Source organism: Glaciihabitans sp. UYNi722 (assembly GCF_040549465.1).
GTDB lineage: Bacteria > Actinomycetota > Actinomycetes > Actinomycetales > Microbacteriaceae > Lacisediminihabitans.
Window position 1 is genome coordinate 171,375 of record NZ_JBEPTL010000003.1, and the last position, 51,180, is coordinate 222,554.

Annotated in this window: 51 protein-coding genes (1 of these 51 cut by a window edge); 35 read left to right on the forward strand and 16 right to left on the reverse strand. The window is 63.4% G+C overall.

Annotated features, from left to right (window positions below; all coding sequences use genetic code 11):
* The 16 genes from ABIB56_RS03390 to dnaE form a co-directional block, all read left to right on the forward strand.
* Positions 1 to 513, forward strand: the 3' end of a protein-coding gene (locus ABIB56_RS03390) for a Mur ligase family protein (RefSeq protein WP_354567494.1). It extends 1,026 nt beyond the left edge of the window; 513 of the gene's 1,539 nt are visible here — the last part of the coding sequence; its start codon lies beyond the left edge, outside the window; the stop codon is at positions 511 to 513.
* Positions 514 to 1,920: a UDP-N-acetylmuramoyl-tripeptide--D-alanyl-D-alanine ligase gene (locus ABIB56_RS03395; protein WP_354567496.1), complete on the forward strand. Its 1,407-nt coding sequence runs from the start codon at positions 514 to 516 to the stop codon at positions 1,918 to 1,920.
* Entirely contained in the window at positions 1,917 to 3,023 is a 1,107-nt protein-coding gene (gene mraY / locus ABIB56_RS03400) for a phospho-N-acetylmuramoyl-pentapeptide-transferase (RefSeq protein ID WP_354567498.1), read from the forward strand. The genes ABIB56_RS03395 and mraY overlap by 4 nt, the downstream gene beginning before the upstream one ends.
* Positions 3,020 to 4,519 carry a UDP-N-acetylmuramoyl-L-alanine--D-glutamate ligase gene (murD, locus tag ABIB56_RS03405; protein ID WP_354567500.1) on the forward strand — a complete coding sequence of 500 codons (1,500 nt, stop codon included), beginning with the start codon at positions 3,020 to 3,022 and terminating at the stop codon, positions 4,517 to 4,519. The genes mraY and murD overlap by 4 nt, the downstream gene beginning before the upstream one ends.
* Positions 4,482 to 5,783: a putative lipid II flippase FtsW gene (gene ftsW, locus ABIB56_RS03410; protein WP_354567502.1), complete on the forward strand. Its 1,302-nt coding sequence runs from the start codon at positions 4,482 to 4,484 to the stop codon at positions 5,781 to 5,783. The genes murD and ftsW overlap by 38 nt, the downstream gene beginning before the upstream one ends.
* Positions 5,780 to 6,871 (forward strand): UDP-N-acetylglucosamine--N-acetylmuramyl-(pentapeptide) pyrophosphoryl-undecaprenol N-acetylglucosamine transferase, encoded by a 1,092-nt coding sequence (locus ABIB56_RS03415; protein WP_354567504.1) that lies wholly within the window; start codon positions 5,780 to 5,782, stop codon positions 6,869 to 6,871. The genes ftsW and ABIB56_RS03415 overlap by 4 nt, the downstream gene beginning before the upstream one ends.
* Positions 6,868 to 8,292 carry a UDP-N-acetylmuramate--L-alanine ligase gene (gene murC / locus ABIB56_RS03420; protein WP_354567506.1) on the forward strand — a complete coding sequence of 475 codons (1,425 nt, stop codon included), beginning with the start codon at positions 6,868 to 6,870 and terminating at the stop codon, positions 8,290 to 8,292. Before ABIB56_RS03415 ends, murC begins: the two co-directional genes overlap by 4 nt.
* A 4-nt stretch (positions 8,293 to 8,296) precedes the next feature.
* Positions 8,297 to 9,277 carry an FtsQ-type POTRA domain-containing protein gene (locus ABIB56_RS03425; protein WP_354567508.1) on the forward strand — a complete coding sequence of 327 codons (981 nt, stop codon included), beginning with the start codon at positions 8,297 to 8,299 and terminating at the stop codon, positions 9,275 to 9,277.
* A gap of 159 nt (positions 9,278 to 9,436) precedes the next feature.
* Complete coding sequence (gene ftsZ, locus ABIB56_RS03430; protein ID WP_354567510.1) at positions 9,437 to 10,588, forward strand: cell division protein FtsZ; 1,152 nt, start codon at positions 9,437 to 9,439, stop codon at positions 10,586 to 10,588.
* Positions 10,589 to 10,598: 10 nt separating this feature from the next.
* Positions 10,599 to 11,279: a YggS family pyridoxal phosphate-dependent enzyme gene (locus tag ABIB56_RS03435; protein ID WP_354567512.1), complete on the forward strand. Its 681-nt coding sequence runs from the start codon at positions 10,599 to 10,601 to the stop codon at positions 11,277 to 11,279.
* A gap of 32 nt (positions 11,280 to 11,311) precedes the next feature.
* Positions 11,312 to 11,785 (forward strand): cell division protein SepF, encoded by a 474-nt coding sequence (locus ABIB56_RS03440; protein WP_354567514.1) that lies wholly within the window; start codon positions 11,312 to 11,314, stop codon positions 11,783 to 11,785.
* Between the two features lie 30 nt (positions 11,786 to 11,815).
* On the forward strand, positions 11,816 to 12,112 hold the full coding sequence (locus tag ABIB56_RS03445; RefSeq protein ID WP_354567516.1) for a YggT family protein: 297 nt from the start codon (positions 11,816 to 11,818) through the stop codon (positions 12,110 to 12,112).
* A gap of 131 nt (positions 12,113 to 12,243) precedes the next feature.
* Positions 12,244 to 12,969, forward strand: coding sequence for a DivIVA domain-containing protein (locus ABIB56_RS03450; protein WP_354567518.1), 726 nt, complete (start codon positions 12,244 to 12,246; stop codon positions 12,967 to 12,969).
* Positions 12,956 to 13,552, forward strand: coding sequence for a signal peptidase II (lspA, locus tag ABIB56_RS03455; protein ID WP_354567519.1), 597 nt, complete (start codon positions 12,956 to 12,958; stop codon positions 13,550 to 13,552). Before ABIB56_RS03450 ends, lspA begins: the two co-directional genes overlap by 14 nt.
* Before the next feature lie 7 nt (positions 13,553 to 13,559).
* A complete protein-coding gene (locus tag ABIB56_RS03460; protein ID WP_354567520.1) occupies positions 13,560 to 14,480 on the forward strand; it encodes an RluA family pseudouridine synthase in 921 nt (306 codons plus the stop codon).
* A gap of 101 nt (positions 14,481 to 14,581) precedes the next feature.
* Positions 14,582 to 18,046, forward strand: a complete 3,465-nt coding sequence (gene dnaE / locus ABIB56_RS03465; protein WP_502917543.1) for a DNA polymerase III subunit alpha — start codon at positions 14,582 to 14,584, stop codon at positions 18,044 to 18,046.
* A 117-nt stretch (positions 18,047 to 18,163) separates the two neighbouring features.
* On the opposite strand, the gene ABIB56_RS03470 is transcribed toward dnaE, so the two are convergent.
* A complete protein-coding gene (locus ABIB56_RS03470) occupies positions 18,164 to 18,673 on the reverse strand; it encodes a flavin reductase family protein (protein WP_354567522.1) in 510 nt (169 codons plus the stop codon).
* A gap of 82 nt (positions 18,674 to 18,755) precedes the next feature.
* Between ABIB56_RS03470 and hisD the strand changes: the two genes are divergently transcribed.
* Genes hisD through ABIB56_RS03485 form a run of 3 tightly spaced genes read left to right on the forward strand, consistent with a single transcriptional unit; the run spans position 18,756 to position 21,650 of the window.
* Entirely contained in the window at positions 18,756 to 20,066 is a 1,311-nt protein-coding gene (hisD, locus tag ABIB56_RS03475) for a histidinol dehydrogenase (RefSeq protein ID WP_354567523.1), read from the forward strand.
* A gap of 48 nt (positions 20,067 to 20,114) precedes the next feature.
* Positions 20,115 to 20,585, forward strand: coding sequence for a transcriptional regulator NrdR (nrdR, locus tag ABIB56_RS03480; protein ID WP_354567525.1), 471 nt, complete (start codon positions 20,115 to 20,117; stop codon positions 20,583 to 20,585).
* A 33-nt stretch (positions 20,586 to 20,618) separates the two neighbouring features.
* On the forward strand, positions 20,619 to 21,650 hold the full coding sequence (locus tag ABIB56_RS03485; RefSeq protein ID WP_354567526.1) for a quinone-dependent dihydroorotate dehydrogenase: 1,032 nt from the start codon (positions 20,619 to 20,621) through the stop codon (positions 21,648 to 21,650).
* Positions 21,651 to 21,732: 82 nt separating this feature from the next.
* Here ABIB56_RS03485 and ABIB56_RS03490 read toward each other — a convergent pair whose 3' ends face one another.
* On the reverse strand, positions 21,733 to 22,317 hold the full coding sequence (locus tag ABIB56_RS03490) for a DUF3043 domain-containing protein (RefSeq protein ID WP_354567527.1): 585 nt from the start codon (positions 22,315 to 22,317) through the stop codon (positions 21,733 to 21,735).
* Between the two features lie 39 nt (positions 22,318 to 22,356).
* Between ABIB56_RS03490 and ABIB56_RS03495 the strand changes: the two genes are divergently transcribed.
* The 6 genes from ABIB56_RS03495 to ABIB56_RS03520 all read left to right on the forward strand — a co-directional run bounded on the left by ABIB56_RS03495 (position 22,357) and on the right by ABIB56_RS03520 (position 27,918).
* A complete protein-coding gene (locus tag ABIB56_RS03495; RefSeq protein ID WP_354567529.1) occupies positions 22,357 to 23,760 on the forward strand; it encodes a dipeptidase in 1,404 nt (467 codons plus the stop codon).
* Between the two features lie 117 nt (positions 23,761 to 23,877).
* On the forward strand, positions 23,878 to 24,243 hold the full coding sequence (locus tag ABIB56_RS03500) for a HesB/IscA family protein (RefSeq protein WP_354567530.1): 366 nt from the start codon (positions 23,878 to 23,880) through the stop codon (positions 24,241 to 24,243).
* Positions 24,244 to 24,410: 167 nt separating this feature from the next.
* The gene (gene ctaC, locus ABIB56_RS03505; protein WP_354567531.1) at positions 24,411 to 25,298 is read left to right on the forward strand and encodes an aa3-type cytochrome oxidase subunit II; all 888 of its coding nucleotides are present in this window, start codon (positions 24,411 to 24,413) and stop codon (positions 25,296 to 25,298) included.
* Positions 25,299 to 25,308: 10 nt separating this feature from the next.
* Positions 25,309 to 27,051 (forward strand): aa3-type cytochrome oxidase subunit I, encoded by a 1,743-nt coding sequence (gene ctaD / locus ABIB56_RS03510; RefSeq protein WP_354567532.1) that lies wholly within the window; start codon positions 25,309 to 25,311, stop codon positions 27,049 to 27,051.
* 5 nt (positions 27,052 to 27,056) lie between these two features.
* Entirely contained in the window at positions 27,057 to 27,479 is a 423-nt protein-coding gene (locus ABIB56_RS03515) for a cytochrome c oxidase subunit 4 (protein WP_354567534.1), read from the forward strand.
* Complete coding sequence (locus ABIB56_RS03520) at positions 27,448 to 27,918, forward strand: GNAT family N-acetyltransferase (RefSeq protein WP_354567535.1); 471 nt, start codon at positions 27,448 to 27,450, stop codon at positions 27,916 to 27,918. Before ABIB56_RS03515 ends, ABIB56_RS03520 begins: the two co-directional genes overlap by 32 nt.
* Before the next feature lie 113 nt (positions 27,919 to 28,031).
* Here ABIB56_RS03520 and qcrB read toward each other — a convergent pair whose 3' ends face one another.
* From qcrB to ctaE, 4 genes are read right to left on the reverse strand one after another with little or no spacing between them, the layout of a single operon-like run.
* The gene (gene qcrB / locus ABIB56_RS03525; RefSeq protein WP_354567536.1) at positions 28,032 to 29,678 is read right to left on the reverse strand and encodes a cytochrome bc1 complex cytochrome b subunit; all 1,647 of its coding nucleotides are present in this window, start codon (positions 29,676 to 29,678) and stop codon (positions 28,032 to 28,034) included.
* Complete coding sequence (gene qcrA, locus ABIB56_RS03530) at positions 29,675 to 30,745, reverse strand: cytochrome bc1 complex Rieske iron-sulfur subunit (RefSeq protein WP_354567537.1); 1,071 nt, start codon at positions 30,743 to 30,745, stop codon at positions 29,675 to 29,677. Before qcrA ends, qcrB begins: the two co-directional genes overlap by 4 nt.
* Before the next feature lie 40 nt (positions 30,746 to 30,785).
* A complete protein-coding gene (gene qcrC / locus ABIB56_RS03535; RefSeq protein ID WP_502917541.1) occupies positions 30,786 to 31,601 on the reverse strand; it encodes a cytochrome bc1 complex diheme cytochrome c subunit in 816 nt (271 codons plus the stop codon).
* Between the two features lie 34 nt (positions 31,602 to 31,635).
* Entirely contained in the window at positions 31,636 to 32,265 is a 630-nt protein-coding gene (gene ctaE, locus ABIB56_RS03540; RefSeq protein ID WP_354567538.1) for an aa3-type cytochrome oxidase subunit III, read from the reverse strand.
* Positions 32,266 to 32,343: 78 nt separating this feature from the next.
* Here ctaE and trpD point away from each other — a divergent pair, with 78 nt between their 5' ends.
* Positions 32,344 to 33,402 carry an anthranilate phosphoribosyltransferase gene (trpD, locus tag ABIB56_RS03545; protein ID WP_354567540.1) on the forward strand — a complete coding sequence of 353 codons (1,059 nt, stop codon included), beginning with the start codon at positions 32,344 to 32,346 and terminating at the stop codon, positions 33,400 to 33,402.
* Between the two features lie 41 nt (positions 33,403 to 33,443).
* Here the strand turns inward: trpD and glpK are convergent, their stop codons facing one another.
* Both glpK and ABIB56_RS03555 read right to left on the reverse strand, forming a co-directional pair.
* On the reverse strand, positions 33,444 to 34,955 hold the full coding sequence (gene glpK / locus ABIB56_RS03550) for a glycerol kinase GlpK (RefSeq protein ID WP_354567541.1): 1,512 nt from the start codon (positions 34,953 to 34,955) through the stop codon (positions 33,444 to 33,446).
* A gap of 89 nt (positions 34,956 to 35,044) precedes the next feature.
* Entirely contained in the window at positions 35,045 to 35,806 is a 762-nt protein-coding gene (locus ABIB56_RS03555; protein ID WP_354567543.1) for an MIP/aquaporin family protein, read from the reverse strand.
* A gap of 200 nt (positions 35,807 to 36,006) precedes the next feature.
* On the opposite strand from ABIB56_RS03555, the gene ABIB56_RS03560 reads away from it, so the two are divergent.
* A complete protein-coding gene (locus tag ABIB56_RS03560; RefSeq protein WP_354567545.1) occupies positions 36,007 to 36,393 on the forward strand; it encodes a TraR/DksA family transcriptional regulator in 387 nt (128 codons plus the stop codon).
* Positions 36,394 to 36,417: 24 nt separating this feature from the next.
* Here ABIB56_RS03560 and ABIB56_RS03565 read toward each other — a convergent pair whose 3' ends face one another.
* The 5 genes from ABIB56_RS03565 to ABIB56_RS03585 all read right to left on the reverse strand — a co-directional run bounded on the left by ABIB56_RS03565 (position 36,418) and on the right by ABIB56_RS03585 (position 40,965).
* The gene (locus tag ABIB56_RS03565; protein ID WP_354567547.1) at positions 36,418 to 36,789 is read right to left on the reverse strand and encodes a YchJ family protein; all 372 of its coding nucleotides are present in this window, start codon (positions 36,787 to 36,789) and stop codon (positions 36,418 to 36,420) included.
* A 74-nt stretch (positions 36,790 to 36,863) separates the two neighbouring features.
* Positions 36,864 to 37,757: a TolB family protein gene (locus ABIB56_RS03570; protein ID WP_354567548.1), complete on the reverse strand. Its 894-nt coding sequence runs from the start codon at positions 37,755 to 37,757 to the stop codon at positions 36,864 to 36,866.
* Between the two features lie 49 nt (positions 37,758 to 37,806).
* A complete protein-coding gene (locus ABIB56_RS03575; protein ID WP_354567549.1) occupies positions 37,807 to 38,595 on the reverse strand; it encodes a carbohydrate ABC transporter permease in 789 nt (262 codons plus the stop codon).
* Entirely contained in the window at positions 38,588 to 39,514 is a 927-nt protein-coding gene (locus tag ABIB56_RS03580; RefSeq protein ID WP_354567550.1) for a carbohydrate ABC transporter permease, read from the reverse strand. The genes ABIB56_RS03575 and ABIB56_RS03580 overlap by 8 nt, the downstream gene beginning before the upstream one ends.
* Positions 39,515 to 39,594: 80 nt before the next feature.
* On the reverse strand, positions 39,595 to 40,965 hold the full coding sequence (locus ABIB56_RS03585; protein ID WP_354567551.1) for an ABC transporter substrate-binding protein: 1,371 nt from the start codon (positions 40,963 to 40,965) through the stop codon (positions 39,595 to 39,597).
* A 185-nt stretch (positions 40,966 to 41,150) separates the two neighbouring features.
* Here ABIB56_RS03585 and ABIB56_RS03590 point away from each other — a divergent pair, with 185 nt between their 5' ends.
* Complete coding sequence (locus tag ABIB56_RS03590; RefSeq protein WP_354567552.1) at positions 41,151 to 42,236, forward strand: substrate-binding domain-containing protein; 1,086 nt, start codon at positions 41,151 to 41,153, stop codon at positions 42,234 to 42,236.
* Here the strand turns inward: ABIB56_RS03590 and ABIB56_RS03595 are convergent.
* Positions 42,233 to 42,619, reverse strand: coding sequence for a tautomerase family protein (locus ABIB56_RS03595; protein WP_354567553.1), 387 nt, complete (start codon positions 42,617 to 42,619; stop codon positions 42,233 to 42,235). The genes ABIB56_RS03590 and ABIB56_RS03595 overlap by 4 nt on opposite strands.
* Before the next feature lie 170 nt (positions 42,620 to 42,789).
* On the opposite strand from ABIB56_RS03595, the gene ABIB56_RS03600 reads away from it, so the two are divergent.
* Positions 42,790 to 45,201, forward strand: coding sequence for an ATP-binding cassette domain-containing protein (locus tag ABIB56_RS03600; RefSeq protein WP_354567554.1), 2,412 nt, complete (start codon positions 42,790 to 42,792; stop codon positions 45,199 to 45,201).
* A gap of 21 nt (positions 45,202 to 45,222) precedes the next feature.
* On the opposite strand, the gene ABIB56_RS03605 is transcribed toward ABIB56_RS03600, so the two are convergent.
* A complete protein-coding gene (locus ABIB56_RS03605) occupies positions 45,223 to 45,798 on the reverse strand; it encodes a TetR/AcrR family transcriptional regulator (RefSeq protein WP_354567555.1) in 576 nt (191 codons plus the stop codon).
* Between the two features lie 123 nt (positions 45,799 to 45,921).
* Here ABIB56_RS03605 and ABIB56_RS03610 point away from each other — a divergent pair, with 123 nt between their 5' ends.
* The gene (locus ABIB56_RS03610; RefSeq protein WP_354567556.1) at positions 45,922 to 46,821 is read left to right on the forward strand and encodes an SDR family oxidoreductase; all 900 of its coding nucleotides are present in this window, start codon (positions 45,922 to 45,924) and stop codon (positions 46,819 to 46,821) included.
* 12 nt (positions 46,822 to 46,833) lie between these two features.
* On the forward strand, positions 46,834 to 47,523 hold the full coding sequence (locus tag ABIB56_RS03615) for an SDR family NAD(P)-dependent oxidoreductase (protein WP_354567557.1): 690 nt from the start codon (positions 46,834 to 46,836) through the stop codon (positions 47,521 to 47,523).
* Between the two features lie 81 nt (positions 47,524 to 47,604).
* Here ABIB56_RS03615 and ABIB56_RS03620 read toward each other — a convergent pair whose 3' ends face one another.
* The gene (locus ABIB56_RS03620; protein WP_354567558.1) at positions 47,605 to 47,826 is read right to left on the reverse strand and encodes a helix-turn-helix domain-containing protein; all 222 of its coding nucleotides are present in this window, start codon (positions 47,824 to 47,826) and stop codon (positions 47,605 to 47,607) included.
* A 66-nt stretch (positions 47,827 to 47,892) separates the two neighbouring features.
* Here ABIB56_RS03620 and ABIB56_RS03625 point away from each other — a divergent pair, with 66 nt between their 5' ends.
* The 4 genes from ABIB56_RS03625 (at position 47,893) to ABIB56_RS03645 (ending at position 51,151) form a co-directional block, all read left to right on the forward strand.
* Positions 47,893 to 48,564: a sulfatase family protein gene (locus tag ABIB56_RS03625; protein WP_354567559.1), complete on the forward strand. Its 672-nt coding sequence runs from the start codon at positions 47,893 to 47,895 to the stop codon at positions 48,562 to 48,564.
* Between the two features lie 294 nt (positions 48,565 to 48,858).
* Positions 48,859 to 50,124, forward strand: coding sequence for a mannitol dehydrogenase family protein (locus ABIB56_RS18475; protein ID WP_502917542.1), 1,266 nt, complete (start codon positions 48,859 to 48,861; stop codon positions 50,122 to 50,124).
* The gene (locus tag ABIB56_RS03640; RefSeq protein WP_354567560.1) at positions 50,121 to 50,921 is read left to right on the forward strand and encodes an alcohol dehydrogenase catalytic domain-containing protein; all 801 of its coding nucleotides are present in this window, start codon (positions 50,121 to 50,123) and stop codon (positions 50,919 to 50,921) included. The genes ABIB56_RS18475 and ABIB56_RS03640 overlap by 4 nt, the downstream gene beginning before the upstream one ends.
* 74 nt (positions 50,922 to 50,995) lie before the next feature.
* Positions 50,996 to 51,151, forward strand: a complete 156-nt coding sequence (locus ABIB56_RS03645) for a hypothetical protein (protein ID WP_354567561.1) — start codon at positions 50,996 to 50,998, stop codon at positions 51,149 to 51,151.
* Positions 51,152 to 51,180: the final 29 nt, after the last annotated feature.

Consider the following 51,180-nt stretch of genomic DNA (forward strand, 5'->3'; position numbering starts at 1 on the left):
ATCGAGGGTGGTATCGATGCCTACCTTCCTGGCCGCACCGAGCGTGTCTCCGGCGATCGAGGGCCATCCGTCTATGTCGACTTCGGGCACAGTCCCGATGCCTTTCTCAACACCCTCGGCGCGGTGCGGAAGTTCACGCCGGGCAAGGTGATCATGGTCTTCGGTGCGGACGGCGACCGTGACGCGACCAAGCGTCACGAAATGGGTCGCGTCGCCTCTGAGGGCTCGGATATCCTCGTGATCACCGACCATCACCCCCGCTTCGAAGACCCGGACTCCATCCGCGCGACCCTCATCGAGGGTGCGCACCTCGCGGAGCATCAGGCCGAACTGCACGAGATCAGCCCGCCGGAGAAGGCCATCCGTCATGCGGTGTCGTTGGCGAAAGAGGGTGACTCCATCCTGTGGGCCGGCCCCGGCCATCAGGATTATCGAGACATCCGCGGTGAGCGGACCCCGTATTCGGCGCGCGCGGAGGCACGCGACGCCCTGCGCGAGGCGGGCTGGTCCTAAGTGATCTCCCTGACGCTGGCCGAGCTTGCGGCCGCGGTCGACGGCGTGCTCAGGCTTTCGACCACCTCGGCATCCGGCGACCTCGTTGCGGGTTCCGTGCAGACGGATTCGCGGCTCGTCGAGCCAGGGTCGATCTTCTTCGCACTGTCGGGTGAAGTCACCGACGGCCACCTCTTCGCGCCGTCGGCGACCGAGGGGGGCGCCGCGGTCCTGATCGTCGAGCGCGCTGTCGAGGTCGTCCTTCCCCAGATCGTGGTCGGTGACACGCTGCAGGCTCTCGCGGACCTGGCAAAGGCCGTGGTCGCCACCGTCAGGGCCGGCGGTGGGCTGACGATCATCGGCATCACCGGTTCGAACGGCAAGACTACGACTAAGAACATGTTGAGGGCGATGCTCTCCGCGGTCGGCCCGACGGTCGCCCCGCCCGGCTCGTTCAACAACCAGGTCGGCGCGCCGTTGTCGATGTTGTCCATCGACTTCGAGACCAGATTCCTCGTCGTCGAGATGGGTGCGAGCGGTGCGGGAGATATCGCCCGCACCGTAGCAATCGCGACGCCCGACATCTCCGTCGTGCTCAAGGTCGGGCTGGCACATGCTGGCGAGTTCGGGAGCATCGAAGCGACGCAGCGGGCCAAGGCGGAGATCGTGACGGAACTGCCGAAAGGCGCCGTTGCCGTGCTCAACATCGACGACGAGCGCGTCGCCGCGATGGCGGAACTCACTGCGGCACGGCCGCTCTGGTTCGGACTGGATGCCGCGGCCGATGTGCGCGCGGACCACCTCCGTGCCACCGCCACCGGAACGTCGTTCGACCTTATCGTCGGCGACGAGCACCGTACCGTACGGCTGCGCATCCTGGGCGAGCACCACGTGATGAACGCCCTGGCCACGCTCGCGGTGGCGTACGAGCTTGGCCTCGACCTCGACGCGGCGATCGCCGCACTCGAGTCCGTCCCGCGCGCCGAGCGCTGGCGGATGGAGGTGTTGCGGCGCGCAGACGGCATCGTGGTGATCAACGACGCCTACAACGCGAGCCCCGACTCGATGGCGGCGGCCCTCAAAACCCTCGCGCAGATCGTCGAACCCGGCCAGCGATCAGTGGCCGTGCTCGGCGAGATGACGGCCCTGGGGGAGTACGCGGACGAGGAGCACGACCGAATCGGTCGGCTGATCGTGCGTCTCAACATCCAGAAACTGGTCGTCATCGGGCACGGTGCCAGGCACATTCACAACGCCGCGGGACTCGAAGGTTCCTGGGACGGGGAGTCGGTCCTCGTCGACACCGCAGACGAGGCATACGATCGGCTTCGTGACGATCTTCGAGGGGGCGATGTCGTGCTGGTGAAGTCGTCGAAATCTGCGAATCTCCGCTTCCTCGGCGACCGGCTTGGCGAGGTGCCGGAGTGATCGCGCTGCTAACAGCGGGCGGCGTCTCGATGATCTTCACGCTGTTGCTCACCCCGCTGTTCGCCAAGACGTTCCGCCGACTCAAGCTCGGCCAGTTCATCCGGGCGGATACGCCGACGACCCACGTGACCAAGCGCGGAACGCCCTCGATGGGCGGCATCGTCTTCATCGTCGCGGCCATCGTCGGCTACCTTGTTGGGCATCTCGTGGGCGGAGACTCCGTTTCCGGAGTCGGCGTCCTCACGCTCGCGATGATGGCCGGCCTCGGACTGATCGGTTTTCTTGACGACTTCCTCAAGGTGAAGCGCAAGAACAGTCTCGGACTCAAGAGCGGTTACAAGATCCTCGGCACCGTCATCATCGCCATCGTCTTCGGCGTCACGGCACTGACCTATCGGGACGCAAACCATCGCGCACCGGCATCGACCGCGATTTCTTTCGCTCGCAACCTCGACCTGGACTTCGTCGTCATCTTCGGCGCGGTCGCGGGGGTGATCGTATTCATCGTGTGGGTGGTACTGATCACGACGGCCACGACGAACGCCGTCAACCTCGCTGACGGGCTCGACGGACTCGCGGCGGGGTCATCCATTCTCGCCATCGGCTCGTACATCTTCATCGGTTTCTGGCAGTCAACCCAGTCCTGCTTCAGTACGTCGATCGACCCCGACAACATCTATCGCTGCTATAACGTGTCGCGTCCGCTCGACATCGCCGTGGTCGCCGCGGCGATCATCGGGGCGCTGATCGGCTTTCTCTGGTGGAACACTTCACCAGCCCAGATCACGATGGGCGACACCGGCTCCTTCGGTCTCGGCGGCGCTCTGGCCGCCCTCGCGATCCTCTCCCGTACGGAGCTGCTGCTCGTGCTGATCGGTGGGCTCTTCCTCGTGGTCACCGGGCAGGTGATCGTCCAACGCATCTACTTCAAGGCGACACGGGGTAAACGTATTTGGCGGGCGAGTCCCCTTCATCATCATTTCGAGATGAAGGGGTGGGCAGAGGTCACGATCGTGGTGAGGTTCTGGATCGTCACCGGCCTGTTCGTCGGCGCCGGTGTAGGCACCTTCTACCTCGAATGGGCGTCGCGCGTCCCGTCATGAGAACCGCACAGGATGTGGCCGCACTCAGCGGCTGGGGTGCCGAGTGGGCGGGCCTCAGGGTTGCCGTGCTCGGCCTCGGGGTTACCGGATTCTCGGTCGCGGACACGCTCGCCGAACTGGGGGCGGAGCTCGTGGTGCTGTCGAACCGCGCGGACGAGAAGACAGCAGACCTACTCGACGTGATCGGTGTATTACTCGTTCTCGATTCTCTCGACGCGGAGCTCGCGGCCTTCGCACCCGATCTGGTCGTGGTGTCGCCGGGCTTTCCCCCGAGCAATTCGCTTGTCGCCTGGGCAACAGGGCAGGGCATCCCGGTCTGGGGTGACATCGAGCTGGCCTGGCGCCTGCGCGACAGATCGGGAAGGCTCGCCGAATGGATCGCGGTGACGGGGACCAACGGCAAGACCACTACCGTGCAGCTCACCACCGCGATGCTCGCGGCAGGAGGCAAGCGGGTGATCGCCTGCGGCAATGTCGGGGTGCCGGTGCTCGATGCGATCCGCGACCCTGAGGGGTTCGACACGCTCGTCGTCGAGCTCTCCAGCTTCCAGCTGCACTACCTCGACAGCATGTCGGCGTGGGCCAGCGTCTGCCTCAATCTCGCGGACGACCACCTCGACTGGCACGGGTCGCCGGAGGCATACAGCTCGGCGAAGGCAAAGGTCTACGGCCACACGAAAGTCGCCTGTGTCTACAACCTCGAAGACGACGCGACGCGAGAGATGGTGGAGCAGGCCGAGGTGGTCGAGGGATGCCGCGCCATTGGCTTCGGACTCGTGCTGCCAGGCCCGAGCGATGTCGGCCTCGTGGACGAGATTGTGGTCGACCGCGCCTTCCACGTCGACCGCCAGCGCGCCGCTATCGAGCTGACCACGGTGCGGGAGCTCGAGCGGGTCGGCCTCGGTTCGCCGCACATGATAGCGAACGTGCTCGCCGCTGCCGCGCTCGCGCGCTCCGTCGAGATCTCGCCCCAGGACATCCGCTCCGCCCTGCGTGACTTCCGGCTCGACCACCACCGCACCGAAACCGTCGCGGAGAGCGGCGGCGTGCGCTGGGTCAACGATTCGAAGGCTACCAACCCGCACGCGGCGCAGGCCGCGCTCGCCTCGTTCGAATCCGTCGTCTGGGTGGTCGGTGGTCTTCTGAAGGGCGTCGACGTGAACGAACTCGTTGCCGCGAACGCCTCGAGGCTCAGGGGAGCGGTGGTGATCGGGGTCGACCGTCAACCATTAGTTGAAGCTTTCACGCGACACGCGCCGACCCTGCCCGTGTTCGAGGTCGAGACAGCTGACACTAAAGAGGTAATGCCGATGGCCGTGAGGTTGTCGGCTGCGGTTGCCCACAGTGGGGACACAGTACTGCTCGCGCCGGCAGCCGCATCAATGGACCAGTTCACGGATTATGCGGATCGCGGAAATCGCTTCGCAGAAGCCGTGCAGATGATTATGGGAGGCGCGAATGACGACCAGCCCGCCGCGCCAGAGAGCGACGACTAAGCCGAGGCTCGCGCCGCATCCGCAAAACCGTTCGACCGGCCCGGCCGTAGACGCATCATTTGAGCAGTCGGGCACACCTCGCCAGCCCGCCGCGGCCGTCGTTGCCGTCAAACGCATCTTCGCGGCCGAGACCGGAAACTACTTCCTACTGCTCGGCACGACGCTTTTCCTCGTGGTGTTCGGCCTGATCATGGTGCTTTCGTCCTCGTCCGTCGAGTCGTTCCTCTCGAGCGGTGACTTCTTCAACGGCTTCATCCGCCAGGTGCTGTTCGCGGCCATCGGCGTACCGCTCATGCTCCTTGCCGCCAGAATGCCGGTGCGCTTCTGGAGGAGGTGGGCCGGTCTCTTCATGCTGGTCGCGGTCGGGCTGCAGTTCCTCGTGGTCGCGACGCCGCTCGGTTCGGCGCAGGGCGGCAACAGAAACTGGATCACCATCGGCTCGTTCACTGGCCAGCCGTCGGAGGTGGTCAAGGTGGCACTGGTGATCTGGTTGGGCTACATCGTCGCCAAGAAGCAGCACAAGCTCGACAACTGGCGCGAACTCGTCGTTCCGTTGGTTCCGGTGGCCGGTGCGGCGATCGGCATGGTGCTCCTCGGCAACGACCTCGGAACCGTCATCATCATGACAGCCATCGTGCTCGGAGCGCTCTTCTTCGCCGGAGTCAAGCTGCGCTTCCTCGCCGTCGCCGTCGTATTCATGGGTTTTGTTGCGGCGATTGCGGCGCTCAGCAACGGATCGCGGTCCAGCCGTCTTGGCCTCTTCCTCACCGGATGCACCTCGGCGTCCGACTATTCGAACGGATGCTGGCAGACCGTGCAGGGCTGGTGGGCATTGGCTTCCGGCGGCCTGTTCGGCCTTGGTCTCGGCAACTCGAAGGCGAAGTACTCCTGGCTACCCGCGGCGGCCAACGACTTCATCTTCGCAATCATCGGCGAGGAGCTCGGCCTTCTCGGCGCGATCCTGGTGCTCGTCCTCTTCATCGTCCTGGCGATCTCGTTCGTACGCATCATCCGTGCCAACACCGACCCATTCGCCCGCGTCACCGTCGGCGCTGTCATGGTGTGGATCATCGGTCAGGCCTTCGTCAACATCGCGGTGGTGCTCGGCATCCTGCCGGTGCTCGGGGTTCCGCTACCCCTCATCTCTGCCGGCGGCTCAGCGCTCGTCACCTCGATGGTTGCCATCGGCATCGTGCTCTCCTTCGCCAGGCACGCGCCAGAGCCTGTGTTGTCACAGCCTGCCGCCGCAGGTCGGCTGAGGTGACACGGTACCTTCTCGCCGGTGGTGGCACCGCCGGCCATGTGAACCCGCTACTCGCGGTCGCTGATCGCATCATGGACCGCGAACCGGACGCGAAGGTCTTCGTTCTCGGCACAGCGGAGGGACTTGAGTCTCGTCTCGTCCCGGCACGCGGCTATGAGCTGCTGGTCGTGGCGCGGCTGCCCTTTCCACGGCGACCGAATGCGGCCGCACTCCGTTTCCCCGGCCGATTCAGGCTGCTGGTCATGGCGATCCAGGGCCTCATCCGGGAGCATGCTATCGACATCGTCGTCGGTTTCGGAGGGTATGTGTCAGCCCCGGCCTACCTCGCCGCACGCCGCGAGAAGGTCGCAATCGCCGTGCACGAGGCCAACGCCAGGCCCGGAATCGCCAACCGTCTCGGCGCCAGGCTCACCAGGTTCGTTGGGGTGGCCTTCCGCGCAGCACGTCTCCCGCACGCCCGCTTCATCGGGATGCCTCTTCGCCGCGAGATCGAATCCCTCGACCGCGCTTCGGAGCGGCGAGCTGCTGTCGAATTCTTCGGCCTGGATCCGCACCGACTGACCCTTCTGGTCACCGGTGGATCGCAGGGCGCGAGACGCATCAACGAGACCATCTACGCGGGCGCGGCCAGCATTCTCGGTGCGGGGTGGCAGATCCTGCACGTGACCGGCGAACGCTCGGATCTGACCTCTACCGAGTTGCCCGACTATCACCTCATGGCCTACTGCGATCGCATGGACCTCGCCATCGCCGCGGCCGACCTCGCTGTCGCCCGCGCCGGTTCGGCGACAGTGAGCGAGTTCAGCGCTCTCGGCCTGCCGGCGGTCTACGTGCCATTGTCGATCGGTAACGGAGAGCAACGTCTCAACGCCAAGGATGCCGTCGACGCTGGCGGCGCACTTCTCGTCGACAATGCCGCGTTCACTCCGGACTGGGTCGGCAGCGATCTCGTCTCACTCCTGCAGAATCGCGCACTCATCGCCGAGATGGCCGCACGCACTCACGCGATCGGCGTCCTCGACGGCGCGGATCGCATGGTCGACCTCGTGACGGATGCCCTCCGCAGCACGGTAAATTCGTCGCAATGATCAAGTCCGATTTCTCCCAGACCGTTCCTGAGCATCTCGGAGCCGTGCACTTCGTCGGGATCGGCGGAGCCGGCATGAGCGGCATCGCCCACCTCTTCGTGACCGCCGGCCTTCCGGTCACCGGTTCGGACATCCGCGCCACCGAGACTGTCGAGGCGCTTCAGGCGCGAGGGGTGCGAGTGTCCATCGGCCACTCTGCGGAGAACATCCTCGGTGTCGATACCCTCATCGTCACCGGCGCCATCGCCGAAGACAATCCGGAATATCTGGCTGCCCGTGCGAGCGGGCTTCCCATCGTTCACCGCGCGCAGGCCCTGGCCTGGCTGATCAGGAAGCATCGTGTGGTCGCCGTCGCCGGCGCGCACGGAAAGACGACGTCGACCGCGATGATCGTCACGGCGCTGCTCGAGTTGGGCGGTGATCCGAGTTTCGTCAACGGGGGAGTGATCCGCTCGCTGGGTGTGAGCGCGGCATCCGGTGGGAGCGACGTCTTCGTCGTCGAGGCCGATGAGTCGGACGGCTCTTTTCTGCTTTACGGCACTGCGATCTCACTGATCACCAACGTCGATCCCGACCACCTCGACCACTACGGCTCGGAGGAGGCTTTCGAGGAGGCCTTCGCCACCTTTGCCCGCGGGGCCAGCGAACGTGTCGTCATCTCGAGTGACGACCCGCGAGCCGTCGCCGTGACAGCGCGCCTTGCGGACCGCACTGTGACCACCTTCGGACAGCATTCGGATGCCGACGTGCGGCTGCACTCCGTGGTGAGCGCCGAGGCCGTCGCTTTCTCGATCGCGTATGGCGGAGCCGACTACAGCACCACCCTGCGAGTCGCCGGGCTTCACAACGCCGTCAACGCCGCAGGAGCCTTCGGGGTGCTCGTGGCCCTCGGTTACGAGCCGCAGGCGGCGCTCGACGCTATCGCACACTTCGAGGGGACCGAGCGACGTTTCGAGCTGCGCGGAGAAGTTCGTGGGGTGCGCGTCTACGACGACTTCGCCCACCATCCGACCGAGATCCGTGCCGCCCTGTCCGGCGCGCGCGGTGTTGTCGGTGGCGGTCGTCTCATCCCGATCTTCCAGCCGCATCTCTACTCGCGCACTCGCCAGATGGCTGCGGAGTTCGCCGAGACCTTCGAGTCGCTCGCCGACCACACGGTTATCGTGCCGATCTATGGCGCGAGGCAGGATCCAGAGCCTGGAGTGACCGGCGAACTCATCAGCGAGAGATTCACCGACTCCTCGAAGGTCGCCTATTTCACCGAGTGGTCGGATGCTGCCGAATACGCGGCGTCGATCGCGCACCCGGGCGACTTTGTGATTCCGATGGGCGGCGGCGATATCTACCGGATCATCCCGCAACTGCTGGCCGCGCTGGAAGCCATTCCCGCATCCGTTCCTCGCCCGCCGGAAACGGACTGACCGGGTGAAGCGACCAGAGGGATTCGACAGTCCTCCGGCGGGCCCGCCAGAGCAGCCATCGGCCAGGGCGCCGCGTGCAGCGCGCCCCCAGAAGCAGACCGGTGTTGACAAGCCGACCGGTCCGGTGAGGCCGAAGTCGGCGGCCAAGGCCGAGAAGGCGCGGTCGACGAAACGCGTCGAGCCCGAGAAGGTCGCCGCTCCTTCGCACGAGCCGACGGCTGATCGTGAGGCGAAGAAGGCTGCCCGGTCGCGGCGCAGGTACGAGCGCAGCGAGGTCAAGAGATTCACCCGCAGGTCCCGTCGGCGCAGAATCACCATTCTCGTGAGCGTACTGAGCCTCGTTCTCACCGGGGTGCTCGTCACCGGTGCGGTCTATTCGCCGTTGCTCTCCCTCACGACAGTGACCGTCGAGGGAAGTTCACGCGTGAGCGCGGATAGCGTGAAGTCGGCGATCAAGGACCAGGTAGGCAAGCCGCTCGCCACGATCGACTTCGACAGGATCAAGCGCCAGCTGTCCAAGTTCCCGCTGATTCGCAGCTACGTGACTGAGACCGTGCCGCCGGATACCCTCATCATTCGAATCACAGAGCGTGCGCCAATCGGTCTGGTCGCGAGCAGCACAGGCTTCACCGTCGTCGACCCGGCCGGTGTCGAGATCGAGACGGCCACGGATCGTCCGCCTGGCCTGCCGTTGATCGAGAGTGGATCCGCTTCGAAGAAGAGCCCCGGTTTCACCGCTGCCGTCGCCGTGCTGCTGTCTCTTCCTGCTGAGGTGCTGAAGAAGGTGGATACCGTCACGGCGCATACCACCGACGACGTGACTCTCGGGCTCACCGGCGCTGGCCAGTCCGTCGTGTGGGGGAGCGCAGAGAACTCCGCGCTCAAGGCCAGGGTGCTCGTCGCGTTGATCGCCACACAGAGTCCGAATGCCGCAGTTAAGTACGACGTCTCGGCTCCGACTCATGCCGTTGTGGGGGCAGGCTGATTCGCATCATCGGCCGCGAATTCGGGCGGCTGTTTCCGACACGCTGGACTGCCTGACGCTCGCTCGTGCTCGGCGCACTTAACTTCGAAACAAGAAACCTATACTGAGCATAACTTTAAGGCTCAGGTAAAGGTTGAGAGTTTCTAGCGGAGGCCGGACGTGACATCGAACCAGAACTACCTAGCCGTGATCAAGGTCGTCGGCATAGGCGGCGGTGGCGTCAACGCCGTCAACCGGATGATCGAACTCGGCCTTCGTGGCGTCGAGTTCATCGCGATCAATACGGATGCCCAGGCCCTTCTCATGAGCGACGCCGACGTTAAGCTCGACGTCGGTCGCGAGATCACCAGGGGCCTCGGAGCTGGTGCAGACCCCGAGGTGGGACGCCGTGCAGCCGAGGACCATGCCGAGGAGATCGAAGAGGCTCTGGCGGGCGCCGACATGGTCTTCGTCACGGCTGGCGAGGGTGGCGGTACTGGAACCGGCGGCGCTCCCGTTGTGGCACGCATCGCCAGGTCGATCGGCGCCCTCACCATCGGTGTCGTCACCCGGCCATTCGGCTTCGAGGGCAAGCGTCGAGCGGCTCAGGCCGACGTCGGCGTCTCCGCTCTGAAGAGCGAGGTCGACACCCTTATCGTCGTGCCGAACGACCGGCTACTCGAGATCAGCGATCGTGGCATCAGCTTTCTCGAAGCCTTCGCGACCGCAGACCAGGTACTCCTCGCCGGTGTGCAGGGCATCACCGACCTCATCACCACGCCCGGCCTCATCAACCTCGACTTCGCCGACGTCAAGTCGGTCATGCAGGGAGCCGGCTCGGCACTGATGGGCATCGGGTCGTCACGGGGGGCCGATCGCGCCATCAAGGCAGCAGAGCTCGCCGTCGCGTCCCCGCTGCTCGAGGCGAGCATCGATGGAGCCCACGGCGTACTGCTCTCGATCCAGGGCGGATCGAATCTCGGCATCTTCGAGATCAACGATGCCGCCCGTCTCGTGCAGGAGGCGGTGCATCCTGAGGCCAATATCATCTTCGGTGCTGTCATCGACGACACCCTCGGCGACGAGGTTCGGGTCACCGTGATCGCCGCTGGCTTCGACGGCGGTGAGCCGGTGATCAAGAAGGCCGGACATCGCTCCAACTTCGTGGACGCCGCGGCTCTGCCTGAAACCGCACCTATGCCCGCCGGAGAGGTGGAGACCGAAGAATCGGTCCCCAACTGGTCGGCGGAGCCGGAGGTTCCGAGCGCGCCAAAGGATCCGGTCTTCGACGACGGAGAAGACGACCTGGACGTGCCCGACTTCCTGAAGTGATGACTGTCGTATGACGAGCCTCGAGGTATTGCAGGATCGTCTCGATGCTGTTCACTCCGGCATCTCGGATGCGGCGCGACAGGCGGCTAGGGACCCTCGCGCGATCACGACCATCGTCGTCACCAAGTTCCACCCCGCAGAGCTCGTGCGCCAGCTGCACGGGCTCGGGGTTCGGAATTTCGGCGAGAACCGTCACCAGGAGGCACAAGCCAAGGCCGAGGAGCTTCGTGACCTCGACATCGACTGGCATTTCATCGGCCAGTTGCAGAGCAAGAAGGCTCGCCAGGTGCGTGCCTATGCCAGGGTCATCCATTCACTCGACCGTCCATCGGTTGTCGACGCGCTGGCCTCGCACCCCCTGTCGATCGACTGTTTCGTGCAGCTGAACCTCACCGACGACGACGGCCGAGGCGGTGTCCGTGATGCGGACCTGGAGCGTCTCACTGAGCGTGTGGTTGCGACGCCAGGGCTGTCGCTCCTCGGCGTGATGGCTGTCGCACCCGTCGGCGAAGACCCACGAGCCGCCTTCGCGCGGGTGCGCGTGGCATCCGAACGCGTGATGGCGATAGCCCCCACAGCCCGATTCATCTCGGCCGGTATGTCCGGAGACTATCGGGAAGCCGTCCTCGAGGGCGCGACACACCTGCGGATTGGTTCGGCAATCACGGGAAACCGGCCGGTCGCCGGTTAATCTGATTCGAGACACACCACAGGAGGCACGAAATGGCTAACCCGCTGCGTAAGACCATGGTTTATCTGGGCCTGGCAGATGAGGAATTCGACTACGAGGACGCGGCTCCCGCTGCGCCCGCCGCACCGGTTGCGCAGCATGTCGCGCAGCCCGCCGCCAATCGCGCGCCCGTCACCCCTCTTCGCCGAGTTCCCAGTCAAAGAAATGCGGCTCCCGCAGACATGAACGAAATCCTCACCGTGCACCCTCGCCAATACAAGGATGCCCAGGTGATCGCCGAGAGCTTCCGAGACGGCATCCCGGTCATCATCAACCTCTCCCAGATGAGTGAGCCGGAGGCGCGTCGACTCGTGGACTTCGCCAGCGGACTCTCGCAGGGTCTGTATGGGAAGATCGAGCGTGTCACCAACAAGGTCTTCCTGCTCTCGCCCGCCCACGTCGCCGTCAGCGGTGACCAGGCGGAGGTCGAGCCCGACGTGGACGCGTCGTTCTTCGCCCAGTCCTAATCACTTCCTGCTCGGACTGAGGATTACGTGGTGATTCTCAACGTCGTAGCGACGATTGCGTACTTCTTCTTCCTTCTCTATTTCTTCGTACTCTGGGCCAGGTTTATCCTGGATCTCGCGCGGACTTTCGCACGCAGCTGGCGTCCGAAAGGCTTCGGAATGATGCTGGCAGAACTGGTCTTCTCGCTGACCGATCCACCAATTCGTTTCGTCCGCAGGGTGATCCCGCCTTTCCGTGCGGGCGGAGTCGCGCTCGACTTCGCCTGGAGTGCGGTCATGCTTGTCGACGTGATCCTGATCTACATCACATTCGTGCTGAGGTATTGAAGACACCCTGTGTACTCTGGGGACAGTGGTCGACCGCCACTCGAGTCCACGGCACCCTGGACCCGGTAGTTTGCTAGCGTTAGCTAACCGTTACTAACGCTTGTATAAGAAAGTTTTTTGAGGTGACACCCATGGCCCTTACGCCTGAAGACGTAGTCAACAAGCGATTCCAGCCAACGAAGTTCCGCGAGGGTTATGACCAGGACGAGGTCGACGACTTCCTCGACGAAGTCGTTGTCGAACTGCGCCGCCTCAACCAGGAGAACGAGGAGTTGCGCCAGCGTCTCGTCTCCGGCGAAGCCCAAGCCAATGAGCTCCAGCGCGGGGCGACCGACGCACCGGCCCCCGCGGCCGAGACCAGCCAGCCCCAGTTCGCTGCTGCGCCGCCCGTCGTCGCCGCACCGCCGGTTGTCGCTGCTCCCGTGGCGCCGGCACCCGTCGACCAGAACGCCTTGGACACCGGCAACACGAACAACCTCCTGCAGCTCGCTCGCAAACTCCACGAGGAGCACGTGCGTGAAGGCATCGAGAAGCGCGATGCGCTCGTCGCAGAGGGTCACGCGACCGCTGCCCGCGTGGTCGGCGAAGCCGAGGACACGCAGCGCGCCCAGATCGCCGCTCTCGAGCAGCAGCGCACCTCGCTCGAGGGTCGCATCGAGGAACTCCGCACATTCGAGCGCGAATATCGCCAGAAGCTGAAAGGCTACATCGAGGGCCAGTTGCGCGAGCTCGACGAGAGCGAGCTTGCAACGAGCTCGGCCAGGGCAACAGCTACGGCCGCACAGACCCCGGCCGGTGGATTCAACGCCGTGCAGACGCCTCCGCCCGCCAGCTACCAGGGCTTTGGCGGTAACTGAGCCGCCGACGAAGGCTCGCGCCAAGGTCAGCGTCAGGGCGCTCATCGCGCTGGCCGTCGTCGCGCTGGTTGTCTACGGCGTCGATCAGGTCGCCAAGTTTCTGATCGCCAGCACTATGACCGAGGGCGAGTTGGTCAGCGTTCTCGGCACGGTGCTGCAGTTCCATTTCGTCAAGAACTCAGGTGCGGCCTTCTCCATCGCGAGCGGGTCCACCTGGGTTTTTTCGGTTGCGGCGTCTGCGGTCACGATCTTCATCATCAGTTTCGCTCGTCGCATCCGTTCGATCGGCTGGGCGGTATTGTTCGGGATGCTGCTCGGCGGGACCACGGGCAATCTCACCGACCGGCTCTTTCGTGAGCCGGGCTTCGGTGTCGGGCACGTTGTCGACTTCATCCAGGTCGCCGGGTTTCCTGCGATCTTCAACGTCGCCGACTCCTTCATCGTCGCCAGCATGGGGCTTTTCGTCATCCTGACCATTCGCGGGGTCGGGCTGGACGGTCGGCGTAGCCAGAAGCGTCCGACGGATCCGGATGTCGGAAGCGGCGCCAGCACGCCCCTCGAAGCACCCGCCGACAGCAAGTAGGCATCGCATGGAGACACGCAGCCTGCCGGTCCCCGACGGACTCGCCGGGGAGAGGGTGGATGCCGCCCTGGCCAAACTCCTCGGATTCTCCCGGAGTTTCGCCGCCGAGGTCGCAGAGTCCGGGGGAGTGAGCGCCGACGGTGTCGTTCTCGGAAAGTCGGACCGGCTGCGCGCCGAGAGCTGGCTCGAGGTGTCATGGCAGCCGAAGGTCGCGCCGAGCATCGAGCCGATCGTGGTGCCCGACCTCCGCATCGTCTACGACGACGATGACATCGTCGTGGTGGACAAACCCGTTGGGGTCGCGGCTCATCCCTCCGTCGGCTGGACGGGCCCGACGGTTCTCGGCGCGCTTGCCGGTGCAGGATTTCGTATCTCCACCTCCGGAGCCTCAGAGCGCGCGGGCATCGTTCACCGCCTCGACGCGGGTACCAGCGGCCTGATGGTCGTGGCCAAGAGCGAGCGGGCCTATACGGAACTCAAGCGACAGTTCCACGATCGCGAGGTGGAGAAGATCTACCACGCCGTCGTGCAGGGCCACCCCGATCCGCTGGCCGGTACCATCGACGCACCGATCGGGCGGCATCCGAGTTCGAGCTGGAAGTTCGCCGTGACCGCCGACGGAAAGAACTCGGTCACCCACTATGAGACCCTCGAAGCCTTCCCGAGCGCGTCGCTGCTCGAGGTGCACCTGGAGACGGGGCGCACTCACCAGATCCGTGTGCACATGGCGGCCCAGCGGCATCCGTGCGTCGGCGATTCGATGTATGGCGCCGACCCCACGATCTCGGCGAGACTCGGCCTGAGCAGGCAGTGGCTGCACGCGATGCAGCTCGGTTTCCGGCATCCGGGAACGGGCGAACCGGTGCTCTTCACGAGTGTTTATCCCGCCGACCTGCAACACGCGCTCGACGTACTCCGCGCGGACTGAGCCGGGCTTAAGCTGGGTGTTCAGACCTCGGCTAGTGAAGAGAAGTTGTGCCATCAAGTAGCGATTCCTTCGTGCATCTGCACGTGCACAGCGAGTACTCGATGCTCGACGGAGCGGCCCGCGTCGGACCACTCATGCAGGCCGCAGCCGAAGAGAAGATGCCCGCTATCGCTGTGACTGACCACGGCAACATGTTCGGTGCTTACGACTTCTGGAAGCAGGCGACCGCCGCGGGTATCAAGCCGATTATCGGCACCGAGGCGTACATCACTCCTGGCACTCCTCGCCAGGAGAAGACCCGAATCCGCTGGGGTCAGAGCCACCAGAACCAGGATGATGTCGGCGGGTCGGGGTCGTACACCCACATGACGCTGCTCTCGGAGAACAACGAGGGCATGCACAACCTCTTCCGGTTGTCCTCTCTCGCCTCAATCGAGGGATTCTATTTCAAGCCCCGCATGGACCGTGAACTGCTCAACCGGTATTCCAAGGGCATCATCGCAACCACCGGCTGTGTTGGTGGCGAGGTGCAGACGCGTCTGAGGCTCGGGCAGTACGAAGAGGCCAGGCAGGCGGCATCCGACTTCCAGGACATTTTCGGCAAAGAGAATTTCTTCGCAGAGGTGATGGACCACGGCATCGACATCGAGCGTCGCACCATGCAGGACCTGCTACGGCTGGCCAAGGAGCTCGGCATGCCGCTCCTGGCCAGCAATGACCTGCACTACACCCATGCGCACGACGCCACCGCTCATGCCGCCCTGCTCTGCGTGCAGTCGGCCTCGACCCTCGACGACCCCAACCGCTTCAAGTTCGACTCGAACGAGTTCTACCTCAAGTCGGCCTCCGAGATGCGTCATCTGTTCCGCGACCACCCCGAGGCCTGCGACAACACCCTGCTGATCGCCGAGCGCTGCGAGGTCAACTTCGAGCATCGCGATCTCATGCCGCGTTTCCCGGTTCCGGAGGGCGAGACCGAGGCCACCTGGTTCGAGAAGGAAGTCAGCGCCGGGATGCTGCGGCGCTTCAACGATGCGCCATCCGAGGCACACCTCGCCCAGGCCCAGTACGAGGTCGACGTCATCAAGCAGATGGGTTTTCCCGGCTACTTCCTCGTGGTCGCGGACTTCATCACCTGGGCGAAGAGCCAGGGCATCAGGGTCGGACCGGGGCGCGGCTCTGCGGCCGGTTCCATGGCCTCCTATGCGATGGGAATCACGGAACTCGACCCGCTGGCCCACGGACTCATCTTCGAGCGTTTCCTCAACCCGGAACGCGTCTCAATGCCCGACGTCGACGTCGACTTCGACGATCGTCGACGCCCGGAGGTCATCCGCTACGTCACCGACAAGTATGGCGATGACCGCGTCGCACAGATCGTCACCTACGGCACGATCAAGGCGAAGCAGGCGCTCAAGGACTCGGCTCGCGTGCTCGGCATGCCCTATTCGGTGGGCGAGAAGCTCACCAAGGCCATGCCGCCGGCGATCATGGGCAAAGACATCTCGCTCGGCGACATCCTGGATAAGGATGCCCCGCGCTATAAGGAAGCCGCCGACTTCCGGGCGGTGCTCGACAGCGACCAGGAGGCCGCCAAGGTCTTCGAGACCGCCAGGGGCATCGAGAACCTGAAGCGACAGTGGGGCGTGCACGCCGCTGGTGTGATCATGTCGGCCGAACCACTGCTCGACGTGCTGCCGATCATGAAGCGCGAAGACGATGGTGCCATCATCACGCAGTTCGACCAGCCGCCGCTGGAGTCTCTCGGACTCATCAAGATGGACTTCCTCGGGTTGCGCAACCTGACCATCATCGAAGACGCGCTGCGGATGATCGAGAAGAACACCGGCACCAGGCTGGTGATCGAAGACCTCGACCTCGATGCCGACCAGAAGACCTACGACCTGCTAGCCAGGGGAGATACGCTCGGCGTGTTCCAGCTGGATGGCGGACCGATGCGTTCGCTGCTCAAACAGTTGAAACCAACGAGTTTCGAAGACATCTCGGCCGTCATCGCGCTCTATCGCCCAGGCCCCATGGGCATGAACTCGCACACCAACTACGCGTTGCGCAAGAACGGCCTGCAGAAGATCGAGGCGATCCACCCGGAGCTCGAGGAACCGCTCAAGGAAAGCCTCGGCATCACCTACGGCCTCATCGTCTACCAGGAGCAGGTGATGTCGGTAGCGCAAAAGGTGGCAGGGTTCACGCTCGGCCAGGCCGATGTGCTCCGTCGCGCCATGGGTAAGAAGAAGAAGTCGGAGCTCGACAAGCAGTATGCCGACTTCGAGGCCGGCATGAAGTCCAACGGCTACAGCGCCCAGGCTGTGAAAGTGCTCTGGGACACCCTGATGCCCTTCGCCGACTACGCCTTCAACAAGGCCCACAGCGCCGGCTACGGGGTGTTGAGCTATTGGACCGCGTATCTCAAGGCGAATCATCCGGCCGAGTACATGGCGGCACTCCTCACGAGTGTCGGCGATTCCAAAGACAAGCTCGGCCTCTACCTCAGCGAGTGTCGGCGCATGGGCATCCAGGTGCTCGCGCCGGATGTCAACGAGTCGTTCGCGGACTTCACCGCCGTGGGCGGCGACATCCGTTTCGGTCTCGGCGCGGTGCGCAACGTCGGCTTCAACGTCGTGGAACTCATCCGCCAGGCGCGTGAGGAGAAAGGGCGTTTCACCTCCTTCCACGACTTCCTGCGCAAGGTGCCGATCCAGGTCGCGAACAAGCGCACCGTCGAATCACTCATCAAATCGGGTGCCTTCGACAAGACAGGTGCGACCCGCCGCGCGCTTCTGGAGATCCACGAGGATGCCATCGACTCCGCCGTGAGCCTCAAGCGCAACGAGGCCAACGGGCAGATCGATCTCTTCGCCGGGATCTTCGAGTTCGAGGCGGAGTCGGAGCAGGTGCCAGACAGGCCAGAGTGGTCGAAGCGCGACAAGCTGGCCTTCGAGCGCGAGATGCTCGGGCTCTACGTCTCCGATCATCCACTCGCCGGTCTCGAAGTGCAGCTCGCGAAGCATGCCAACACCACCATCACCGAGGTGCTTGGGGGGGAGGTGGCCGGCGACGGCGATCACGTCACCGTGGCCGGCCTGATCACCTCGGTGCAGCATCGTGTGGCCCGCAACTCCGGCAATCAGTACGGTCTCATCACCGTCGAGGACTTCGCCGGCGAGATCACCGTGATGTTTCTCGGCAAGGCCTACCAGGAGTTCTCGCCAGCCCTCACCAGCGACGCGATCGTCGTGGTCCGTGGCCGAGTGAGCGTGCGGGACGACGGAATGAACCTGCACGCGGTCAGCATGTTCACTCCGGATCTCGGACAAAGTCTTGGCTCCGGTCCGCTGGTGATCTCCCTGCCTGAACTGCGGGCAACGACCGACGTCGTCACTTCGCTCAATGACGTGCTCATCCGCCATTCCGGTGATACCGAGGTGCGGTTGAGACTGGTCAAGGGCGAGAACGCGCGTGTCTTCGAGGTGCCGTACCCGGTCTCGGTGAGCGCTGATCTCTACGGCGAGCTGAAGTCGCTCCTCGGGCCCAACTGTCTCGTCTGATCTGACCTGGTCTGGTCGCCTCAGAGCTCGACGACGAGGAGCTGGCAGCGTCTCTTGCACTTGAGGAGCAGGAGAGCGCGGCTCTGAGACATCCATGGTTAGAGGATGTATCGCGCGTCAGACCTGGTCGCCCGGCTTGAGGTACCTGCGCTCGTGATAGATCAGGGCGTCGTCGGGTTCGCCGAGCGCGCCCTCCTCGATCTCTACGACGATGACGGCGTTGTTCGCCACCAGCAATCGCTCCACGATGCGGCCGACCATCCACGATGTGACGCCGTGCAGAATGGGCAGGCCGTGCGGCCCGACGAACCAGTGCCCGCCCTCGAAGCGCAGGTCGTGATCTCCGGACATCCTCTCGGCAAGGTGGCGGGTGCGCACACCCATGGTCTGGATGACCACGTAGTCGGTGTTCTCGATCGCCGGCCACGCACTCGCAATGCGGGCCATGTTGAAGGTCGCGAGTGGCGGCACGGCGGCCAGCGATGCCAGCGAGGTCGCGGTGAAACCCACGGGCTTGCCCTCCGGCGTCAGGGCCGTGATCACCACCACGCCGGCCGCGTGGCGGCGAAATGCGTGCTTAAAGGCGGCGAGTCCGTCCGGCTCTTCCGGAACTGTTGTCTCATCCATACATTCGTAACAATCCGCGACCTGCGCCGCTTATTCCCGCTCTCGCGGGCCCGTCCTCGGCGTCCAATAGAATGAACCAGCCATGATCCAGACGATTGACCTGCGAGGTCTCAAGCCTAATCGCGCCGAGCTTCTCACCCTGATCCCGCGGTCGCAGACCGATGTTTCCGCCGCCACGGCGATTGCCACCGAGTTGATCGCGGATGTACGAATCCGTGGTGAGTACGCCCTGCTCGACCAGGCAGAACGGTTCGACGGTGTGCGGCCAGAGCAGGTGCGGCAGAACATCGCCGATCTGGCGAGCGCCGTCCGCGGACTCAACACGGAGGTGCGCGACGCGCTCGAAGAAGCGATCAGCCGTGTGCGTGCGACCTCCGAGGCGCAACTGCCCGCACCCGCTGTGACCCAACTCGGCCCCGGCGCAGAGGTCATCCAACGCTGGACGCCCGTCAATCGTGTCGGCTTGTACGTGCCGGGCGGCAAGGCGGTGTTGGCGTCGAGTGTGGTTATGAATGTCGTACCAGCGCAGGTCGCCGGTGTGGGATCCATCGCTCTCGCTTCGCCGCCGCAGAAGGAGTTCGGTGGTTCGGTCCACCCGACGATCCTCGGAGCGGCAGGCCTTCTGGGCATCGACGAGGTCTACGCGATGGGCGGCGCTGGTGCCATCGGCGCTTTCGCCTACGGCGTGCCTGGCCTCGACCTCGATCCCGTGCAGCTCATCACTGGCCCTGGCAACGTCTTCGTCGCTGCGGCGAAGCGGCTCGTGCGCGGCCAGGCCGGCATCGACGCGGAGGCCGGGCCTACCGAGATCCTGGTGATCGCGGATGCCACAGCCAACCCCTTCCTCGTCGCGACTGACCTGCTCAGCCAGGCCGAGCACGACGAACTCGCCGCTGCTGTACTGGTTACCGATTCGCCTGATTTCGCGGACCGGGTACAGGCAGAAATCGAGCGCCTCGCTCCCGCCACCCACCACCGGGCCAGGGTAGATGTCGCACTCCGCGGCCCGCAGTCGGCGATCGTGCTCGTTGATGACCTGGTGGCGGCGGCAGCTTTCAGCAACGTCTACGGCCCGGAACACCTGGAGATCCAGACGGCGGAACCGGGGGAGGTGCTCAACCTCATCGAGAGCGCAGGGGCCATCTTCCTCGGAGACAACTCTCCGGTGAGCCTCGGCGACTACCTGGCCGGTTCCAACCACGTGCTGCCCACCGGTGGGCAGGCACGGTTCACCCCGGGGCTCGGGGCGTACACCTTCCTGCGACCCCAACAGGTCATCCGCTACGACCGGGAAGCGCTTCGGGCCGTCGAGTCGAAAATCGTCGCACTAGCTACCGCTGAAGATCTGCCGGCTCACGCCGCAGCGATCACCGCGAGATTCATCGAGGGCTAACCCTGCATTCGAAGTGAAACCTGGCGAAGCCGGTATCCTGTAGACACCATGTTCTGCCCATTCTGCAGGTATCCAGATTCGCGCGTGATCGACTCCCGCACCAGCGACGACGGGCTCTCTATCCGTCGCCGTCGTCAGTGCCCCGACTGCGGTCGGCGATTCAGCACGACAGAGACCGCCAGCCTCAACGTGGTCAAGCGCAGTGGCGTCGTGCAGCCATTCAGCCGCGAAAAGATCGTCTCCGGGGTGCGCAAGGCGTGCCAGGGACGTCCGGTCACCGACACGGACCTCGCCGTGCTCGCGCAGAAGGTCGAAGAGACCATCAGGGCCACGGGAGCCTCGCAGATCGAGGCGAACGACATCGGCCTCGCCATCCTTCCTCCGCTCAGGGAACTCGACGAGGTCGCCTACCTGCGTTTCGCGAGTGTCTACCAGGGCTTCGACTCTCTCGAGGACTTCGAAGAGGCGATCACCCTGTTGCGCGTCGAACACGACGCGGCGGCGGTCGCGGAAGACTGACCGCATCGTCGCGGCCGCTAACCTGACTACGGCATGTATCGACTTCTCTTCTCGCTCGTCCTCTCCCGATTCGATCCGGAGACGGCTCATCATCTGGCCTTCGATGTCATCCGCTGGCTGCCGCGTTTCGGCGTCGGATTCTTCCTGCGTCGCATCAGCCGTGCGCACAAGAGCCTCGCCGTCAGCGCACTGGGGCTGGACTTCTCATCGCCCTTCGGCGTTGCCGCCGGTTTCGACAAGGACGGCAGGGCTATCCGGGGACTCGGCCAGCTCGGCTTCAGTCATATCGAGGTCGGCACTGTCACGGCGATTGCCCAGCCGGGCAACGAGCGTCCACGGCTCTTCCGGCTCATTCCCGACCACGCGGTTATCAACCGTATGGGTTTCAACAACAGGGGAGCTGAGGATGCCGTACCGCGACTCGCGCGGGAAGCGGCAAGGCGCATCCGTCCGATCATCGGTGCCAACATCGGCAAGAGCCGCGCGGTTGACGTCGACGACGCGACCGACGACTATCTGGTCAGCACCAGGCTGCTCGCCCCGGTCGCCGACTATCTCGCCGTCAACGTGAGCTCGCCGAACACGCCAGGCCTCCGCGGCCTGCAGGAGATCGACAGGCTGGCGCCGCTGCTCAGCGCGGTGAAGCTCGCGGCCGAGACGACCCCGGTGCTGGTGAAGATCGCGCCCGACCTCTCGGATGGTGAGGTGCGTCGTATCGCCGGTCTCGTTGTCGAGTTGGGGCTCGCGGGCATCATCGCGACCAACACGACGCTCTCGCGAGAGGGCTTGACCACGGATGTCTCGATCGTCGAGGCGGCCGGTGCTGGAGGTCTCTCCGGTGCTCCGCTGAAGGCGCGCTCCCTCGAGGTCCTCGCTGTGATCAGGGCAGTCGTGCCCGCCGAACTCTGCGTGATCTCGGTTGGCGGAGTGGACACGGCCGAGGATGTCGCCGAGCGCCTGGCAGGCGGGGCCACACTCGTGCAGGGCTACACGGCTTTCCTCTACCGCGGGCCGCTCTGGGCTCGCACGATCAACCGCGGTCTCCTGAAGCTGCGCCACGGCTGACACGCGCGGACTTGCGGGCCGTTAACCGACAACACCCGATCGACGGATCGACCGGGTGTGACCGAACTCGTCGGGCGATGACTCAGGACGGGTAGGCGCCGCGCTTGACCTGCGCCTTGGGAAGACGCATCGGGCGCAACTGCAACGCGCGCATGGCGGTGTACCAGCGGTTGCCCTTCTGCAGCTTGCTCGCGCCGAACTTGGCCGTGAGCTTGCGTTGGATGATGAATCCGACGGTCACGCAGTCGATGACGGCGACGATGAAGAACGCCCACAGGCCGAAGATCGCGATGGTCTGCAGCACGACATTGTTGATGAAGGTCAGGATGATCACGAGGAACATGACGGGGATGATCAACTCGCCGACGCTGTAGCGGGCGTCGATGTAGTCGCGGATGAAGCGACGCTGCGGACCCTTGTCGCGAATCGGCAGGTATTTCTCTTCGCCGGCGGCCATGCCGACGCGAGCTTTGTCGCGGGCTTCGGCCATCTTGGCGCGGGCGACCTTGTTGCCCGTCTTGCGGTCGCCGGAGACGAGCGGGCGCTGGTTCGCGGCTTCTCGCTCTTTGCGCGTCGGGGTCGGGCGGCCTTTCGAACTCGACACACTGTCGGTGTTCAGTTCGTAGTCGACGGCGTCGTCCGCCTTGCTGGTGCCTGGCTTGGCCATTTCATTCCTCGCAATAGATGTCTGCTTAAGATTACCTCCATGACTTCTTCCGAGACCACTCGTGCCGAATTGCTCCACTCCCTGCGGGAAGCGGTGCTGGCCGGCTTTCCCAGCGCGGTCGCCGATCTATCCCGGCTGGTGCGCATCCGTTCGGTCTCGGCTCCGGCTTTCGACCCGCAGCAGGTGAGCGACAGCGCGGATGCCGTGGCCGCACTCGTCCGCGACCTCGACGTGTTTGAGAGCGTCGAGATATCCCGTGCCGCCATCGGCAGCACCGGCGTGCTGGGACAGCCCGCTGTGCTCGCCGCTCGCGCCGCTCGCAACGGCAAGCCGACCATCCTGCTCTACGCCCATCATGACGTACAGCCACCGGGCAAGGACGAAGACTGGGAGTCCTCGCCCTTCGAGCCCACGGCCCGTGGTGATCGGCTGTACGGACGCGGAGCAGCGGATGACAAGGCGGGCGTAATGGCGCATGTCGCCTCGATCCGTGCCTTCATCGAGACCGCCGGATCGGACTTCGATCTCGGTCTCGCCCTCTACATCGAGGGGGAGGAGGAGATCGGCTCGCCATCCTTCGCCAACTTCCTTACCAAGCACCAGCAGCAGCTCGGTGCCGACGTGATCGTGGTGGCCGACTCCGACAACTGGGACACGACTACCCCCGCGCTCACCGTCGGCCTGCGAGGCAACGTGACCTTCACCGTCACGATCCGCACCCTCGGACACGCCTCGCACTCCGGCATGTTCGGCGGGGCAGCCCCGGATGCCATGCTCGCGACGATCAAACTCCTCGCGAGTCTCTACAACGAAGACGGCTCGGTGGCGGTGGCTGGCCTCACGGATCGGGACGCTGAGACGCCGGAGTATGACGAGGCCAGACTCAGGGAGGAGGCCGCCCTGCTCGACGGGGTGACTCCAATCGGCTCTGGCACGATCCTCAGCCGTATCTGGTCGAAGCCGGCGATTACGGTGACCGGTATCGACGCCGTCAGCGTCGAGAATGCGTCCAACACGCTGGCTCCTGAGACCCGTGTTCGAATCAGCGTGCGTGTGGCACCGGGCCAGCCGGCATCCGAGGCATGGACGGCGATCGAGAAACATCTTCGGGAACACGCTTCATTCGGCGCTCAGCTCGAGATCACCGACCTGGACAAGGGCAACGGGTTTCTCGTCGACACGAGCGATTGGGCCGTCGCTGAGGCGAAGACCTCCATGACGGATGCCTGGGGCGTCGAAGCGGTTGAGACGAGCGTCGGCGGCTCCATTCCCTTCATCGCCGACCTGGTCGAGCTCTTCCCGAGGGCCCAGATCCTGGTCACCGGCGTCGAGGATCCGGATTCCCGTGCGCACAGCCCGAACGAATCCCTGCACCTCGGCGTGTTCCAGCGGGCCATCCTCACCGAGGCGGTACTTCTCGCGCGCCTCAACGAACGCGCCTAAAAAATCCCGCGCGCAGGGAACAAATGCCCAGCCTTCGGTGCTTACACTGGAGGTAACGCTTTTCGAGACGCACGTTTTTCGATATGCATGCTTTTCCCCGACGCACAAGGAGCGGTTATGACCGACACCACGTTGACCGAATCGACGATTGCCGCTGCGCACGGCGTGCTCCTCAGCGGTTCCGCCGCAGATAAGGTCCGCAGCCTTTACGAGCAGGAGGGTCGAGACGATCTTCGTCTGCGTGTGGCTGTGCAGCCTGGCGGCTGCTCGGGGCTCATCTACCAGCTCTACTTCGACGAGCGCCTGCTCGAGGGGGATGCGACAGTGGACTTCGGCGGTGTCGAGGTTGTCGTCGACAAGATGAGCGTTCCCTACCTCGATGGAGCCACCATCGACTTCGAAGACACCATCCAGAAGCAGGGTTTCACTATCGACAACCCGAACGCAACCGGCAGCTGCGCCTGTGGGGATTCTTTCCACTGACAGCAAGTCTTCACCGGCCTTTCAGAAAGGGAATCGTCTTCGGACGGTTCCCTTTTTTGGCACCATGCGGCCAGTTCCGGTCTGAGAGCGCGCGTCCTTCGGAGTAGGCTGGGAAGCACCAAATAGGCCGTTGTTCATAACAGTCCGTGTCATCCGAGAGGTCCCAGGTGCGCTCTAACCGCCGTCTTCGATGGGCTGTCATTCCCATAGCCGTGGTGCTTGTCGTGGTACTCGCGGGATGCAGCCAGCAGCAGCTGAGGGGTTTCCTTCCCGCGGCCTCACAGGATGCAACCAACCACACCTCCGGTATCACCGGCCTGTGGGTCACCTCGTGGATCGTGCTGCTCGGCGTGGGAATCATCACCTGGGGGCTCATCATCTGGGCGGCGATCATCTACCGCCGCCGCAAGGGCCAGACCGGCCTTCCGGTGCAGATGCGCTACAACCTGCCGATCGAGATCTTCTACACGATCGTGCCCCTGATCCTGGTGCTCGGATTCTTCGCCTTCACCGCGAAAGAACAGAACTCGATCGAACACCCCACCAAGAACCCCGACGTGCAGATCGAGGTTTACGGTAAGCGCTGGGCGTGGGACTTCAATTACCTCCATGTCGGACCAAGCGATAAGGGCGTCAACTCGCCCGGCATCCAGGCACAGGAGAACCAGAACGGCGACGGCACGATCGACACCGCCAAGCTCCCCGTGCTCTACCTTCCGGTGAACAAGAGTATCGAGATCGACACCCAGAGCCGCGATGTAGCGCACTCCTTCTGGATTGTCGACTTCCTCTACAAAAAAGACAACATTCCGGGCCAGACCAACAAGATGTACTTCACCCCGACCAAGCTCGGAACCTACGAGGGCAAGTGTGCGGAACTCTGTGGCGACTATCACTCGCTGATGCTGTTCAGGGTGAAAGTGGTCTCGCAGGGTGACTACGACGACTACATCCAGAGCCTCGTCGACAAGGGTCAGACGGGAATTCTCGGCCCGGAGTACAACACCAATACGAACCTCCCCGGCAACGAAGCGCCAGCGGTAAACGAGAAATAGGGCGACCAGAATGAGTACAGCCACATCAGCCCGCCCTATCGCAGGCACCAGTACAGGCCAGGAGTACGGCGCCTCGCAGGTCGGCCGCAGGGGCAACATCGTCGTTAGCTGGATCACCTCCACCGACCACAAGACCATCGGGTACCTCTACCTGATGACGTCCTTCGTGTACTTCCTCCTCGGCGGCGTGATGGCCCTGGTCATCCGTGCCCAGCTCTTCGAGCCAGGACTGCAGCTGGTGCAGACCAAAGAGCAGTACAACCAGCTCTTCACCATGCACGGCACGATCATGCTGCTCATGTTCGCGACGCCGCTCTTCGCCGGCTTCGTTAATGTTCTGATGCCGCTGCAGATCGGCGCGCCCGACGTAGCGTTCCCGCGTCTGAACGCATTCGCCTACTGGCTCTACAGCTTCGGATCTGCCATTGCTGTGGCCGGCTTCCTCACCCCGCAGGGAGCCGCATCCTTTGGATGGTTCGCCTACGTGCCGTTGTCGACGACAACATTCTCGCCCTCCCTCGGAGGGAACCTCTGGGTGTTCGGGCTCGCCCTGAGTGGGTTCGGAACAATTCTTGGTGCCGTCAACTTCATCACGACCATCATCACGATGCGCGCACCCGGTATGACCATGTTCCGGATGCCGATCTTCACCTGGAACGCACTCGTCACGTCGATCCTCGTGCTGATGGCCTTCCCGGTACTCGCTGCGGCCCTGTTCGCACTCGGCTCCGACAGGGTGTTCGGGTCGCACCTCTACAACGTGGAGGCTGGGGGAGCGATCCTCTGGCAGCACCTGTTCTGGTTCTTCGGGCATCCAGAGGTCTACATCATCGCCCTGCCGTTCTTCGGCATCGTCTCAGAGGTGTTCCCCGTCTTCAGCCGAAAACCGATCTTCGGCTACAAGACCCTCGTCTATGCGACGATCGCGATCGCGGCGCTCTCAGTCACGGTGTGGGCGCACCACATGTATGTCACCGGGTCGGTTCTGTTGCCGTTCTTCTCGTTGATGACGATGCTCATCGCCGTGCCGACAGGGGTGAAGATCTTCAACTGGATCGGCACGATGTGGCGCGGTTCCATCACCTTCGAGACCCCCATGCTCTGGGCGATCGGCTTCCTCATCACCTTCACCTTCGGCGGACTGACCGGTGTGATTCTGGCATCGCCACCGCTCGACTTCCATGTCTCCGATACCTACTTCGTGGTGGCGCACTTCCACTACGTCGTGTTCGGAACCGTCGTCTTTGCGATGTTCAGCGGGTTCTACTTCTGGTGGCCGAAATGGACGGGAAAGATGCTCAACGAGCGTCTGGGCAAGATCCACTTCTGGCTGTTGTTCATCGGGTTCCACACGACATTCCTGGTACAGCACTGGCTCGGTGTTCTCGGCATGCCACGTCGCTACGCGACCTACCAGCCCGGTGACGGCTACACCTGGATGAACCAGCTCTCCACCGTCGGTGCCATGATCCTCGGATTCTCGATGCTGCCGTTCATTCTGAACGTCTACATCACCGCTCGTAAAGCGCCGCGAGTGACAGTGAACGACCCGTGGGGCTATGGACGCTCGCTGGAGTGGGCGACCTCCTGCCCGCCTCCTCGGCACAACTTCACCTCGATTCCTCGCATCCGTTCCGAATCTCCCGCTTTCGACCTGAACCATCCCGAGGCGGACATCCCGGTGGGTATCGGGCCGTTGAAGGACGCTCCGGAGTCTGCGACCTACGATTTCGCGGATGAGAAGGTGAAGTAGATCCCATGAACACCAATGCCAAGATGTTCACGATCCTCGGCGGGTTCTTCGTTCTGGCCGATGCGACCTACGTGATCTGGAGTCTCGTCGATCCCCTGCACCTCAGGGTGGAATGGGTTGGGACGGTGGGCCTCGGACTCGCCGCCATCCTCGCGTTCTTTATCGCTTTCTACCTCGGGCGTTCCCATCACTCGGTCGGCGGAGAACTTCCAGAGGACAGGCTCGACGCTGACATCGACGACGGCGACCCGGAGCAGGGATTCTTCAGTCCATGGAGTTGGTGGCCGATCATGCTGGCGGGTGGCGCAGCGCTGTTGTTCATGGGAATCGCCATCGGTATCTGGATCGCATTCATCGGCGTGGCCGTGACGGCGATCAGTCTCGTAGGGTGGGTCTATGAGTACTATCGCGGAAACTTCGCTCGTTAGCAGTTCCGCGAGGATTCGCCCGGCAACCTCCGGCGATGCGAACGCTGTCTTCGCCCTGGTCGAACAGCTCGGTATCGGTGGCACGCCGGAACGGTCGTCCTTCGATGAAGCCTTCCAGAGCGCTGTCACAGACGGTGACGACCACATCCTGTTCGTCACCGAAGCCGATGGCGCGGTGGTCGGTTACGCCCTGGCGACCATAGCGAGGCTCCTCTACACGAACGGCGATGTGGCACAGCTACAGGAACTGGTGGTGGATGCCAAGGTTGGTGGCCGCGGATACGGCAGCCAGCTCGTCTCGGCCATCGAGCGTGAGTGCCGGGCCAGGGGAGTGCTCCAATTGACCGTGGCCAGCATCCTGCGCGCGGCGTCGTTCTATGAACGACTGGACTACCGCTCAACCGCCAACTACCTCAAGAAAGTCTTTCTAGAAGACTGAGAACCGGTCCGCTAGCGTATTGCCGTTCGCACAGTTTTCCATCGGCGATGCGGCCCGGTGATTAAACCGGGGAAGCCCCGGGATACTCATCCCAGGGCTTCCTTACTTCGGTTCTAGTGGTGGTCCGAGCCTGACTCCAGCTCGCCCTTGGTGACAGGAGCGATGCGGTCCTCGAAGAACCAGCGGGACAGGGATCCTCGGAAACGCTGCGCTCCGGTGATGCGTCCTTGCTCATCCGGACGGATCATCAGCGGCTTGTACTCGTTGAAGCTCACCAGGCGCCAGCGCTCGTACTCATCGAGCTGCTCGTGCACCTCGATGTACTCGCCGCCCGGAAGCCGAACGATGCGACCGGATTCGAAGCCGTGCAGGGCGATCTCCCGATCCTTCTTCTGAAGGCCGAGACACACTCGCTTGGTCACGACGTAGGCGATGATCGGACCGAGGAAGAACAGGGCCTGCAGCACGTGGATCACGCCCTCGATGGTCACTTTGAAGTGTGTCGCGATGAGGTCGGAGCTTGCAGCCGCCCACAATACTGCGTAGAAGGTCACACCAGCGGCGCCGATGGCCGTGCGCGTCGGCGCGTTGCGCGGACGCTCGGCCAGGTGGTGCTCCCGCTTGTCGCCGGTGACCCAGCCCTCGATGAACGGGTAGAAGGCCACCAGCGCCAGGAAGATCGGCAGCACCAGGATCACGACGATGATATTGAAGGACCAGGTGTGGTTGAGCCAGACGAACTCCCAGCCCGGCGGAACGAGGCGAAGCGCGCCATCCGCGAAGCCGATGTACCAGTCAGGCTGGGTACCGGCGGAAACCGGGGATGGGTCGTAGGGTCCGTAGGTCCAGATCGGGTTGATCGTGAAGAGAGATGCGATCAGCACGATCACACCGAAGACAACGAAGAAGAACCCGCCGGCCTTGGCGGCGAATACCGGGAGGATCGGAACACCGACGACGTTGTCGTTGGTGCGTCCTGGACCGGCGAACTGAGTGTGCTTGTTGACAATCATCAGCAGCAGGTGCACGCCGAGTGCTGCGACGAGGATCGCCGGCAGCAGCAGGATGTGAATGGAGTAGAACATCGCCACGACTTTGGTGCCGGGGAACTCTCCACCGAAGAGCAGATAGGAGGTCCAGGTGCCGATGAAGGGGATGCCCTTGATCAGCCCGTCGATGATGCGGAGGCCGTTGCCGGAGAGCAGGTCGTCGGGGAGGGAATAGCCGGTGAAGCCCTCAGCCATGGCCAGAATGAAGAGCAGGAATCCGATGACCCAGTTGATTTCACGCGGTTTGCGGAAAGCACCGGTGAAGTACACGCGCAGCATATGCAGGCCGATGGCTGCGATGAAGAGCAGCGCAGCCCAGTGGTGGATCTGGCGGAACAGTAGGCCGCCACGGATGTCGAAGGAGATGTTGAGCGTCGACGAGTATGCCGCCGACATCTCGAGTCCCTTGAGCGGCACGTACGAACCGTGATAGACCACCTCGGCCATCGAGGGCTGGAAGAAGAAGGTCAGGAAGGTTCCGGAGAGCAGGATGACGACGAAGCTGTAGAGAGCGACCTCGCCGAGCATGAACGACCAGTGGTCGGGGAAGATCTTGCGCCCGAGCTCCTTGACGAGACCCGAGATGCTGGTTCGCTCGTCGATGTAGTTGGCTGCGGCGCCGGTGAAACGTGCACCGCGGGTGGGCGCGAGTACCTCGGTTGTGGGCTCTGCAGCTGGCGGTGTTGCGGTGGTCGGGGCTGAGACGGTCATGAACGCTCCCAGAAACTTGGGCCGACGGGCTCGTGGAAGTCGCTCTGCGCGACCAGGTAGCCCTCGGAGTCGATGGCGATCGGCAGCTGCGGCAGCGGCCGCTTGGCCGGGCCGAAGATGACCTCACACTCGTTGGTCACGTCGAAGGTGGAGGAGTGGCACGGGCAGAGCAGGTGGTGGGTCTGCTGTTCGTACAGTGCCACGGGGCATCCGACGTGGGTGCAGATCTTGGAATATGCAACGATGCCGTTGTAATTCCAGGTCTCGCGTCCCGCGGAGACGTGGAGATCCTCCGGCTTGAGACGCATGAGCAGAACAGCCGCCTTGGCCTTTTCTTCCAGGCGGTCTTCTTTGTTGTTGAGCCCCTGGGGGATCACGTGAAAAACGGAGCCGAGAGTGACATCCGCAGCCTTGATCGGCGTGCCTGAGGGGTCTTGGGTAAGCCGCATGCCTTTAGCCCACATGGTGTGCTCGAGCTGGGGAACTGGGTCCGCAGCGGGAGCGAGATCGCGGAAGAGAACGATGCCAGGTAGCGGGAACGCAACTAGTGCACCGATCAGGCTGTTGCGGATAAGGGTACGACGACCGAACCCGGACTCCTGGTTGCCCTCTTTGAAGATCTCGACGGCACGTGAGCGAGTCGCCTCCGACCCACGGGTGAGGTGGCGGTCCTCAGAAAGCTCGTCGCCACGCATCAGGTTCTTGGACCAGTAGATGGCACCGATACCGATACCCAACAGACCGAGCGCGATCGCGAGACCGAGGAACAGGGTGTTCAGGCGCACCGACGTGGTGTCACCGGGCGTGATCGGGAAGGCGACGTAGGAAGCGACAGCGAGGATGCTTCCCACGACAGACACGTAGAAGAGGGTGTACACGCGGCGCTCGGCCGTGCGGTCTTTCTTCGGGTCGACATCCGTGATGCGTAGGCGGTGCGGCGGCAGTCCCGGATTTTCGAAGGCATCGGAGGCAATGACAGCCGTTCCGGGCGACGCCTGGTTCGGCTCGCTCTTCACTACGGCCGAGCCGGCAGCGGCGTTCTCGCCACCGTCGTCATGCTGTGCCATTCTCTTCCCTTCGGTTGGTGCGGTAGTTCATGATGCGAAGCTAGTTTGCCTTGGCGGCGATCCAGATCGTGACGCCGACAACAGCGCCGAGACCGAAGATCCAGATGAAGAGGCCTTCTGAGACGGGGCCAAGGTTTCCGAGATCGAATCCGCCGGGAGACGGATTCTTATCGAGGTACTTGAGGTAGGTGATGATGTCGGCCTTCTGCTCCGGCGTGAGGTTCTTGTCATTGAACACCGGCATGTTCTGCGGCCCGGTGACCATGGCCTCGTAGACGTGTTCAGGGAGCACACCGCTTAGCGCGGGAGCGAACTTGCCTTCGGTGAGCGCGCCGCCAGCACCGGCGACGTTGTGGCACATGGCGCAGTTGATGCGGAAGAGCTCAGCCCCGGTTGCCGCGTTGCCATTGCCCTTGAGGTACTTCTTGTCGGGGATGCCAGGGCCGGGTGAGAGCGAAGCCACGTATTCCGCGAGCGACTGCACCTGCTCGTCAGTGAACTGCACGGGCTTCTGCTCGGCCTGGGGTCCCTGGTTGGCGAGCGGCATCCGACCGGTGCCGACCTGAAAGCTCACGGACGCGGCACCGACCCCATAGAGACTGGGGCCTACACCGTCGACGCCTTCGGCGCTCAGGCCGTGACAGGTGGCGCAGTTAGCGGCGAAGAGCTTCTTGCCCTCGTCTGCCGAAGCCTGGGTGTGAATCGACGCTGGCTCGGCGGATGCCGTGCTGCTGAACAGCGCGTAGGCGCCACCGGTCGACATCAGGCCGATCACGATGAGGGCCACCGTGGCCAGCGGATGACGCCGGCCAGCCGACCGGCTACGACGGGCCATTGTGCGTGAATTCTTCGCCATGCTGAAGTGGTTTCCCTGGTTCCTGTAGGAGCGGCTATTTGAGGATGTAGATGACCAGGAACAACCCGATCCACACGACATCGACGAAGTGCCAGTAGTACGAGACGACGATTGTGCTCGTCGCCTCCTTGTGTCCGAAGTTCTTGACGCTGAATGCACGACCGATGATGAGCAGCATCGCTATCAGGCCGCCGGTGACGTGGAGGGCGTGGAATCCGGTGGTGATGTAGAAGGCGGAGCCGTAAGAATTCGACTGGAGGGTGACGTGTTCGCTCACCAGGTTGGCGTACTCGAAGACCTGACCGGTGACGAAGACGGCACCGAGTGCATAACTGGCGAAGAACCACTCGACCATGCCCCAGTGCGCCGGATTCCAACTCGTGCGCCTCTTCTGCAACCGCTCGGCGGCGAAGACCCCGAACTGGGCGGTGAACGACGACGCCACCAGGATGATCGTGTTGGTGAGCGCGTAGGGAACGTTGAGCTTTGGCGTCTCTGCGGCCCACAACTCAGGGGATGTCGATCTGAGCGTGAAGTAGATCGCGAACAGCCCGGCGAAGAACATAACTTCGCTGCCGAGCCAGACGATCGTTCCGACCGCAACCACGCTGGGGCGATTGACGACGGGAGCCCCGGCTGAGTGGGAAAGAGAGGTGCTGGTCACTTATCTATTATGGCCGATTTCGGGAGCGGCGTTTCTCATTCGCCCGGGCAGTTCGGTCAAATAGCTAGGATCACAGCTATGGCTTCCGACCTCACCTGGCCCCAAATCCTCGGCATTCTCGTTGAGGGGTCCAACCTCTCGATCAGCGAGGCGACCTGGGCGATGGAACGCGTGATGGCAGGCGAAACCACCCCGGCCCAGCTGGGCGGACTCCTCGTCGCCCTGCGGATCAAGGGCGAGACTGTCGATGAGATCGTCGGTTTTCGCGATGCGGTTCTCGGCAGTTCATTGCCTCTGGACGTCGACTCGATGGTGCTGGACATCGTCGGAACCGGGGGAGACCCGTTCGGAGCGGTGCTGAATATCTCATCCGTCGCCTCGATCATCGTCGCGGCAGCCGGCGTTCCGGTGGTCAAGCACGGCAACCGGGCTGCCAGCTCGTCATCCGGAGCATCCGACGTGCTCTCGGCGCTCGGAGTGGACATCACGATTCCGCCGGAGCGGGTCGCGGCTGTTGTGAAGTCCACCGGCATCACTTTTGCGAACGCGTCCCTTTTCCATCCCGGGTTCCGTCACGCGGGGCCGACTCGCAGGGATCTCGGCATTTCGACGCTGTTCAACATTCTTGGCCCGCTCTGCAACCCGGCGCGCCCTGAGGCTTCGGCCGTCGGTGTCTCGAGTCTGGAGCGGGTGCCGCTCATCGTCGGCGTATTCCAGACCAGGGGAGCGACGGCGCTCGTCTATCGCGGTGACGACGGCATCGACAAGCTCACGACCACCGGCCACAGCCATGTATGGGAGGTGTCGAGGGGTTCCGTCACCGAGCACGATCTCGATCCATTGGATCTCGGAATAGCGCGAGCGCCGATCGAGGCCCTACTCGGCTCGACCCCCCAGCACAACGCGAGCGTCGTCCGCTCGGTGCTCGCGGGAGCACAGGGGCCGCAGCGCGATGTCGTGTTGCTCAACGCGGCCGCAGGAATGGTCTCCTTCGATCTCGCCGGCGATCCGGAACTCCTGCGTGAGCCGTTCGTCGAGCGGATGCGGAACCGGCTGGTCACAGTCGCTGAAACCGTCGATTCCGGCGCGGCGGCGGCCAAACTCGACGAATGGGTCGCGGCAACCTCGCAGACGTGAAGATGCCCGCCAGATCATCCGGCGGGCATCTCCCTTGAACGCTACTTCACGTCGTCGTCGACCCAGTCGAAGGTCTTGGTGACAGCTTTCTTCCAGAGGCGCATCTGGCGATCGCGCTCGTCGCCGTCCATATCCGGCGTCCAGCGACGGTCTTCCTGCCAGTTGGCGCGGAGTTCGTCGAGGTTCGCCCAGAAGCCGACCGCGAGGCCTGCGGCATAGGCGGCGCCGAGTGCCGTGGTTTCCGCGACGACCGGACGCACGACCGGAACGTTGAGGATGTCGGCCTGGAACTGCATGAGCTCGTTGTTGGCCACCATGCCGCCGTCGACCTTGAGTTCGGTCAGGTCCACTCCGGAGTCCGCGTTGACCGCGTCCAGCACCTCGCGGGTCTGGAACGCTGTCGCCTCAAGCGCGGCCCGGGCGATGTGGCCCTTGTTGACGTACCTGGTCAGTCCGAGGATCGCTCCACGGGCATCCGAACGCCAGTAGGGCGCGAACAGGCCGGAGAAGGCGGGGACGATATAGACGCCACCGTTGTCGTCCACCGTCTTGGCCAGGGTCTCGATCTCCGGAGCCGAACTGATGAGGCCGAGGTTGTCACGCAGCCACTGGATCAGCGAACCGGTGACCGCGATCGATCCCTCGAGCGCGTAGTGCGGCTTCGCGTCGCCCAGCTTGTAGCCGAGGGTGGTGAGCAGGCCGTTCTTCGAATGGACGATCTCTTCACCGGTGTTGAAGATCAGAAAGTTGCCGGTGCCATAGGTGTTCTTTGACTCTCCAGTCTCGAACGCCGCTTGCCCGAACGTGGCGGCCTGCTGGTCTCCGAGGATGCCCGCGATCGGAACCTCGCGCAGCAGGCTCGACTCCGATACCGTTCCGTAGACCTCGGAGGAACTCTTGATCTCGGGCAGCATCGATTTCGGGACTCCGAAGTCGGCCAGGATCGAGTCATCCCAGGCCAGGGTCTCGAGATCCATAAACAGCGTTCGTGAGGCGTTGGTTACGTCAGTGACGTGCACACCGCCCTCCGTGCCGCCGGTGAGGTTCCAGAGCACCCAGGAGTCAGTGGTGCCGAAGAGCAGGTCTCCGGCTTCCGCCTTCTCGCGTGCGCCGTCGACGTTCTCGAGAATCCAGACGATCTTGGTGCCCGCGAAGTAGGTGGCGAGGGGCAACCCGACCTTCTGCTTGTACCTGTCGACGTCACCGTCGGCGAGGCGATCGACGATCGACTGCGTGCGGGTGTCTTGCCAGACGATTGCGTTGTAGACGGCTTCGCCAGTGTTCTTGTCCCAGACGACGGCGGTCTCGCGCTGATTGGTGATTCCGACGGCTTTAATGTTGTGCCGGGTGATATTGGCCTTGGACAGCGCCTGGCCGATCACTTCACGCGTGTTGTCCCAGATCTCTTTGGGGTTGTGCTCCACCCACCCGGCCTTGGGGAAGATCTGCTCGTGCTCGAGCTGGCCGGTGGACACGATCGACCCGGAGTGGTCGAAGATGATGGCGCGGGTGCTCGTGGTGCCCTGGTCGATAGACAGGATGTAGTCGGTCATGAGTTACCTCCATGTAACGAATTGCGGTGAGAGAGAATCGGGCTGGTCCAGAGTCTGAACCAGCCCGATGTGGGTTGGTTGCCCGTTTGCTACTTGCTGGCGATGAGCGGCAGTAGCGGGTGAGCGAGGAGACCCGCGATCACGCCTCCGAGGATGGGGCCGATGACGGGTACCCATGAATAGGACCAATCGCTCGAACCCTTGCCCTTGATCGGCAGGATGAAGTGGGCAATGCGCGGACCGAGGTCACGTGCGGGGTTGATCGCGTACCCGGTCGGACCACCGAGGGACGCGCCGATGGCAACGACGAGCAGTGCGACCGGGATCGCTCCGAGCGCCGCAAGGCCCGCGGGCGTCGCAGAGCCAGCATCTCCACCTCGACCGAAAGCGATCACCACGAATACCAGCACGAAGGTGCCGATGACCTCGGTGACCAGGTTCCAGGCGTAGTTGCGAATAGCAGGACCGGTAGAGAATACACCGAGCTTGTTGGCGGGATCGGGTTCCTCGTCGAAGTGCTGCTTGTAGGCCAGCCAACATCCGATAGCACCGAGGAAGGCGCCGATCAGCTGAGCCGCGATGTAGACGAGCACTTTGCCGATGGGGAAGCTGTGGGGATCGTTGACCGCGAGCCCGATGGTGACTGCCGGGTTGAGATGGGCCCCGGATGAGTATGACGCGGTAACACCGGCGAAGACCGCGAGGCCCCAGCCGAAGTTGACCAACAGGAACCCGCCGTTGAAACCCTTTGTCTTGGTGAGCGCCACGTTCGCGACGACACCGGTACCGAGGAGAACCAGCAGGAATGTTCCCACTATCTCCGAGAGGAATATGAGACCGAGATTGTCCACTTTGACCTTCCTAGTTTGCACAACCAGCTGCAGGTGGGAGCCGGCAGCCAGATGCTCTGGCTCCACCATAACGGCAACGGGGCCATTTATAACGGGGTCGTGACAATCATTGATCGCGGGTTTTCCCGCTGACAGGTTGCGTTCGTGCATAGAGTTGGTGGGCCGTCTCGCGGCGGTACTCCGCGGATTGAGGTCGCATCATGAAACCGCATCGCGGTGACAACGTACTCACTGCGTCGCAGATCGCGCGACTGAAGCAGGTGTTGCGTGTCAGGAAGATCGAACTCGACGACCGGGTCAACGACGTCAGGATCGAACTCGCCGATCTGAGGGAAGCGAGGGCGGATGCCTCGGCCGACGACGAGCACGATCCTGAGGGCTCGACACTCTCGTCTGACTGGTCCCGCATCCAGGGACTCCGGGAGCACCTGTCCGCGCAGCAGTGCCAGGTCGACGCTGCATTGCTGAGGATGGATGACGGCAGCTACGGCATCTGCATCAATTGCGACGGCCCCATCGGTTTCGCTCGCCTCGAGGCCCAGCCAGCCGCCATGCTCTGTATCGACTGTGCCCGCGCGGTGGAGTAAAGGTGCGGCAAACTTGTCCGTGATTTAAGGAGCGGAACGCTGGAGCCACACGGGAAAACGGATGGATTGTCGTCTTCGTGCGCTGAATTCGACGGTACCGCTGGTGTCCAGCATCCGTCCGCCGTCAGTGCCGATGATCTGCAGACCGAACCAGCGCTGCCCCGGGTCGAGTTCGAGAGTGGACGGCCGCGTGGATGGATGCCAGGAATCCAGCAGGTACGCAGCATTACCGAAGACGAAGGCCGTGTATCGCGAGCGCATCAGGCGTTCAGCGGTCGGAGCGAGCACCTGACCGAGATGGATGGGTGCGCAGCACGCGCCGTAGATCTCGCCGCTGAGGCATGGGCAGCGGACCGAAGCATCAGCGGGTGGCCAGGCGATGGAGGAGTCATTCACCCGATAAGTATGCCGAGGACTGATTGGCGAGACGCGACCGGTCGGGACGAGGCCGGAGCACGATCGACGGGCTGCTACTCCGCTGCGTAATTCACGAACGCGATGCGTCTGCCTGTCGCATCCCAACTCGGCACGTTCATGGTTCCCTGGCCGCCGAACGCGGTCACGAGATCACGATGAGTTGATGCTCCCTTCGCCACATCCGCGACCTCGAGAAGTCGTACGATGACCTCCACGTCGGCGGGGTGGCCGAGCGTTCCCGGCGGAAAACTGACGTAGGCGATCCGGTCGCCGACGGGGGAGACATGGGGAAACCAGTTGACCCGCTCATCGAAGGTGAGCTGCTCGGTCCCACTGCCGTCCGTGCGCATCCGGAACAACTGGGCATGACCTGGGGTCGAGGATGCGCGCTCCGAGTTGAAGTAGATCCACTTGCCGTCGGGGCCGAATTCGCTTCCATCGTCTGCGAACTCGTCGTCGGTCAACTGGACATCTGCACCACCCGCGCTGGGGATGGTGAAGACGTTGGTGGTGACCAACCCGTCGACATGGCGCTGCATGCCGATGTACGCGAGGGTGTCTCCATCGGGTGAGACACCGTGAAGATAGTAAGTGAAGGCGTCGTGATCGTTGGACACACGTCGGATAGATCCGCCCTCGACGGGAACGGCGTAGATATGGCCGTCCTCGCTCGACACGTACACGGTTCGAGCATCGGGACTGACCACGTGGTCGTTGTTGATGGCCGGGATGTCGCCGAGATCGATCGGGACCAGGTCGTCGTGCCCTGCGGCCGCGACGCGGTAGAGCTTTCCGCCGCCGTTGATCACCAGCCACTCGCCATCCGACGTCCAATTCGGTGCCTCGAAGAGCAGTTCTGCTGAGGTTGCGATCAGTTCGCGTTGGCCGGAATCGACATCGAGAGTGTAGAGCTCTGATCGTTGTCCGGGGTGAAGGTCGCGGGGCATTGTGTGGTTCTCTTTCGGTCGGATCGACGTAGTGAGCGGGAAGCTTCGTCTATTTGAGAGCGCCGGCGGATAGTCCGCGCTCGAAAAGGCGTTGCAGACAGAGGTAGGCGACCACCTCGGGGATCGCCGTGATGACGGCCGAGGCGAGCACCTTGGTCTGGTCATTGCTGAACTGCCCGACGAAGAACTGTGGCAGCTGGGTGATGGTCTGTGTCGAAGGATCGACGAGGAAGACCAGCGGGAGAAGATAGTCGTTCCACGCTCCCAGGAGGGTGAAGACGACTATTGCGGCTCCGATGGGCCGGGTGAGCGGCAGGATGACGTACCAGAATGCCGACCAGGTACTGGCTCCGTCGATCCGGGCCGCCTCCAGGAGCTCATCCGGTATGCCGTCCACGAAGTTGCGGGCGAGCAGCACCGTGAAGGGTAGCTGCAGGGCGGACAGCGGAAGGATGACCGCCCAGTAGGTGTTGTAGAGGTTGAGCGAAGTCACCGTCGCGAACAGGGGAGTCAGCAGCACGACCTCGGGAAGCGTCAGCGCGGCGATCAGCATCCAGAAGAAGGCGGCCTTGCCTCGGATGTGGAGCTTCGCGAATCCGAATGCGGCGAGCATGGTGAATGCGTAGACGATCACGATGGTGGTGACCGCTATCAGCGCGCTGTTTCGGAAGAAGAGGGGGAGCTCGGGAACGGACAGCACGGCAAGGTAGTTGCCCCAGCCGGCGCCGGCGAGAGAGCCGCCCACCATCGCGATGAGGGGCAGCAGGAAGGGCACGACCAGGATGGTCAGGACGATCTGGAGGGCAATTCTCGAGCCCAGTCTTCGGGATTCAAGCATCGGCCTCAGGGCCTTTCCTGCGTCGGCGGAGGTTCAAGAGGATGGCCATCGAGAGCGCGAGGATGAGCAGCAGGATCGACAGGGCGGCCCCGTATCCGACAGCACCGAGCGGAATACTGGTGCGATAGATCAGAGTGCCAAGGAACTCGGTGGCGAAGTTCGGCCCCCCGACGGTGACGAGGTAGGGAATGTCGAAGGTCTTAAGGGCACCGATCGCACTCAGGGTCGCGAGCGCGAGTGTGGTTCCTCTCACGTTCGGCCAGATGATGCTGACCAGACGCCGGATGTTGCCGGCACCGTCGAGTTCTGCGGCTTCGAGCAGTTCCGGATCCAGCTGTCCCATCGCCGCGAAGTACAGGATGAACGACACACCGGTGCCACCCCAGATCGTGATCGCCAGAATCGCACCGAGCGCGGTATCGGATTGTGCGAGCCACGGCTGCGCGAGCCCACCAAGACCGATGTGTGTCAGCAGCCAGTTGAACTGTCCATCGTTGGCGAAGATCTGCCGGAAGACCGGTGCCATGACCGCCGGAGCGAGAACGACAGGGACGAACAGGACGACCTTGTAGGCACCGCCGAACCACGGCCGCGAGTGGAGGATCGCGGCAAGAACGAATCCGAGGATCGTCGAGACGGTGAAGGTGACGACGAAGCTGATGACCGTGTGCTGAATGGTGAGCCAGAAGACCGGATCGGTGAACGCCTTGACGTAGTTCGCCGCTCCGACGTGGACTACATCGGGGCTCGTGCCGTTCCAGGTCAGGGTCGAGATGTAACCGGTGTAACCGACCGAGTAATACAGCAAGCCGACCGAGAAGACCAGTGCCGGCAGAATCCATGCGTAGCCTGGCGGCCGCAGGAAGGAGCGCCGGCGAGCGACGCTCCTTCCCCGGGTGCGACCATCTGGTTTCGGCATCCGAGTTCGTTGAGCAAGGCTGGACGACTCAGGCATTGCTGTGCCTCAGACTCGGGCGCGAGAGAGGGAACATCGGACGACTAACCCTTCGCCACAGACTGCAAGGTCGCCAGCGCCTGCTCGGGAGTGGCTTTGCCCCCTGCGACGGATGCAGTCGCGATACCAATCGCCTGCCCGACAGCCGTGCTCAGATCACCGAGACGTGGCTCGGTGATCTTGCTGGCGCTTCCGATCAACGTCTGCAGAGTCGGTTGCTGCTGTGAGCCATCAACGAGCTTGATGTCCGACCACTTCGGCGCGACATCGGTCAACGCAGAGATGTCGTTGAGGGAGTTCGCGACGACCTGTTGAGCGTCAGTGTTGGTCGCGAGCCAGGTCACGAAGGTTGCCGCAGCCTTCGGCGACTTTGACTTGGTGTTCACTGCCAAACCGTAGTCAGCATCGCCGAACAGGGGCGCGGGGTTTCCGGCGCCGGTGATGTCGGGGAAGGGAATCGAGACGATCGGGAACGGCTTCGCCTCGGCGACGCCCGCTGCACTGACCGCCGAGGTGGCACCCGCGACGGTGGAGTACTGCATATACCAGGTGCCCATCATGACCATCGCGGTCTTGCCAGCCAGGAAGTCATTGTTGACGTCCGGATACTGCTGCACACCGAGCGCACCCTTCTGAATGATGCCGTTGCCGAACATCGTCTTGAAGGTGGTCATCGCTTTGACCAGGCTGGGATCTGTCCACTTGGCTTTACCTGCGACGGCCTTCGACCAGACGCCCGGCTCGATGCTGTCGGCGATGGCGTGCAGGAGATCCATGTTGAACCCGCTGTCGCCCGCACCCTGCTCGAAGCAGGTCACGTTGTGGGACGCGAACGACGAGCAGACCTGTACCCAGTCGGCCAGTGTCTTCGGTGGCTTAAGCCCATACTTGGAGAAGAGTTCCGGGTTGACCCATACCGGCCCGGCGAAGGTGGAACCGACGGCGAGGGCAGCGAGCTTGCCATCCGCGGTCGTCAGCCCCGCAGGCCCGATGGCAGCGACTTTGGACTTCCAATCGCTTCCGAGCGCCTTCTTGACCACAGGCGTCAGATCCATGGCAGACCCCTGGTAGGCGGTGATGGACCCGATGCCACCGCCCGGAGCCATGTTGAACACGTCGGGGCCGACCGACGATGCCAGTGCCGGCCGAATGGCGGCGTCGTAGCTGGCCGTCGCGACCTGCTTGTAGGTCACCTTGATGTTCGGGTATTTCTTGTTGAACGCGGCGATGTACTGCTTGCCGACTCCGATTTCGGGAGTCCAGCCCCACCAGTTGATCGACCCTTTCGTAGCAGAGTCGGTCGTAGCGGCACCGGAACTGCTGCAGCCAGCCATTGCGCCGGTCACAAGAACTGCCGCGATGGTCACGGCGGCCAGGGATTTTCTGCGGGACCACTCTGGTCTAGATCCAAACATGATTGCCTCTTTCGTTTCCACATCGTCGTGGCGAAGCTTCGACGCTCGCGACGCACGTCCCATTGGGCGACGTCTCGACGATAGGTTCAAGAGAAATTGATGTCAATATTTAGCTCAAAATACGAAACCTTTCAAAAGAACAGCTATACGATACTGGCGTGGTCGAATCGAGAGAAGGACACCGGATGAGCAGTTCAGAGCCGCGCGCTTCGAAAAGGGCAGGCGTTGCTGAAGGGTCGGCCGAGGAGGCGACGCCGAAAGCGCCGCGGCCGGCCACGCTTGAGCTGGTGGCCAGGGAGGCTGCGGTATCTCTCGCCACCGCGTCCAAAGTGCTCAACGACCGACCGGGTGTTGCGCCCGAGACCAGGGAACGCGTCGCCTCGGTGTTCCGGCGCCACGGCTATACGAGGCGAGGCATGGCGGAGACCTTCGCCCCAACCATCGAGTTGGTCTTCGGCGCGCTCGACGGGGCCTGGCCGATCGAACTCATTCGAGGCGCGGTGCAGGTAGCCAGTGAGAACGGTTTCGGCGTATCAGTGACCGAAAGCGGTCACGGGCACGCGGCTGCCCCAGAGTGGATCGGGCCCGTGCTCAAGCGGCAGCCGGCCGGAGTGATACTCATCGCATCGGACCTGGCCGTGGATGCGAAGTATCAGCTTCGATCACGGAGCATTCCGTTCGTGATCGTCGATCCAGCTGGCGACCCTGCCGACGATGTTCCCTCGGTCGGATCGACCAACTGGGCGGGCGGTGTTCAGGCCACGCGTCACCTGATCGAACTCGGGCATCGCAACATCGGCGTAATCGCGGGATCGGAGACCCTGCTCGCCACCCGCGCGCGCATCGACGGATTTCGATCGGCAATGAACGAAGCGGGCCTGCCGATAAACAAGGACTTCGTAGTGGTTCTGGACTTCGACGACGAGGCCAGCCCGGAACCCGGGCTACAGCTTCTCACGCGCCCCGACCGGCCGACAGCGATCTTCGCCACGAGCGATGTGAAGGCCCTGGCGACCTATGAAGCCGCACGGACGCTGGGCCTCAGCATTCCACACGACCTCTCGATCGTCGGCTACGACGACCTGCAGTTCGCACGTTTGGCCGGCCCTCCTCTCACCACGATCCGTCAGCCGCTGAAGGAGATGGCCCAGGCCGCTGCCCAGATGATCATCGAACGTCGGCAGCACCAGCGCGCACAGGGCGCACGGGTTGAGTTGTCTACATCGCTCATCCTGCGATCGAGCACGACCGCGCCGGCACAGGTCGTCTAGGCGGGCTGTTCATGGCCGAGTTCACGTTTGGCCGGCGAGTGCCAGTTGTTGCTGCCGTCGATCTCGACAATCGAGATGAGCAGAGTATCCGGGCGGATTCCGAGCGCCTCGGTGTTGCGGATCATCGACGCGTACATATTCTGCTTGGTCTCGGGGGAGTAGCCGTGGGAGGCGAGAACCTCGATGTAGATGATGTCGTCCCGGTCAGCGTCTGGAAAGGTACGGCTGAAGACCAGTTCACCGTCATCGTGCAGTGTAAAACGCTGGAAGAGGTCGTCTTCGGGCATCAAGAGCCCTTCGACCAGGCTGGCGTGCAGCGCGGTGCTCAGTGCCTCCATCTGGGGCTTCCTCGACCGATGCATGTCGATGTGGATATGTGGCATGAGCACTCCTTGTTCGATGACCCGAATGGCCGCACTCACGCTACCTAGGTGCTAGAGATGGGTCAATATTTAGCTCAATATGCGAAAGCTTTCGAAGTGAGTACGCGTTACCGAGTGGAGAGCAGGAATCGAGAAGCGACTGTCGGTGAGCCCCAACTAGGCTGACCGCCATGGATAGAACCGCTCCTGTGACCTCTTCTTTCGCGACCACCGATACGCCGACATCCGCACAGCACGATGGCGACAGCCACGATCTGATTCGCGTACAGGGTGCGCGCGTGAACAACCTAAAAAACGTGAGCATGGAGATCCCCAAGCGCCGGCTGACCGTTTTTACCGGCGTCTCTGGTTCGGGCAAGAGCTCGCTGGTGTTCGGTACGGTTGCGGCAGAGTCTCAGCGGATGATTAACGAGACCTACAGCGCATTCGTGCAGGGCTTCATGCCGAACCTTGCCAGGCCTGACGTCGATGTGTTGGAAGGTCTGACCACAGCGATCATCGTGGACCAGGAGCGGATGGGCGCCAACTCACGCTCGACCGTCGGCACCGCCACCGACGTGAACGCCATGCTGCGCATCGTCTTCAGTCGGCTCGGCCAGCCGCACATCGGATCGCCCCAGGCGTTCTCCTTCAACGTTGCCTCCATCAGCGGAGCGGGCGCAGTCAGGCTCGAGCGCGGCGGAAAGACGGTGAAGGAGAGGCGCAGTTTCGAGATCACCGGCGGCATGTGCCCGCGCTGCGAGGGGATGGGCACCGTCAACGACATCGACCTCACCCAGCTCTACGACGATTCCAAGTCGCTGAACGGGGGTGCGCTCACCATCCCCGGATACACCGCCGACGGCTGGGGCGTGCGGATCTTCACGGGGTCAGGTTTCCTCGACGCGGACAAGCCGATCCGTGAGTACACCACGAAGGAGGTCGACGACTTCCTCTACCGCGAACCGGTGAAGGTAAAGGTCGGGGACATCAACCTGACCTATGAGGGTCTGATCCCCAAGGTGCAGAAAGCCTTCCTCTCCAAGGATCGTGAAGCAATGCAGCCGCACATCCGTGCATTCGTGGATCGCGCGGTCACCTTCACTACCTGCCCAGAGTGCGGCGGTACCCGCCTCAGCGAGGCAGCTCGCTCATCGAAGGTCGCAGGACTCAGCATCGCGGATGCCTGCGCCATGCAGATCAGCGACCTCGCCGAGTGGGTCCGCGGCCTCGACGAACCGTCGATGGCACCCCTGTTGACAGTGCTGCAGCAAACCCTCGACTCGTTCGCGGAGATCGGGTTGGGCTATTTGTCGTTGGATCGGCCGGCCGGCACGCTATCCGGCGGTGAGGCGCAGCGCACCAAGATGATCCGGCACCTCGGTTCCTCGCTCACCGACATCACCTACGTCTTCGACGAACCCACCATCGGGTTGCATCCTCATGACATCCAACGCATGAACAAACTGCTGCTGCAGCTGCGTGACAAGGGCAACACAGTGCTCGTGGTGGAACACAAACCGGAGATGATCGCGATCGCCGACCACGTCGTCGACCTGGGACCCGGTGCAGGCACGGCCGGTGGGACTATCTGTTTCGAAGGCACGATCGAAGGTCTGCGAGCCAGTGATACGCTCACCGGCCGCCATCTCGACGATCGGGCAGCTGTCAAGGAGGTGGTGCGGACGCCCACCGGCCAGCTTGCGATCCGGGGCGCGACAGAACACAACCTGCGGGACGTCGACGTCGACATCCCGCTCGGCGTTCTCGTCGTGCTGACGGGCGTCGCGGGCTCTGGCAAGAGTTCGCTCGTGCACGGATCGATCCCTGCAGGCGAGGGCGTCGTCTCGATCGGCCAGGGTGCGATCCGCGGATCGCGACGGAGCAATCCTGCGACCTACACCGGATTGCTCGACCCCATCCGCACGAGGTTCGCGAAGGCCAACGGCGTGAAGCCGGCGCTGTTCAGCGCCAACTCCGAGGGTGCCTGCCCCAACTGCAACGGTGCCGGAGTCATCTACACCGACCTGGGGGTCATGGCTAGCGTCGCAACCCCCTGCGAGGTGTGTGAGGGGAAGCGGTTTCAGGCGGCGGTACTCGACTACCACCTCGGCGGTCGCGACATCAGCGAGGTGCTCGCGATGTCGGTGACCGAGGCCGAAGGATTCTTCGGCTCCGGCGAGGCGCGCATCCCCGCCGCTCATACGATCCTGAGCCGGCTCGCGGATGTCGGGTTGGGCTACGTCAGCCTCGGACAACCGCTCACGACGCTGTCCGGTGGCGAACGGCAGCGACTCAAATTGGCCACCCATATGGCCGAGAAGGGTGGCGTTTACGTACTCGACGAGCCGACCACCGGCCTGCATCTCGCCGACGTCGAGCAACTACTAGGCCTGCTCGACCGCATCGTCGACTCCGGCAAATCCGTCATCGTGGTCGAGCACCATCAGGCCGTCATGGCGCACGCCGACTGGATCATCGACCTCGGCCCCGGTGCCGGTCACGATGGCGGTTCGATCGTCTTCGAAGGCACGCCAGCGGATCTCGTCGCTGACCGCTCCACTCTCACCGGGCAGCATCTCGCGGCGTACGTGGGCGCCTGATTGCTAGTGCGAAACGTTCGCTTAGACGCTGGCCGTTCCGGTCAGGTTGCGCAGTTCGCCGATCACCTCTATCGATATGTCGGCGAGAGATCGTTTCTCGCCCTCGCGGATCCACTGCGCGAAGGCGATTCCGAACACTGTCACCCCGGACTCGGCAGCTAGCGTGGCTGCCGGTTCGGCGACACCCCGGAGGCGGAGCGCGTCGGCCACAGTCGTAGCCAGCCCGGCGAGTTTGTGCAGTTCACGCTCCTGCAGCGCAGGATTCTGCGCGATGACGGTCTGTCGCGTGCGCGAGTACGGCCGGCGCTCGTCCGGGAAGAATGCTGCGGCAGCTCGAAGCGAAGAAGCGACGATGTCGAGCGGCGAAGCATCGGTCGGCATGGCGTCGACTCCGTCGAGGAAGGCCCGGAGGAAAAGGTCTTGGCCGTAGAACAGGACTTCGCGCTTATCGCTGAAGTGGCGAAAGAAGGTGCGCTCGGTCAGTCCGACGGACTGCGCAATCTCAGCGGCCGTCGTCTCCTCGAACCCATGGGTGGCAAAGAGCTCGAGAGCCGCCGCCTGTAGGCGTTCTCTCGCGCCGGGTTGCCATCGCACCATAGTGTCGAGTCTAGTGATGACAGCGGCTGTCGTGAGGGGTACAGTGATGTCTGTTGCTGACATCAGTCACTGACATCATCAGATTAGACGTTCCGCCGGTAGCGGAACCGAAGGAGAACTGTCATGCGCGTTTTCGTCACTGGAGCTTCCGGATGGATCGGCTCAGCCGCCGTCGACGAATTGCTCGCCGCGGGCCATGAGGTCACCGGGCTGGCCAGGTCCGACGCCTCCGCTGCGGCACTCGAAGCGAAGGGCGCTCACGTCCGCCGCGGGGATCTCGACGACCTGGACAGCATCCGTGCCGGCGCAGAGACCGCCGATGCCGTCGTCCATCTTGCGAACAAGCACGATTTCTCGAACCCTGCTGTTTCGAACGCGGCCGAGCGGGCCGCCGTACAGACCATCGGAGACGCGCTTGTCGGCACGGATCGCCCTTTCCTGTTGGCATCGGGCGTCGTCGGCCTCGCCACGGGCAGGCCGGCCACCGAGCAGGACCTGTCTCCTTTCCATGGCGCAGAGTCGCCACGAGGGGGGAGCGAGAATCTCGCCCTCGAGTTCGCCGACCGCGGCGTTCGCACAGTGAGCCTGCGCTTTTCGCCGACCGTTCATGGAACCGGCGACCACGGCTTTATTGCGGCGATCGCGGCTGTCGCTCGCCAGAAGGGTGTCTCCGGCTACCCGGGCGACGGAACCAACCGGTGGGCCGCGGTGCACCGCTCCGATGCCGCGCGCCTCGTCGCACTCGGACTCGAGAAGGCCCCGGCGGGCGCCATCCTCCACGCCGTGGGCGAAGAGGGCGTTCCGACGCGCGAAATCGCGGAGGCGATCGGGCGCGCGTTCGACCTGCCCGTCACGTCGATCGCTCCTGACGATGTCCAGGAACACTTCGGCTGGATCGGCGGTTTCTTCGCCATGGATGGCACGGCGACGAGTATCGCGACACAGGAGCTCCTCGGCTGGTCGCCGACAGGCCCGACCCTCATCGAGGATCTCGACGCCGGCGCCTACGCCGTGACCGAGTAGGAGGCCACGAACATGGGTGCACTGATAGTCTTCGGCTACGGTCCCGGAATTTCGCACGCGACAGCGGAACGCTTCGGGCGCGAGGGTTACTCCCTCGCGCTCGTCGGTCGGAATGCTGAGAGACTTGCCAGTGGGGCTGCCCGCTTGATTGCCGATGGTTTCGACGCCAGGGCCTACCAGGCCGACGCCAGCGATCTGGCGATGATCCGCCAGGTCGTCAGCGACGTCCGAAACGACCTCGGACCGGTCTCCGCCGTTCTCTGGACAGCCTTCAGGAGCGGGGGAGTGACGGATGTTCTCTCGACCCGTTCTGAGGACATCGAGCGCGTGTTCGACGTCGGAATCGCCGGCCTGCTCGCCTGCGTGCAGGAAGCGCTCGACGACTTGAAGTCGACCCCGGGGGCGGCGATCCTGGTCGCCAATGGTTCCGTGGGGGAGCAGAGTTCGGAGGCCGATGGGTTCACGAAATTTCTCGGAATTGATGGCGTCGCCCTCGAAAATGCTGCCAAGTCAAAACTCGTCGGCATTCTCGCTGAGCGTCTGCGCGAGTTCGACATCTATGTGGGCGAGGTGACGATCGCCGGATCCGTCGCCGGCACGGCGACGGCGAGTCCTACCGCAATCGATCCGTCGGACATCGCCGAGAGATTCTGGTCGCTCACCCAGGCTCGCGACATGACTCGCGTTCGGATGACCGAATAGGGCGAACGGGCGCCCCACCGTCGCAGCATCGCCAATTTGCCAGAGCTCCAGAAGGTTACCCATTCGCAGATCCGCTCGGACCTATGGGGAGCCATCCTCATCGGGGACCCAGCGCAGGATGTCGCCCGGCTGACAGCGGAGCACGCGGCAGATCGTGTCGAGGGTGGTGAAGCGCACCGCTTTGGCGCGACCATTTTTGAGTACTGCCACGTTTGCGACCGTGATGCCGATGGCATCCGCGAACTCGCCCACCGACATCTTGCGCTTGGCAAGTTCGACGTCGAGATCAACGATGATAGCCATCAGACCACTTCCGCCAGTTCGTTCTCGAGGGTGGTTGCCGAGCGCAGCAGCCCGCGTATTACAACCATGAACACAGCGAATGTCGCCGAAGCATCCCGGAGCAGCTACGTCGGTCACGGCCCGTCCTACACGGACTTCACCCCGGAACAGCTCGACGAAATCCGGCGGACCTACTATGCGATGGTCACGCTCGTCGATGACTCGGTCAAGCACATCCTCGACGAGCTGCGAGCGGCCGACCTTGAGCGCGACACACTCGTCATCTTCGTCAGCGACCACGGCGAGATGCTCGGCGACCATGGCTTGTTGCTCAAGGGACCGATGATGTACGAGGGCGCCATCCGGGTTCCCCTCATCATCTCGTGGTCCGAGCACGTTCCCTCCGGTGAACGCGTGGAGGGATTCGTCTCATCCGTGGATATCGCCGCCACGACCCGGCGGGCGGCAGGACTTGAACCCGCGGCCTTCGACCAGGGTCGTGACCTTGTCGCCGTGGCGAATGGTGCGCCAGCGTTGCCGTATGCCTGGAGCGAATACCGAAACTCCGGCTACGCCTACGATCCTGCAGTCGATACGACCATGTGTCGAGACGCAGACTACAAACTCGTCGTATGGCACGGTGAGCCGGATGCCGACCGTGGACCGGTGGGGGAGTTGTATGACCTGCGACTGGATCCTGATGAGATCGTCAATCGATGGGATGATCCGAACTATCTGGCCGCACGAATGCGACTCTAGGAGAGGTTCGCCGACGTGCAGGAACGCCATGAAAACAAATCCGCACCGCGAGTTGCTCCGTGGTGAATCGACTTCCACTCGACCAGACAGCGTCGAGTCATTGCCGAACAACGTGGGCCGACCGAATTATGACCGGGACGCTGTCAGCGTAGGGGTCGTACGCTTCGGCATGGGCGGCTTCCATCGATCGCATCAAGCGATGTATCTCGATCGGCTGATGAACGATGGGGAAGCTTCGGAGTGGGAATCTGCGGGGTCGGCACGCTCCCTTCGGATTGCCCTCTCGCTGAGGCAATGCGCGCTCAGGATGGGTTGTACACGCTGTCGATCAAGTCTCCCGACGGATCGAACTCCCTGCGCGTGATCGGGTCGATCGTGGAATACCTGTTCGCTCCGGACAACCACGATGCCGTCGTCGAACGCATGGTTGATGCCGGGGTGCGGATCGTCTCCCTGACCGTGACCGAGGGCGGCTACTTTCGCAATTTCGCTACCGGTGCCTTCGACGATTTAGCGGAACCGATTCGTCGGGGCGCTGAAAACCCTATCCGGCCACAAACCGCCTTCGGAATGGTTGTCGAGGCTCTGCGTCGGCGGCGCGAGCGCGGCATCCCGGCTTTCACGGTCATGTTGTGCGACAACATCCCGGGCAACGGTGAGGTCGCACGCGCCGCCGTCGTGGGAACCGCTCGGCTTTCCGATCCGGAATTGAGCGACTGGATCGATAAAGTTGTCGCTTTCCCGAATTCGATGGTGGACCGCATCACACCGCGCACGACCGACGACGATCGTGCGGCGGTAGAACGTGAGACGAACCTCATCGACTCTTGTCCGGTGGTCTGCGAACCATTCGAGCAGTGGGTGCTCGAGGACCGTTTCCCGATGGGCCGACCGCCTTTCGAACACGCTGGAGTGCAGATCGTCGCCGACGTCGAACCGTACGAATTGATGAAGCTACGGTTGCTCAACTGCACACACCAGGCCATGTGCTACTTCGGCACGCTCGCCGGTTACCAGTTCGTGCACGAGGCGGTAGCCGACCCCGCTATCGCCGAACTCCTCCGCCGCTACATGGATGAAGAAGCGACGCCGACTCTCCCGCCGGTTCCGGGGATAGACCTCGATGACTACAAACGGACTCTCATAGAGCGTTATTCGAACCCAGCAATATGCGACCAGCTCGCGCGGCTGTGCGCGGAGGCATCCGACCGTATCTCCAACTGGCTCATTCCCGTCGTGCAGGAAAGGTTGGCGCAGGGCGCCAGGGTTCCCTATTCCGCGGCCGTGATAGCCAGTTGGGCTCGCTACTGCGAAGGCATCGACGACGCTGGGCAGCCGCTGGAGCTCATCGACGCCCGACGAGTGGAGTTGAACACCCGCGCGAACCTGCAGCATGAAGATCCGTTGGCGTTCCTGCGCGACACAAGCATGTTCGGCGATCTGGCTGACAATGCCAGGTTCGTCGACGACTTCACCGACGTCCTCGAGAGCCTTCATCGCTTGGGCGGCCGAGCAGCACTCGCCGAAGTTCTTTCACGAAACAGCAAGGAGACAGCATGAAAGCCGCCTACCTGCCGGGAGACCGCACAGTTACGGTTCGCGAGGTCGAAACGCCGCGCCCTGGTCACGGGCAGGTCGTGCTGCGGATGCGCGCATCGACGATCTGTGGGAGCGATCTTCGCGCCATCTATCGCGAGCATCTCGGCGAGGGGCCGGAGGGCTATCAGGATGTTGTCGCCGGCCTTGAGCCCTGTGGAGAGATTGCTGAGATCGGACCGGGTGTCGACGGGTTCGCGGCAGGCGATCGCGTCGTCGTTTACCACATCAGCGGATGCGGCCAATGCGATGACTGCCGCCGCGGCTATCAGATCAGTTGCACTTCGCCTCGCCGGGCGGCGTACGGGTGGCAGCGCGATGGTGGACATGCTGATTTCCTTCTCGCTGAGTCGAGAGACCTGCTGCACCTGCCTGCGAGCCTGACGTTTCTCGATGGCGCCTGTGTGGCCTGCGGATTTGGAACGGCCTATGAGGCGTTGTGTCGACTCGACATTTCCGGGCGTGATCGTCTACTGGTCGTCGGTCTCGGCCCGGTTGGTCTGGCTGCGGGCCTGCTGGCTCGAGCCATGGGTGCCTCCGCTGTTGTCGGGGTCGACCCCAGTGGCGAGCGACGTGGCCTGGCGATCGAACTCGGTGCAGTGACAGAGGCCTCGGACGGATCAGATCTGGGTGCTCTTCTTCTTCTTGGGGCGCTGAAGCCGCCATCGACTGCTCCGGCTCTGGCGCCGGCCAGCTCTCAGCGATCACGCACACCCGCCGCTGGGGTCGAGTCGCGCTGGTCGGAGAAGGGGGCCAGTTAAGCGTGGATGTGAGCGAATCCATCATCCATTAGCAATTGACGATTCATGGATCGTGGGTATCTTCGACGGTTCGGATGGCCGAACTGCTCGATAAACTGGATCGCTGGAAACTTCACCCGTCAGTCGTGGTGACCCAGCAGTTTCCGATCGGCCAAGCATCCACCGCGTATGAGGGCGCCGATTCGGGCGTCCTCGGCAAGGTCGGTATCGTTTGGTCTGAGACCTCCTGACGATTGGTAGCCGTATGTCCCGCTTTCCC

What these genes read in the sequence shown, in the direction of transcription:
- murD (WP_354567500.1), top strand. Translation starts at nt 3,020, where the DNA reads ATGAGAACCGCACAGGATGTGGCCGCACTCAGCGGCTGGGGTGCCGAG.
- ftsW (WP_354567502.1), top strand. Translation starts at nt 4,482, where the DNA reads ATGACGACCAGCCCGCCGCGCCAGAGAGCGACGACTAAGCCGAGGCTC.
- murC (WP_354567506.1), top strand. Translation starts at nt 6,868, where the DNA reads ATGATCAAGTCCGATTTCTCCCAGACCGTTCCTGAGCATCTCGGAGCC.
- ABIB56_RS03435 (WP_354567512.1), top strand. Translation starts at nt 10,599, where the DNA reads ATGACGAGCCTCGAGGTATTGCAGGATCGTCTCGATGCTGTTCACTCC.
- ABIB56_RS03440 (WP_354567514.1), top strand. Translation starts at nt 11,312, where the DNA reads ATGGCTAACCCGCTGCGTAAGACCATGGTTTATCTGGGCCTGGCAGAT.
- ABIB56_RS03450 (WP_354567518.1), top strand. Translation starts at nt 12,244, where the DNA reads ATGGCCCTTACGCCTGAAGACGTAGTCAACAAGCGATTCCAGCCAACG.
- ABIB56_RS03460 (WP_354567520.1), top strand. Translation starts at nt 13,560, where the DNA reads ATGGAGACACGCAGCCTGCCGGTCCCCGACGGACTCGCCGGGGAGAGG.
- dnaE (WP_502917543.1), top strand. Translation starts at nt 14,582, where the DNA reads ATGCTCGACGGAGCGGCCCGCGTCGGACCACTCATGCAGGCCGCAGCC.
- ABIB56_RS03470 (WP_354567522.1), bottom strand. Translation starts at nt 18,673, where the DNA reads ATGGATGAGACAACAGTTCCGGAAGAGCCGGACGGACTCGCCGCCTTT.
- hisD (WP_354567523.1), top strand. Translation starts at nt 18,756, where the DNA reads ATGATCCAGACGATTGACCTGCGAGGTCTCAAGCCTAATCGCGCCGAG.
- nrdR (WP_354567525.1), top strand. Translation starts at nt 20,115, where the DNA reads ATGTTCTGCCCATTCTGCAGGTATCCAGATTCGCGCGTGATCGACTCC.
- ABIB56_RS03485 (WP_354567526.1), top strand. Translation starts at nt 20,619, where the DNA reads ATGTATCGACTTCTCTTCTCGCTCGTCCTCTCCCGATTCGATCCGGAG.
- ABIB56_RS03490 (WP_354567527.1), bottom strand. Translation starts at nt 22,317, where the DNA reads ATGGCCAAGCCAGGCACCAGCAAGGCGGACGACGCCGTCGACTACGAA.
- ABIB56_RS03495 (WP_354567529.1), top strand. Translation starts at nt 22,357, where the DNA reads ATGACTTCTTCCGAGACCACTCGTGCCGAATTGCTCCACTCCCTGCGG.
- ABIB56_RS03500 (WP_354567530.1), top strand. Translation starts at nt 23,878, where the DNA reads ATGACCGACACCACGTTGACCGAATCGACGATTGCCGCTGCGCACGGC.
- ctaD (WP_354567532.1), top strand. Translation starts at nt 25,309, where the DNA reads ATGAGTACAGCCACATCAGCCCGCCCTATCGCAGGCACCAGTACAGGC.
- ABIB56_RS03515 (WP_354567534.1), top strand. Translation starts at nt 27,057, where the DNA reads ATGAACACCAATGCCAAGATGTTCACGATCCTCGGCGGGTTCTTCGTT.
- ABIB56_RS03520 (WP_354567535.1), top strand. Translation starts at nt 27,448, where the DNA reads ATGAGTACTATCGCGGAAACTTCGCTCGTTAGCAGTTCCGCGAGGATT.
- qcrB (WP_354567536.1), bottom strand. Translation starts at nt 29,678, where the DNA reads ATGACCGTCTCAGCCCCGACCACCGCAACACCGCCAGCTGCAGAGCCC.
- qcrA (WP_354567537.1), bottom strand. Translation starts at nt 30,745, where the DNA reads ATGGCACAGCATGACGACGGTGGCGAGAACGCCGCTGCCGGCTCGGCC.
- qcrC (WP_502917541.1), bottom strand. Translation starts at nt 31,601, where the DNA reads ATGGCGAAGAATTCACGCACAATGGCCCGTCGTAGCCGGTCGGCTGGC.
- trpD (WP_354567540.1), top strand. Translation starts at nt 32,344, where the DNA reads ATGGCTTCCGACCTCACCTGGCCCCAAATCCTCGGCATTCTCGTTGAG.
- glpK (WP_354567541.1), bottom strand. Translation starts at nt 34,955, where the DNA reads ATGACCGACTACATCCTGTCTATCGACCAGGGCACCACGAGCACCCGC.
- ABIB56_RS03560 (WP_354567545.1), top strand. Translation starts at nt 36,007, where the DNA reads ATGAAACCGCATCGCGGTGACAACGTACTCACTGCGTCGCAGATCGCG.
- ABIB56_RS03570 (WP_354567548.1), bottom strand. Translation starts at nt 37,757, where the DNA reads ATGCCCCGCGACCTTCACCCCGGACAACGATCAGAGCTCTACACTCTC.
- ABIB56_RS03575 (WP_354567549.1), bottom strand. Translation starts at nt 38,595, where the DNA reads ATGCTTGAATCCCGAAGACTGGGCTCGAGAATTGCCCTCCAGATCGTC.
- ABIB56_RS03580 (WP_354567550.1), bottom strand. Translation starts at nt 39,514, where the DNA reads ATGCCGAAACCAGATGGTCGCACCCGGGGAAGGAGCGTCGCTCGCCGG.
- ABIB56_RS03585 (WP_354567551.1), bottom strand. Translation starts at nt 40,965, where the DNA reads ATGTTTGGATCTAGACCAGAGTGGTCCCGCAGAAAATCCCTGGCCGCC.
- ABIB56_RS03590 (WP_354567552.1), top strand. Translation starts at nt 41,151, where the DNA reads ATGAGCAGTTCAGAGCCGCGCGCTTCGAAAAGGGCAGGCGTTGCTGAA.
- ABIB56_RS03595 (WP_354567553.1), bottom strand. Translation starts at nt 42,619, where the DNA reads ATGCCACATATCCACATCGACATGCATCGGTCGAGGAAGCCCCAGATG.
- ABIB56_RS03600 (WP_354567554.1), top strand. Translation starts at nt 42,790, where the DNA reads ATGGATAGAACCGCTCCTGTGACCTCTTCTTTCGCGACCACCGATACG.
- ABIB56_RS03605 (WP_354567555.1), bottom strand. Translation starts at nt 45,798, where the DNA reads ATGGTGCGATGGCAACCCGGCGCGAGAGAACGCCTACAGGCGGCGGCT.
- ABIB56_RS03610 (WP_354567556.1), top strand. Translation starts at nt 45,922, where the DNA reads ATGCGCGTTTTCGTCACTGGAGCTTCCGGATGGATCGGCTCAGCCGCC.
- ABIB56_RS03615 (WP_354567557.1), top strand. Translation starts at nt 46,834, where the DNA reads ATGGGTGCACTGATAGTCTTCGGCTACGGTCCCGGAATTTCGCACGCG.
- ABIB56_RS03620 (WP_354567558.1), bottom strand. Translation starts at nt 47,826, where the DNA reads ATGGCTATCATCGTTGATCTCGACGTCGAACTTGCCAAGCGCAAGATG.
- ABIB56_RS03625 (WP_354567559.1), top strand. Translation starts at nt 47,893, where the DNA reads ATGAACACAGCGAATGTCGCCGAAGCATCCCGGAGCAGCTACGTCGGT.
- ABIB56_RS18475 (WP_502917542.1), top strand. Translation starts at nt 48,859, where the DNA reads ATGCGCGCTCAGGATGGGTTGTACACGCTGTCGATCAAGTCTCCCGAC.
- ABIB56_RS03640 (WP_354567560.1), top strand. Translation starts at nt 50,121, where the DNA reads ATGAAAGCCGCCTACCTGCCGGGAGACCGCACAGTTACGGTTCGCGAG.
- ABIB56_RS03645 (WP_354567561.1), top strand. Translation starts at nt 50,996, where the DNA reads ATGGCCGAACTGCTCGATAAACTGGATCGCTGGAAACTTCACCCGTCA.